General features: G+C 65.5%; 55 protein-coding genes and 1 tRNA gene (1 of these 56 only partly in view). 24 read left to right on the top strand and 32 right to left on the bottom strand.

What is annotated here, in order from left to right:
* Positions 1–95, bottom strand: partial view of a LysR substrate-binding domain-containing protein gene (locus P1X14_RS10530; protein ID WP_277315311.1) — the start only. It extends 841 nt beyond the left edge of the window; only the first 95 of its 936 coding nucleotides appear in the window; its start codon is at positions 93–95; its stop codon lies beyond the left edge, outside the window.
* Between the two features lie 114 nt (positions 96–209).
* Here P1X14_RS10530 and P1X14_RS10525 point away from each other — a divergent pair, with 114 nt between their 5' ends.
* The 8 genes from P1X14_RS10525 (at position 210) to purQ (ending at position 7,281) form a co-directional block, all read left to right on the top strand.
* Positions 210–512 carry a UrcA family protein gene (locus tag P1X14_RS10525; RefSeq protein ID WP_277315310.1) on the top strand — a complete coding sequence of 101 codons (303 nt, stop codon included), beginning with the start codon at positions 210–212 and terminating at the stop codon, positions 510–512.
* A 187-nt stretch (positions 513–699) separates the two neighbouring features.
* Entirely contained in the window at positions 700–1,629 is a 930-nt protein-coding gene (locus P1X14_RS10520) for a hypothetical protein (RefSeq protein WP_277315309.1), read from the top strand.
* Positions 1,630–1,772: 143 nt separating this feature from the next.
* Positions 1,773–2,672 carry a DUF4349 domain-containing protein gene (locus tag P1X14_RS10515; protein WP_277315324.1) on the top strand — a complete coding sequence of 300 codons (900 nt, stop codon included), beginning with the start codon at positions 1,773–1,775 and terminating at the stop codon, positions 2,670–2,672.
* Positions 2,673–2,778: 106 nt separating this feature from the next.
* Positions 2,779–3,558, top strand: coding sequence for a phosphoribosylaminoimidazolesuccinocarboxamide synthase (purC, locus tag P1X14_RS10510; protein ID WP_277315308.1), 780 nt, complete (start codon positions 2,779–2,781; stop codon positions 3,556–3,558).
* Positions 3,559–3,718: 160 nt separating this feature from the next.
* Positions 3,719–4,957: a transferrin-binding protein-like solute binding protein gene (locus P1X14_RS10505; RefSeq protein WP_277315307.1), complete on the top strand. Its 1,239-nt coding sequence runs from the start codon at positions 3,719–3,721 to the stop codon at positions 4,955–4,957.
* Positions 4,954–6,312 (top strand): surface lipoprotein assembly modifier, encoded by a 1,359-nt coding sequence (locus tag P1X14_RS10500; RefSeq protein WP_277315306.1) that lies wholly within the window; start codon positions 4,954–4,956, stop codon positions 6,310–6,312. Before P1X14_RS10505 ends, P1X14_RS10500 begins: the two co-directional genes overlap by 4 nt.
* A gap of 76 nt (positions 6,313–6,388) precedes the next feature.
* Positions 6,389–6,619 (top strand): phosphoribosylformylglycinamidine synthase subunit PurS, encoded by a 231-nt coding sequence (gene purS / locus P1X14_RS10495; RefSeq protein WP_277315305.1) that lies wholly within the window; start codon positions 6,389–6,391, stop codon positions 6,617–6,619.
* A complete protein-coding gene (gene purQ / locus P1X14_RS10490; protein WP_277315304.1) occupies positions 6,616–7,281 on the top strand; it encodes a phosphoribosylformylglycinamidine synthase subunit PurQ in 666 nt (221 codons plus the stop codon). Before purS ends, purQ begins: the two co-directional genes overlap by 4 nt.
* 4 nt (positions 7,282–7,285) lie before the next feature.
* Here purQ and P1X14_RS10485 read toward each other — a convergent pair whose 3' ends face one another.
* From P1X14_RS10485 to P1X14_RS10470, 4 genes are all read right to left on the bottom strand, one after another.
* Positions 7,286–7,708: a hypothetical protein gene (locus P1X14_RS10485; RefSeq protein WP_277315303.1), complete on the bottom strand. Its 423-nt coding sequence runs from the start codon at positions 7,706–7,708 to the stop codon at positions 7,286–7,288.
* 83 nt (positions 7,709–7,791) lie between these two features.
* On the bottom strand, positions 7,792–8,304 hold the full coding sequence (locus P1X14_RS10480) for a hypothetical protein (RefSeq protein ID WP_277315302.1): 513 nt from the start codon (positions 8,302–8,304) through the stop codon (positions 7,792–7,794).
* A 14-nt stretch (positions 8,305–8,318) separates the two neighbouring features.
* Positions 8,319–8,714, bottom strand: a complete 396-nt coding sequence (locus P1X14_RS10475) for a hypothetical protein (protein WP_277315301.1) — start codon at positions 8,712–8,714, stop codon at positions 8,319–8,321.
* Entirely contained in the window at positions 8,711–9,460 is a 750-nt protein-coding gene (locus tag P1X14_RS10470; protein ID WP_277315300.1) for a queuosine precursor transporter, read from the bottom strand. The genes P1X14_RS10475 and P1X14_RS10470 overlap by 4 nt, the downstream gene beginning before the upstream one ends.
* 58 nt (positions 9,461–9,518) lie before the next feature.
* On the opposite strand from P1X14_RS10470, the gene P1X14_RS10465 reads away from it, so the two are divergent.
* Positions 9,519–9,595 (top strand) — tRNA-Arg (locus P1X14_RS10465).
* 12 nt (positions 9,596–9,607) lie between these two features.
* Here P1X14_RS10465 and P1X14_RS10460 read toward each other — a convergent pair.
* The 7 genes from P1X14_RS10460 to P1X14_RS10430 are packed head-to-tail and all read right to left on the bottom strand — an operon-like array spanning position 9,608 to position 17,073.
* The gene (locus P1X14_RS10460) at positions 9,608–11,221 is read right to left on the bottom strand and encodes a toll/interleukin-1 receptor domain-containing protein (RefSeq protein ID WP_277315299.1); all 1,614 of its coding nucleotides are present in this window, start codon (positions 11,219–11,221) and stop codon (positions 9,608–9,610) included.
* A gap of 3 nt (positions 11,222–11,224) precedes the next feature.
* Complete coding sequence (locus P1X14_RS10455) at positions 11,225–12,076, bottom strand: RDD family protein (protein WP_277315298.1); 852 nt, start codon at positions 12,074–12,076, stop codon at positions 11,225–11,227.
* Complete coding sequence (locus P1X14_RS10450) at positions 12,069–13,088, bottom strand: stage II sporulation protein M (protein ID WP_277315297.1); 1,020 nt, start codon at positions 13,086–13,088, stop codon at positions 12,069–12,071. Before P1X14_RS10450 ends, P1X14_RS10455 begins: the two co-directional genes overlap by 8 nt.
* Positions 13,085–14,380 (bottom strand): DUF58 domain-containing protein, encoded by a 1,296-nt coding sequence (locus P1X14_RS10445; protein WP_346770452.1) that lies wholly within the window; start codon positions 14,378–14,380, stop codon positions 13,085–13,087. The genes P1X14_RS10450 and P1X14_RS10445 overlap by 4 nt, the downstream gene beginning before the upstream one ends.
* Entirely contained in the window at positions 14,380–15,336 is a 957-nt protein-coding gene (locus tag P1X14_RS10440) for a MoxR family ATPase (RefSeq protein ID WP_277315296.1), read from the bottom strand. The genes P1X14_RS10445 and P1X14_RS10440 overlap by 1 nt, the downstream gene beginning before the upstream one ends.
* Entirely contained in the window at positions 15,326–16,468 is a 1,143-nt protein-coding gene (locus P1X14_RS10435; protein ID WP_277315295.1) for a hypothetical protein, read from the bottom strand. The genes P1X14_RS10440 and P1X14_RS10435 overlap by 11 nt, the downstream gene beginning before the upstream one ends.
* Positions 16,465–17,073, bottom strand: a complete 609-nt coding sequence (locus P1X14_RS10430; protein WP_277315294.1) for a hypothetical protein — start codon at positions 17,071–17,073, stop codon at positions 16,465–16,467. Before P1X14_RS10430 ends, P1X14_RS10435 begins: the two co-directional genes overlap by 4 nt.
* A gap of 113 nt (positions 17,074–17,186) precedes the next feature.
* Between P1X14_RS10430 and P1X14_RS10425 the strand changes: the two genes are divergently transcribed.
* Positions 17,187–18,080, top strand: a complete 894-nt coding sequence (locus tag P1X14_RS10425; protein WP_277315293.1) for a hypothetical protein — start codon at positions 17,187–17,189, stop codon at positions 18,078–18,080.
* A gap of 3 nt (positions 18,081–18,083) precedes the next feature.
* On the opposite strand, the gene P1X14_RS10420 is transcribed toward P1X14_RS10425, so the two are convergent.
* A complete protein-coding gene (locus P1X14_RS10420) occupies positions 18,084–18,287 on the bottom strand; it encodes a hypothetical protein (RefSeq protein ID WP_277315292.1) in 204 nt (67 codons plus the stop codon).
* 84 nt (positions 18,288–18,371) lie between these two features.
* Here P1X14_RS10420 and P1X14_RS10415 point away from each other — a divergent pair, with 84 nt between their 5' ends.
* A complete protein-coding gene (locus P1X14_RS10415; RefSeq protein ID WP_277315291.1) occupies positions 18,372–19,523 on the top strand; it encodes an aminotransferase in 1,152 nt (383 codons plus the stop codon).
* 297 nt (positions 19,524–19,820) lie between these two features.
* On the opposite strand, the gene mtnA is transcribed toward P1X14_RS10415, so the two are convergent.
* The 9 genes from mtnA to P1X14_RS10370 all read right to left on the bottom strand — a co-directional run bounded on the left by mtnA (position 19,821) and on the right by P1X14_RS10370 (position 30,328).
* A complete protein-coding gene (mtnA, locus tag P1X14_RS10410; protein ID WP_277315290.1) occupies positions 19,821–20,864 on the bottom strand; it encodes an S-methyl-5-thioribose-1-phosphate isomerase in 1,044 nt (347 codons plus the stop codon).
* Positions 20,861–21,493: an acireductone synthase gene (mtnC, locus tag P1X14_RS10405; protein ID WP_277315289.1), complete on the bottom strand. Its 633-nt coding sequence runs from the start codon at positions 21,491–21,493 to the stop codon at positions 20,861–20,863. Before mtnC ends, mtnA begins: the two co-directional genes overlap by 4 nt.
* Positions 21,490–22,041 (bottom strand): cupin domain-containing protein, encoded by a 552-nt coding sequence (locus tag P1X14_RS10400; RefSeq protein WP_277315288.1) that lies wholly within the window; start codon positions 22,039–22,041, stop codon positions 21,490–21,492. Before P1X14_RS10400 ends, mtnC begins: the two co-directional genes overlap by 4 nt.
* Positions 22,038–22,664, bottom strand: coding sequence for a methylthioribulose 1-phosphate dehydratase (locus P1X14_RS10395; protein WP_277315287.1), 627 nt, complete (start codon positions 22,662–22,664; stop codon positions 22,038–22,040). Before P1X14_RS10395 ends, P1X14_RS10400 begins: the two co-directional genes overlap by 4 nt.
* A 371-nt stretch (positions 22,665–23,035) precedes the next feature.
* On the bottom strand, positions 23,036–24,268 hold the full coding sequence (locus tag P1X14_RS10390) for a serine hydrolase domain-containing protein (RefSeq protein ID WP_277315286.1): 1,233 nt from the start codon (positions 24,266–24,268) through the stop codon (positions 23,036–23,038).
* Positions 24,269–24,326: 58 nt separating this feature from the next.
* On the bottom strand, positions 24,327–25,868 hold the full coding sequence (locus tag P1X14_RS10385) for a carboxylesterase family protein (protein WP_277315285.1): 1,542 nt from the start codon (positions 25,866–25,868) through the stop codon (positions 24,327–24,329).
* A gap of 61 nt (positions 25,869–25,929) precedes the next feature.
* Positions 25,930–28,176, bottom strand: coding sequence for a TonB-dependent receptor (locus P1X14_RS10380; protein ID WP_277315284.1), 2,247 nt, complete (start codon positions 28,174–28,176; stop codon positions 25,930–25,932).
* Between the two features lie 98 nt (positions 28,177–28,274).
* The gene (locus tag P1X14_RS10375) at positions 28,275–29,483 is read right to left on the bottom strand and encodes a hypothetical protein (RefSeq protein WP_277315283.1); all 1,209 of its coding nucleotides are present in this window, start codon (positions 29,481–29,483) and stop codon (positions 28,275–28,277) included.
* A gap of 104 nt (positions 29,484–29,587) precedes the next feature.
* Positions 29,588–30,328 carry a GntR family transcriptional regulator gene (locus P1X14_RS10370; protein WP_277315282.1) on the bottom strand — a complete coding sequence of 247 codons (741 nt, stop codon included), beginning with the start codon at positions 30,326–30,328 and terminating at the stop codon, positions 29,588–29,590.
* A 184-nt stretch (positions 30,329–30,512) separates the two neighbouring features.
* Here P1X14_RS10370 and P1X14_RS10365 point away from each other — a divergent pair, with 184 nt between their 5' ends.
* On the top strand, positions 30,513–31,463 hold the full coding sequence (locus P1X14_RS10365) for a serine hydrolase domain-containing protein (protein WP_277315322.1): 951 nt from the start codon (positions 30,513–30,515) through the stop codon (positions 31,461–31,463).
* 57 nt (positions 31,464–31,520) lie between these two features.
* Here P1X14_RS10365 and P1X14_RS10360 read toward each other — a convergent pair whose 3' ends face one another.
* Entirely contained in the window at positions 31,521–32,243 is a 723-nt protein-coding gene (locus P1X14_RS10360) for a L,D-transpeptidase family protein (RefSeq protein WP_346770451.1), read from the bottom strand.
* Between the two features lie 265 nt (positions 32,244–32,508).
* On the opposite strand from P1X14_RS10360, the gene P1X14_RS10355 reads away from it, so the two are divergent.
* Genes P1X14_RS10355 through P1X14_RS10335 form a run of 5 tightly spaced genes read left to right on the top strand, consistent with a single transcriptional unit; the run spans position 32,509 to position 36,843 of the window.
* Positions 32,509–33,228: a murein L,D-transpeptidase catalytic domain family protein gene (locus tag P1X14_RS10355; RefSeq protein WP_346770450.1), complete on the top strand. Its 720-nt coding sequence runs from the start codon at positions 32,509–32,511 to the stop codon at positions 33,226–33,228.
* A 46-nt stretch (positions 33,229–33,274) separates the two neighbouring features.
* On the top strand, positions 33,275–35,326 hold the full coding sequence (locus P1X14_RS10350) for an NAD(+) synthase (RefSeq protein ID WP_277315280.1): 2,052 nt from the start codon (positions 33,275–33,277) through the stop codon (positions 35,324–35,326).
* A 16-nt stretch (positions 35,327–35,342) separates the two neighbouring features.
* Positions 35,343–35,828, top strand: coding sequence for a hypothetical protein (locus tag P1X14_RS10345; protein ID WP_277315279.1), 486 nt, complete (start codon positions 35,343–35,345; stop codon positions 35,826–35,828).
* Positions 35,829–35,851: 23 nt separating this feature from the next.
* Positions 35,852–36,340 carry a hypothetical protein gene (locus P1X14_RS10340; protein WP_277315278.1) on the top strand — a complete coding sequence of 163 codons (489 nt, stop codon included), beginning with the start codon at positions 35,852–35,854 and terminating at the stop codon, positions 36,338–36,340.
* 23 nt (positions 36,341–36,363) lie between these two features.
* Entirely contained in the window at positions 36,364–36,843 is a 480-nt protein-coding gene (locus P1X14_RS10335; RefSeq protein ID WP_277315277.1) for a hypothetical protein, read from the top strand.
* Between the two features lie 3 nt (positions 36,844–36,846).
* Here the strand turns inward: P1X14_RS10335 and P1X14_RS10330 are convergent, their stop codons facing one another.
* Positions 36,847–38,439: a response regulator gene (locus P1X14_RS10330; protein WP_277315276.1), complete on the bottom strand. Its 1,593-nt coding sequence runs from the start codon at positions 38,437–38,439 to the stop codon at positions 36,847–36,849.
* 58 nt (positions 38,440–38,497) lie between these two features.
* On the bottom strand, positions 38,498–39,019 hold the full coding sequence (locus P1X14_RS10325; protein ID WP_277315275.1) for a molybdenum cofactor guanylyltransferase: 522 nt from the start codon (positions 39,017–39,019) through the stop codon (positions 38,498–38,500).
* A 128-nt stretch (positions 39,020–39,147) separates the two neighbouring features.
* Here P1X14_RS10325 and P1X14_RS10320 point away from each other — a divergent pair, with 128 nt between their 5' ends.
* Positions 39,148–39,414 carry a hypothetical protein gene (locus tag P1X14_RS10320; RefSeq protein WP_277315274.1) on the top strand — a complete coding sequence of 89 codons (267 nt, stop codon included), beginning with the start codon at positions 39,148–39,150 and terminating at the stop codon, positions 39,412–39,414.
* A 10-nt stretch (positions 39,415–39,424) separates the two neighbouring features.
* A complete protein-coding gene (locus P1X14_RS10315; RefSeq protein ID WP_277315273.1) occupies positions 39,425–40,177 on the top strand; it encodes a hypothetical protein in 753 nt (250 codons plus the stop codon).
* Here P1X14_RS10315 and P1X14_RS10310 read toward each other — a convergent pair.
* On the bottom strand, positions 40,164–42,131 hold the full coding sequence (locus P1X14_RS10310; RefSeq protein ID WP_277315272.1) for a glycoside hydrolase family 97 protein: 1,968 nt from the start codon (positions 42,129–42,131) through the stop codon (positions 40,164–40,166). The two genes, P1X14_RS10315 and P1X14_RS10310, sit on opposite strands and share 14 nt — an antisense overlap.
* A gap of 156 nt (positions 42,132–42,287) precedes the next feature.
* Positions 42,288–43,643: an MFS transporter gene (locus tag P1X14_RS10305; RefSeq protein ID WP_277315271.1), complete on the bottom strand. Its 1,356-nt coding sequence runs from the start codon at positions 43,641–43,643 to the stop codon at positions 42,288–42,290.
* Between the two features lie 133 nt (positions 43,644–43,776).
* Here P1X14_RS10305 and P1X14_RS10300 point away from each other — a divergent pair, with 133 nt between their 5' ends.
* On the top strand, positions 43,777–46,014 hold the full coding sequence (locus P1X14_RS10300) for a glycoside hydrolase family 3 C-terminal domain-containing protein (protein ID WP_277315270.1): 2,238 nt from the start codon (positions 43,777–43,779) through the stop codon (positions 46,012–46,014).
* Here the strand turns inward: P1X14_RS10300 and P1X14_RS10295 are convergent.
* Complete coding sequence (locus P1X14_RS10295) at positions 46,004–47,026, bottom strand: oxidoreductase (protein ID WP_277315269.1); 1,023 nt, start codon at positions 47,024–47,026, stop codon at positions 46,004–46,006. The two genes, P1X14_RS10300 and P1X14_RS10295, sit on opposite strands and share 11 nt — an antisense overlap.
* Positions 47,027–47,061: 35 nt before the next feature.
* On the opposite strand from P1X14_RS10295, the gene P1X14_RS10290 reads away from it, so the two are divergent.
* Both P1X14_RS10290 and P1X14_RS10285 read left to right on the top strand, forming a co-directional pair.
* A complete protein-coding gene (locus P1X14_RS10290; RefSeq protein ID WP_277315268.1) occupies positions 47,062–48,288 on the top strand; it encodes a cysteine desulfurase-like protein in 1,227 nt (408 codons plus the stop codon).
* Positions 48,289–48,293: 5 nt separating this feature from the next.
* Positions 48,294–49,181, top strand: a complete 888-nt coding sequence (locus tag P1X14_RS10285) for a hypothetical protein (protein ID WP_277315267.1) — start codon at positions 48,294–48,296, stop codon at positions 49,179–49,181.
* Here P1X14_RS10285 and hutU read toward each other — a convergent pair.
* From hutU to hutI, 4 genes are read right to left on the bottom strand one after another with little or no spacing between them, the layout of a single operon-like run.
* Positions 49,178–50,833 carry a urocanate hydratase gene (gene hutU, locus P1X14_RS10280; RefSeq protein WP_277315266.1) on the bottom strand — a complete coding sequence of 552 codons (1,656 nt, stop codon included), beginning with the start codon at positions 50,831–50,833 and terminating at the stop codon, positions 49,178–49,180. The genes P1X14_RS10285 and hutU overlap by 4 nt on opposite strands.
* On the bottom strand, positions 50,830–51,630 hold the full coding sequence (hutG, locus tag P1X14_RS10275; protein ID WP_277315265.1) for an N-formylglutamate deformylase: 801 nt from the start codon (positions 51,628–51,630) through the stop codon (positions 50,830–50,832). The genes hutU and hutG overlap by 4 nt, the downstream gene beginning before the upstream one ends.
* A complete protein-coding gene (gene hutH, locus P1X14_RS10270; RefSeq protein ID WP_277315264.1) occupies positions 51,627–53,117 on the bottom strand; it encodes a histidine ammonia-lyase in 1,491 nt (496 codons plus the stop codon). Before hutH ends, hutG begins: the two co-directional genes overlap by 4 nt.
* Entirely contained in the window at positions 53,114–54,304 is a 1,191-nt protein-coding gene (gene hutI, locus P1X14_RS10265; protein WP_277315263.1) for an imidazolonepropionase, read from the bottom strand. Before hutI ends, hutH begins: the two co-directional genes overlap by 4 nt.
* A 47-nt stretch (positions 54,305–54,351) precedes the next feature.
* Between hutI and P1X14_RS10260 the strand changes: the two genes are divergently transcribed.
* Positions 54,352–55,656: a formimidoylglutamate deiminase gene (locus P1X14_RS10260; RefSeq protein WP_277315262.1), complete on the top strand. Its 1,305-nt coding sequence runs from the start codon at positions 54,352–54,354 to the stop codon at positions 55,654–55,656.
* Positions 55,653–56,139: GntR family transcriptional regulator (locus tag P1X14_RS10255; protein WP_277315261.1), on the top strand; the 487-nt coding region annotated here is incomplete at its 3' end. The genes P1X14_RS10260 and P1X14_RS10255, both read left to right, overlap by 4 nt.

Raw genomic sequence — 56,139 nt, 5'->3', positions numbered from 1 at the left:
GTCATGCCCAGTTCCTCGGCAGCGCGGGTGAAATTGCCGTGACGAGCCGCGGCTTCGAACACGCGTACGGCGGCGAGCGGAGGTAGTCTGCGCATCGCCAATTCATAAGTCACACTTGTTTCTCATGTCCAACGATTTGTTGGCGCTTTGTTCGCCCACGGCGCATCTGGGCGGCGTCGCCCGACAGGGCAGAAACCGGAGTAACACGCATGATCGCCACCCTGATTTCGATTGCGGCGCTGGCCGTCGCGGCACCCAACGATCCCGTACCCGGCGTACGCGTCGCCTATGCCGATCTGAACCTGAATCACGCCGAAGGCATCGCGGAGCTCGACCGGCGCATCAAGCGCGCGGTGCACCTCGCCTGCCCCACAGCCCGCAGCAACCTGCTGTCCGACGCGCATTCGGTGGAACTGTGCCGCAGGACGGCGATGCGCAACATCTCGGCGCAGCGGGACAAGGCGATCGCCTCTGCCCGCGCACGCAACGTGACTCTCGCCGGTAACCGCTGACCCCTATATGGCGGAACCGGTGAGCAGCGGGCGGCGTCCCTGATCGCCGCCCGCTTTTTCATGTCCATCCGAGAAGCTGGGCTGATCGATCCCCGCCCTCGTTCCCGAAACGGAACAGAATGGTTAAGGCAGAGTTGGGGCTTCACCGAATCTCGGCTAAATCTCGCGCGTTCCAGGGAGGATATCGATGCGAGTCGTTGCGGCATTGGTGGCGTTGTTGATGGTGGCGGGCTGTGAGGCGCCGTCCAAGACCGGCGAGGCCGCCAAGCAGGCTGCGATGGAGGTGTCGGCTTCCGACGGCATCGATACCGTGGGACGCAGCGGCAGCGGGTTCGACTATCGCTATGCCTTCCGCCTGCAGGGCGACAAGGTGAAACCGGTCCTGCAATCCAATGCCGATGCCTGCGACAAGCTGGGGCCGACGCGGTGCCGGATCATCGCGATGCGGTATCAGGTGAGCAACAGCAACCAGATCCGCGCCGTGCTGACCCTGAAGGTCGATCCGGTGATCGCGCGCAACTATGGCGAGGCGGTCACCAAGTCGGTGACCGGGACCGGCGGCCTGCTTGTCGATACCGAAATCACCGGGGCCGATTCGACCTCGGCCGCACGCAGCGCCGCAGTGGTCAGCCGCCTGCGCGACCAGCTGAAGAACGCCCAGAGCGCCGCGGGTTCCAACTCGCCGGATGCCGCTGCGGCGAAGACGCGCGTCGCACGCTACGAGACCGCGCTGGAGGCGATTGCCGAAGTCGAGGCCAGCCAGGGCGCCTCGCTCGCCACCGCGCCGGTGCTGATCACCTATGAATCGAGCAACGCACTGAACGGCTTGGGTAGCGCCGACGCCAATTTCCGCAATGCCGGCGCGACGCTGGAAGATTCACTGTCTCGCGTGCTGATCGTGCTCGGCTCGGTCGGACCGTGGCTGCTGGCGCTGATCCTGATCATCATCGTGCTGCGTTGGGTCGTCCATGGTCGTGGTGGCGTGATGCCGCGCGATCGCGAGGAGGAGGAAGGCTATGCCCCCGCCGCCCCTGCGCATGACGATCGCGACGACAATCGCAACCTGATCCAGCGCTGGTTCAATCGCGACGAAGACCGGCAGCCCGAACATCAGTAATCCGGCAATGGCCCGCGCCCGAAAGGCCGGGCCATTGCTTTGACCTGTTTATGTGATATTATATCGTTACATAAACGGGGAGAGGTAGCATGGCGATAGCGTGGCGCAAGCGAGGCCTCCCAATCGGAGCCGCATTGCTGGCGGTGGCAATCTTCGGCGCGGTGATCCTCGCATCGCTGCCGCCCGCACCACCTCGAACGGCGGTTGCAGAAACGGCGGCGCTGAGCGTGATGGCGCCCTCCTATGAGGCGCCACCCCCGGCGGACCTGCCGTCGCCACCAGCGCCCACCGACGCCGCGCCGATCGAGGTCAAGCTGCCCAGTCTGGCCTATACCTATCGCCTGGGCTTCCGCCTGGCGGGTGACAGGCTGGCCGAGGTTCAGGACGCCCACCGCGCGCTGTGCACCGGCATGGGTCCCGCACGGTGCCAGTTGATCGCGATGGCGCGGGGCGTGGAGGGCGATACCCAGACCCCGGCGAAACTCACCCTGCGCGTGGCCAGCGCCGACGCGAAGGGCTTCGGCGAGCGGTTGAGCAGGATCGTCAGCCAACGCGGCGGGAAAACCGTGGCGACCAGCATCGCCGCCGAGGACGTCTCGAAAGACATTGTCGACGCCGAAGCGCGTATCCGCCAGCGTGAGCTGCTGGTGTCGCGGCTGACCGAGATATTGCGGACGCGGCGCGGCACGGTCGGCGAACTGGTGGAGGCAGAACGCAGCGTCGCCACGGCGCAGGAGGAACTGGACCAGACCAAGGGCTGGCTGGCCGAATTGCGCGGGCGAGTCGCGATGTCGAATTTCGAGATCGGCTATTCCGCGGTGACGCCGCCGCCTGCGGTGGTTCCCGACAGCGAAGGCGGTTCGTTGCTCGATGCACTGCGCGGATCGATCGGCGGTTTCCTCACCGGGCTGCGCATCCTGTTGATGATGCTGATCTATCTTACGCCATGGGTGCTGATCGGCGTGCCGGTGGGCCTCTGGATCCGCCGCATGGCACGCCGGAAGGCAGAGCGCGAAACCTTGCTGGCGGGCGGCGATGCTTGATTGCGCCGGGGGGACCGTTTCGGTATAGGCCCAGCCTTTCCTTGCCCCGGCAGCCTCGCGGTGACCCGCGCCGCCGTGGCAGCGCATTTCAGGGGTACCAGCCGACATGGCACGCCGCCGGCAAATCTACGAAGGCAAGGCCAAGATCCTCTATGAGGGTCCGGAGCCGGGCACGCTCATCCAGTACTTCAAGGACGACGCGACCGCCTTCAACGCCCAGAAGAAGGGCACGATCAACGGCAAGGGCGTGCTGAACAACCGGATCAGCGAGCATATCTTCACGCTGCTCGGCCATATCGGCATCCCGACGCACTTCATTCGCCGTCTGAACATGCGCGAACAACTTATTCGCCAGGTTGAGATCGTTCCGATCGAAGTGGTGGTGCGCAACGTCGTCGCCGGCTCGCTGTCGAAGCGCCTGGGGATCGAGGAAGGCACGCAGTTGCCCCGCACGATCGTCGAATATTATTTCAAGGACGATGCACTGGGCGACCCGATGGTCACCGACGAGCATATCCTCGCATTCGGCTGGGCGTCGCAGGAAGAACTGCACGACATGGCCGACATGGCGATCCGCGTGAACGACTTCATGTCGGGCCTGTTCGCGGGAATCGGCATCAAGCTGGTCGACTTCAAGCTCGAATTCGGCCGCATCTGGGACAACGATTATCCCCGCATCATCCTGGCCGACGAGATCAGTCCGGACGGTTGCCGCCTGTGGGACATCGCCTCGGGCGAGAAGCTGGACAAGGACCGGTTCCGCCGCGATCTTGGCGGCGAAGTCGAGGCTTATCAGGAAGTTGCGCGCCGTCTTGGACTTTTCCCGGAAGGTCCGGATTCGGCCGTGCTCGACCTTGAGACGCACCGGAAGCGCCGGGGCAAGTAACCCGCCACGCATATGTGACACGCGGCAGGCACGCGGACCGGCGAAGTGACCGGTCCGCGACGGCTTTCCGTGCGCCTCATCCGTTCAATTTCGTACCGCGCTTAAAGCTCTTCTTAACCAAGCTCTTGTACCCCCGCTTCAGATTTTCAGGGGGTTTCCGATGCGTTCGATGGGCAAGTTGCTGGCGATCACGAGTGCGCTCTCCGTAGCGACGCTCCTCTCCGCATGCGGAGGCGACAGCGCGCCGCAGACCGTGGGCAGCGTCGCGCCGCCCACCGGAGGCACGCCCACCCCGACCCACAGCTTCGAAACGCCGACCGAAACCAAGACCTATGACGCGATCGGCGTGGTCCAGAATTACCAGTACAACACGCGATCGGACGGCAATGGCCAGTCGGGCCAGCTCTATGCCGGCGACGCCAACACCGCGCGCAACGGCGGCATCACCGTCACCTACAATCCGCGTGACGCGATCTTCGAACTGACGATCAATCGCCCGCTGGGCAATGTCAGCGTGCCGGCGTTCCGTTTCCAGGATCCGGCGCACCGCACCAATTTCGGTGGCGCACTGGAGCCGCAGGCCGGCGTGCCGCAGCTCGCGACCAGCAAGAACATCCAGTATCTGGAAGCTGGCAGCAGCACCGGCGCACGGCTGAGCGCTGGCAGCACCTATTATAATTCGGGCGCCGCCCAGTCCGACTATCCGGTCGGTTCGGCTGGTTACAGCTCGACCACGCAGACCCTGTTCTACCAGAAGCCCGGCACGACGACGAAGTACGTCACCTATGCCGGCTTCGTCCGCAACACGGTGAGCGCGACCGAGCAGCAGGACAGCTCGACCTCGCCGATGTATCTGCGCCAGACCTACAGCCTGGATCGCGCGGCGTTCGTGTTCGGTGAGCGCACCTCGAACAGCGCCGTGCCGACCACCGGCAGCGGCACCTATACCGGCGAAATGATCGCGACCGTGGCGTTCAACCCCGCGCTGGACACCGATCCCAGCGCGCCGACCTATTTCCAGTGGATCGAAGGTTCGCACACCACGAACGTGAACTTCGCCACGCTGGGCGTCGTCAGCAACTTCACCGGCACGGTGAAGGCGCCCGCGCTCGACGCCTATACCAGCGGCGCCTTCTACCTGCCGGCCGGTTCGACCTTCACCGCCACGGCGGGTGCGACGATCGATCTGGTCAACAAGGGCGGCTTCACCGGCAACTTCTCGGTCGCTCGCTTTGTCCGTCCCGGCCTGCCCGATTTCGTGATCGTGATTGCCGGTTCGAGCATGGACGGCGCCTTCTTCGGACCCAATGGTCAGGAGCTTGGCGGCGGCTTCCGGATCGTCGGCGGCACGCCGGACGAGCGGATCGACATCCTCGGCGCGTTCACGGGCAAGAAATGATCGCCATGCGTGCGGCGCTCGCCTTTCTGGCGGCGCTGCTGGTGCCCGCCACGGCGGGCGCCCAGGCCCTTATCGACCAGTGCACGGCGGAAACGTGCAAGGCGCGTCTGACCCCCGACCAGCTGGCCGGGGAAGCCCAGACGCTGATCCTTGCCGGCCGCTATGACGAGGCACGGCCGCTGGTCGCCGCCCTGTTTCAGGTGCCCGACAAGAAGTTCGAGGCGCGTTTCCTGAGCGGCATGCTGGCCGCGGGCATGGGCGATCACGCTACCGCCGCAGAATTCTACAAAGAGATACTGAGCGACGACCCCGGCCAGACCCGCGTCCGGCTGGAACTGGGCCGCGAATTGCTGGCGATGGGCCACACCGCGAGCGCCGACAAGCAGTTCAAGATCGCCGCGCAGGACGACGACCTTCCCGAGGATGTGGCCCGCACGATCCGTTCGGTGCGCGACGTGATCCGCGCGCGCCGCGCATGGCGGCTCGACATCGATCTGGGCTTCGCGCCCGACAGCAACATCAACAACGCCACGGCCTCGGATACGGTCACGATCCTGTGGGGCGGCATTCCCCTGCCCCTGACGCTGGACCAGCGCGCCAAGGCGCGTTCGGGCACCGGCCAAACCGGATCGATCTCGGGCGGCGTGCGCATGCCGGTGGCGGACAAGGTTTCGGCGATCGTCGATTTCGACCTTGCCGGGAACAATTATTCCGGATCGTCCTATGACGATTATCAGGTGCAGGCAGCCGGCGGCGTGGAATTCCGCGTGCTGCCCAATGCCAGCGTATCGATCCAGGGCGTCGGCGCGCAGCGCTGGTATGGCGGTCAGGTGGTCAGCCGCCAGACCGGCGCCAAGGCAGGCTTCCAGGTCCGGCTGAGCGACCGCGACCAGATGGGCGTGCAGATCGACAGCCGCCGCACCGACGCATTGTTCGACCCTTCCTATGACGGCTGGCAGACCGGCGCCTACATCACCTATGAACGCGCCATCGCGAAGTCGCTGGTGATCTCGGGTGGCGGATTCGTCCGGCGCGACAGCCTGAAGGCCGAAGCCTATTCCAATACCGAGATCGGCGCGATCGCAGGTTTTGGCGGCGAATTGCCGCTGGGCATCACCTTCGGCCTTTCGGGCAGCGTCAGCCGCGCGAAGTTCGACGCGGCGATCCCGCTCTTCTCCTACGATCCGCGGCAGGACTGGCGCTATACGGGCCGCGCGACGCTCGGCAATCGCGGCTGGCGGCTGCTCGGCTTCTCACCGCAGATCAGCGCGAGCTATTCGCGGATCGACAGTTCGATCGACTATTACCGCAACGACCGGCTCCGCTTCAGATTCGCGCTGGCGCGCTATTTCTGAGAATTCGGCCTCGCGGCCGCTGGTGCACGCTATTTCCGATTGCCCCCGGGCGCTCCTGACGCCATAGGCGCGGGGCATGAAGCTCCGCATCATCGTAACGCTCAAGAACGGGGTCCTCGACCCCCAGGGCAAGGCCATCCAGCACGCGCTCGGCGGCCTGGGATTCGACGGCGTCGACGACGTCCGCGCCGGCAAGCTCTTCGAGCTGGAACTGGCCGACGGCACCAGCGACGAAAGCATCGACGAGATGTGCCGCAAGCTGCTCGCCAATACGGTGATCGAGAATTACCGGGTCGAAAAGCTGTGAAGACCGCGGTCATCGTCTTCCCCGGCTCCAACTGCGACCGGGACATTGCGGTGGCCCTGGAGAGTGTGACGGGCACCAAGCCCGCCATGGTCTGGCACGGCGAGAGCGAGCTTCCCTCCGGCATCGGCCTGATCGCCCTGCCCGGCGGCTTTTCCTATGGCGATTATCTGCGCTGCGGCGCGATCGCGGCACGATCGCCGATCGTGAAGGCAGTGATCGAAGCGGCCGACAAAGGCATGCCGGTGATCGGCATCTGCAACGGTTTCCAGGTGCTGACCGAGACCGGCCTGCTGCCCGGCGCGCTGATGCGTAATTCGGGGCTAAACTTCGTGTGCCGCGACGTGAAGCTGACCGTGGACAACAGCCAGTCGATCTTCACCAGCGCCTATCAGGCAGGCGAGGAAATCCGCATCCCGGTGGCGCATCATGACGGCAACTATTTCGCCGATGCCGAGACGCTGGACCGGCTGGAAGGCGAAGGCCGCGTTGCGTTCCGCTATGCCGAGGACGTCAACGGCTCCGCACGCAACATTGCCGGCGTGCTGAATGCCGCCGGCAACGTGATCGGCATGATGCCGCACCCGGAGCGCCGCATCGAAGCCGCGCATGGCGGCAGCGACGGGCGCCGGATGTTCGAAGGATTGCTCGAAGCGGTCGCCTGAATGGTTACACGCTCGCGCGGATAAGCGCGATCGCCAGGCCCCACAGGATCAGCATCGCGGGCATGATCAGCACCTGCGCCATGGTGGCGCGAGCGGTGAGATGGCCGGTCTCGCAATCGAAGCCATCGCGGAGAAACTTCGACCAATCGGCCTTGGGGCCGATGTTGGGGGAGACGCGTGCCCACATCGCCGGGGTGATGAAGCTGCCCGCCAGGAACACCGCGAAGATCACGAACGGGATGGCCAGTTCGGCATTGCCGAACGCGGCCCACATGATGCCGAGATAGGCGAAGAACCCACCGAACACCGCAACATGGATCGCGGGATGCAGATCGAACACCCGGCCGGTGCGGTTGGGCATGAACTCGGCGTGCTGATCGAGCGGCTCGGCGGCGGCAAAGGCCTTATGGTCGTGAAGTGCGTGCATGGTCGGTCTCCTGAGAGTGAGACCGGCATGCGCCGGGTTCCGTGACAGCGCTTTGAGCGCGGTCAAATTCCTTCGGTTTCGGCTCAGGCAGGCACGGTGAGGTTCTGCTGGATTTGGTCTGGAGCGGCGCCGCGCAGCGGGTTGAAGAGCATGAACAGGATCAGCGTCGCGGTCGCGATCACCAGCATCATGCTCTGTACGCGTGCCGATCCGAAAAAGCGCGGCCGCGGTACGATCCGTGCGCCCTTGTCGTCCATACCGGCGACTTCGGAATAGCGGATCCGCAGCATCCACCAGCTGCGGTAATTGTCGACGATCGCGATCATCACGACCAGCCACATCAGGATCGCAACCGCATCCGCCGCATAGGCATAGCGTTCTACCGCGCGATCGGGGAATTGCAGGCGGAGCGCCACCGATCCGCCGATCAGGGTGCTGACCATCGCAACATAGGTCTTGAACGCGTCATAGGTGGCGGTCACCCGCTCGCGCATGAAGTCGGCAAGGATCTGGCAGTGCACGTCGACGCCCAGCCGCTCACCCGTAACCGGCAGGTCAGCGTCTGGCGGCAGCGCCTGTTTCGTGGTGCCGGCCATCCCTCTCCCCCGCGTCATTCCGCTTCACGTTCCTGTACCACGTCCGATCGGACGCCGAACACCGGCGTGAACCGCGCCAGCAGCAGGATCGCGAGCGGCCAGAACATCGTGTTCCAGATATCGTGGATGCTCATCGGCACGCTGACCACCAGCGGCACGCGGGTCAGCAGCCCGTCACGAATGTCCCAGGCCTCACCGATCAGGGCGACGGCGAGGATCAGCGCGAACGGCTTCCAGCTGCGCAGCGACCAGCGGAACAGCCAGACGCTGCCGAACAGCAGGAACAGCGCGAGGTAGATATGGAGCGCGTCCTTCTCCAGCCCGACATGCTGGATCAGCCAGAGCTTCGCCTGTTGCAGCCAGGTCGTTTCATAGACCGCGGGCGGATAGACGATCTGGGCGTTGCTCACACCTTCGTCCGGAACGGGGTGAAGTCGGTGCCCTCGTCATACACGTCGATGCCCTCGCGCCGCTTCAGCCCGTTGACCACCATATAGGTCACCGGCGTCAGCACCGCTTCCCAGCCGACCTTCATCGCCCAGTTGGTGACCATGACGGTCAACAGCTGTTCGTTGCTCCACACCCCGTAAAAGGCCAGCGGGTAGAAGATCAGGCTGTCGAACCCCTGCCCGATCACGGTCGACCCGATGGTGCGGGTCCACAGCATGCGGCCGCCGGTCCACAGCTTCATCCGCGCCAGCACATAGGAATTGACGAACTCGCCCGCCCAGAACGCCGCCATCGAGGCGAGGACGATCCGCAGCGTGCCGGTGCCGACCGGGCCGAATACAGCCTCATACGCCGCCTGATTGTCCCAGCCCGGCGCCGGCGGCAAGGCGACGACGAAGGCGGTCATCACCGCGAGGAAGATCAACGCGAAGAACCCGCCCCAGATCACGCGCCGCGCACGGGCATAGCCGTACACCTCGGTCAGCACGTCGCCGATCACATAGCTGATCGGGAAGAACAGCACGCCGGCGCCGAAAATGAGATGATAGCCGCCAATCTCGACCGCGGAGAGCTTTGCCGCGCCGATCACATTGGACAGGACCAGCACGACGACGAATGCCGCCATGACGAAATCGAAATAGCGGAATTGCCCGCCCGTGATCTGTCCGGCATTGATGGCGGCCGGCTTGCCATTCCCCTCGGTCATGGGGCGGTTATGATCATGGTTCCGTATCCGCGCAATCCGCGCTAGGCGATCCCCGCGCGCGCCCGTAGCTCAGCTGGATAGAGCACATGCCTTCTAAGCCTGTGGTCGTTGGTTCGAATCCAACCGGGCGCGCCAATAGCCTGAAGTCTACTTCCGCCGCTTTTCCAGTTCCGGATACAGTGCCTGCCGGGAGGAGAACATGCTGCGCGCGACGGTCTCGCTGGCGTTGCCGTACATCCAGTTGATCAGCGTGCGCGGATAGCGTTTGAACGTCTCGATGTGCCGCTGCGGTGGCACGCGGGACAACCCGTTGACGATATATGCCGAGCTATACTGCATAAAGTTCCTGGGACTGTCCCAGATTCGCAATACACCGTTGAAATGCGGCCAGAAATTCGGATAGTCCCGCTGCAGTATGTCCTGGATCATCGCCGGTTCGGGCGCGGAGAATCTCGGATCGTCGTCCACAGGAGATGCCATCAGATCCCATTTGGTCAGCATCACCAAATGAGAGTCGTCCGAGCCGTCGTAGCGAAGCTCGCGATATCTGGAGATGGCTCCCGTCAATGTCATATCGTCATAGATGCCTTCACCGCGCAAACGCGGAGGAGCGAGCCACAGGACGGACATTCCTTCCGGATAAAAGCGAATAAGATCTGAAATTTCATCCGATAGGTCAGGATAGAGCGCTCCCGTCTCCTGATTCAAACTCCCGATCGTGATCTCACGGTCCAATCCCTCGATAAGAGCCAGACGCACTCGCATCCCGTTCGCGCTTTCGATCTCCAGCGGAATGAGGAACGGCAACTCCGACTGATCGACGATGGGGTCGTTCAATGTGAAACCCTGATCGGTGCATCGATTGAAAAGGGTCAGCGAGCGATCGTGAATTTCCGTGGCGTGTAGCTGTCGCTCGTCGAACAACGACTGGCCGTGCCACACAGCGTGATCGGGCAACCGTCTCAACTCTCTGAGGATAGAAAGAAAAAGCTCGGACTTTCCGGATCCGCGAGCGCCAAAGATGAGCACCGGGTGATGCCCGAAATTCATCAGGCGCTCGACAAGCGGTGGGATACGCTCGACCCGCTTGGTTGCGACACGAAGACGGTCGTGCGGAACGGGAACGGGTGGAGCGGACGCCGGGTCCGGCACCGGTTGAGGTTGTGGTGCTGATATAGATGGAACAGGCACCACAGGATCGGAGACGGCCTTTGCCTTCGCGTCCAAGGGCTCAGGCCGCAGCAGTTTGAGGATGCTCTTCGCGAACTGCGCGATTTCGCTGCGTACCGCTCGATTGTCGAAATCGTCGTGCCGCAACTCGGTAAAATCGAGCGACTGATGCCCGCGCAGAAGCGCCCCCACTTCAGGATCTGCCGCCGCCACTCCCGCGGTCGGAAGATACTGAATGGGGAAGATCCGGCTCACCTGCGGTAGATCCGGAAAACGTTCGCACAATGCGCGTTCACGTTCGAGGAACAAGGAGATTTCCCGGCAACACCAATCGCTTTCAAGAAAACCCGGGGTCACGATAGGAATGAAGAAGGTCGCGCGTTCGATTGCATCGCGGATCTTCGCTTCCCACTTCTCGCCATGCGATATGGCGCCTCGATCCTGAAATATCTCGATCTTCTGCCGTCCGAAGTGCGTCTGAAGTTCAGCGAAGACCTTGTCGCGCAACCGGCTGAGCCGCCCTTCGGTCAACAGATCGTCGTCGCGTGCGTAGCTCCAGAATCCGATCGGTTCGAGAGGGTTGCCGACCATCCGTCAGGCCTTCTGATACTTGTCCGCCCGCCGCTTGCCGAAGAGCATGTTGCGTTCGAGGCGTTGGCACAGGGCCTGATAATAGGCGCGCAGGAATTCCAGATCGTCGCCTTCGTCGGTCCAGCCGATGCGCTTGCGGATCGCGCGGGCGACGACGATCAGCGACAGATCGTCCTCGCGACGGAGCACTTCCTCCAGCTTTTGCAGCTCGAACTCGCCATAGGCATCGAGCTGGGCTTCGGTGAAGACGAAGTTCGGCGCGCGCGGGCTGGCGGCAACGGCGGCGCTGAGGCTGCGGCGCGGGGTGCGGACGACCCAAGTGCCCGCGATCAGATCGCCGACACGCAGCCGGTCGCGGTTGAACAGCGCGAAGAAGGCGAAGATGCCAAGCCACACCAGCGCCGCGATACCGGTCCAGGTCTGGCCTGATCCCGAGCTTCCCAGCGTCGACATCAGATAGGCCAGCGGGACCCATACCTCGATCTGGCGGATCGCGTTGCGGGCGACCACCGCTTCGCCGGTCAGCCGCCCGCCATCGCGCGCGACCACGCGCAGGCGCATGGCGCGCTTGCCCGGGGTCGCGGCGCGCATGCCCAGTTCGAACGCGGTGAAATAGCCCATGCTCAGGAAGAACTGGATGAGCAGCAGGATCACCAGCATCGCCTGATTGCCCGTCTCATCGTCGCGCAGCGTGATGTTGGCGACGATCTGCAGCACGGTCATGCAGGCGATGATGATCGCCACGTCGATGATGAAGGCGCTGGACCGCTCGCCCGCGCTGCCCAGGGTCAGGCGGAGATCGATGCCCTCCGAAGTGACGAACTCGCGGGCAAGACCGCGTGGCTTGTCAGCCATCGGCATCCTCCGCGCGACGGACCGGCATGACGTAGAAATAGAAGATCCAGAAAGCGAGCGCGCCGGTGGCGATCACACCGCGCGCGATATCATCGCGGATGGTCTGGCGACCGATGCCTTCGAGCAGGCCGGCGCACAACAGCATCACCACCACGCCGAGCATCGCGAAGCCCGCGGTGCGGCCCGAGGCGATGGTCGACTGCATCCGGGTCAGTCGCCCGGGAAAGGCCGTCGCGGTGCCGATGCGCAGGCCCGCCGCCCCTGCCAGCGCGATCGCGAACAGTTCGGTCGTGCCGTGGATCGAGAGCCAGCCGGTAAAGTTCCAGCCGAGCCCCTTCGGCACATAGACGGCGTAGAAGGCGCCAAGGATGCAGCCATTGTAGAGCATCAGCAGGATCGTCGGCACGCCGAACGCAAAGCCCAGCGCAAAGCTGAGTACCGCCACGCCCGAATTGTGGACGAACAATTCGGTCGCGAATCCCGCAAGCCCATCATGCGTGTCGTAGAGCGTGGCGCGAAGCTCCTCCGCGCTGGCCGAGGGATCGCGGCCGTCGAGGAAGTTGCCGGGAACGATCGAGTAGAACCAGCTCGGATCGCCACGCACCACCAGATAGGCCGCGATCCCGCCGATCAGCACCATCGCGACCGACACGATCGTCTCGCGCCACAACGCCCGGATCGCCAGCGGCCAATCTCGCGCGAAAAAGCGGCCGAGGCGGCTCAGGAACGGTGCATGGACCCCGTAGAGGATGAAATAGGCGCGGGTCGAAAGCGATTCGAGATAGCCGACCAGATCGGCGTCTAGCGAGGTCTCGCGCGCGACCGACAGCGAGGAGAGCGTGGCGCGATAGAGCACCGGCAGTTCGAACAGATCCTCGTCCGAAAGCGACGACGCCCTGCCCTTCTCCACCTCGTCGAGCAGTTCCTCGAGCCGGAGCCAGTCATATTGGCGCGCCTCGCGGAAGCGGACGCTGCTGAGGCCAGGGCCGGTTGCGGGGGCGAGCGCGCTCACAGCAGGTTCCTCCGCTTGAAATCGAGATACTGTCGGACCAGCGCCGGGCCGACGTCGCGATAGGGCGCTTCGATGACATGCACGCCGATATGGCGCAGGCGCGAGACCACCAGCCGGCGTTCGCGGAGCAGTGCCGCTGCGGTCACCGCGCGCGACACGTCTTCGACGCTATGTGGTTCGGTGGCGGCGAGATTCTCCAGTTCGTCGTCGCGCAGCACCACGAACAAAACCAGATGGCGTCCGAGCAGATTGGCCGCGGCGCGCAGCATCAGCTCGGCACCGGTCTGGTCGGTGAATTCGGTGAAGACGACGATCAGCGAGCGGCGGGTGAGTTCGCCCGCCAGCGTGGCCAGTGCCAGCGTATGGTTGGTCTCGGCCGTGCTGTATTCCAGCTCGGCCGCGAGGCGCTGGACCAGCGGGAAGGCACGGACATTGGTGACCAGACCCGACGAGATGCGCGGGCGGGAATCATAGCCGAACAGCGCGACGCGGTCGCCCAGCTTGAGCGCGGCATAGGCGGCGAGCAGTGCCGCGGAAGTCACCCGGTCGACCCGCGGCAGGCCGTCGATCGGCTCGCACATCACCCGGCCCGAATCGATTGCGAACACCACATTGTTGTTGCGCTCGATCCGGTATTCGCGGGCGAGCAGGTTCATGTGGCGCGCGCTGGCAGCCCAGTTGATCGAGCGGCGATCCATGCCACTGCGCCATTCGGTGAGCGCTTCGAACTCGCTGCCCTCGCCGCGATCGATCCGCGCCATCTCGCCGATCTGCGCGTCGCGCAGCAGCACCGAGGCACCTTCGCGGACCGGACGGATATCCGGGGCGATCACCACCGCGCGATCGATCGCCACGTCGCGCTGGCGCCAGCTCAGCCCCATCGGGCCGGTCCAGCGGATCCACAGCCGCTCGATCGCTTCGGTACCGCGGCGGATGGGCATGAAGCCGAGCGAGACATGGTTTTCCTGAGGACCCACCGTCACGCGATCGTCCGCCATCGCCCGCAATTTCGGTCCGGTGCCGATCGCGACTTCGAGACCTAGCGGCATCGCCCGTCGCGGCTCGATGGCGATATTGACGATCAGCGGGGCGCCGATCTCGATCGCTCCGGGGCAAGTCACTTCGGTGCGCGGGGCACGGCCCGAAAGCAGCCAGTCGAGCGCGATCAGGCTGAGCACGCCCGGGATCCAGACCATGCCGGCGAACCAGTAGACAGGGGCGAACAGCGCCACGAGCAACCCCAGAGGGGCGCCGAGCGCCATCAGCAACACACCCCTGCGCGTCGGGATCATCAGCGCGGCGCCTCGGTCTGCTCGATCAGGCCGGCGATGATCGTATCGACCTGTCGGCCATCGATCTCGGCGGAAGGCGACAGGATCACGCGGTGACGCAGTGCCGCGGGGGCAAGCGCCTTCACATCATCGGGCAACACGAAATCGCGGCCGTCCAGCGCGGCACGGGCACGGGCCGCGGCGGCGAGGGTCGAGGCGGCGCGCGGCGATGCGCCCGTCTGGAGATCGCCGGTGCTGCGCGTCGCGCGGACGAGGCGGACGACATAGTCGATCACTTCGTCGGCCAGCCGGTTCTTGCCAACCGTCTCGGCAGCAGCACGGATCGCGGCGGCATCGGCCACGCGGGTGACGCCCCATTCCTCGGGCTTGGGCATGCCGAAGCGATTGCCATGCTCGGCGACGATGCGGCGCTCTTCCTCGGCGCTCGGGTAACCGAACTCGTACTTGAACAGGAAACGATCCAGCTGCGCCTCGGGCAGCGGATAGACGCCCTGATTCTCGATCGGGTTCTGAGTGGCGACGACCATGAAGCGATCGCTCAGCTTGTGATCGACGCCGTCGATGGTGACGGTGCGCTCCTGCATCGCCTCGAGCAGCGCCGCTTGGGTCTTGGGCGGGGTGCGGTTGATCTCGTCCGCCAGCAGCAGCTCGGTGAAGATCGGGCCGCGGGTAAGCGTGAAGGTCGAGGTCTGGAAGTTGAACAGGTTCGAACCGAGGATATCGCCCGGCAGCAGGTCCGGGGTGAACTGGATGCGGCCATAGTCGAGACCTGCGGCGCGCGAGAAGCATTGCGCGAGGAAGGTCTTGGCCGTTCCCGGCGGGCCTTCCAGCAGGATATGGCCCGACGCGAACAGCGCGACGAGCAGCAGGTCGATCGCCTCGTCCTGCCCGACAACGGCCTTGCCGATCTCGGCGCGGATGGACTGGCCGAGGGCCTTCACTTCCTCAATGGTCACGCGTCACCGTCCTTCTCCAACTGTACATGTCGCGCACGGCCGCCATCAGCCGGCGCGTATCGGGGGCATCGGCCGCGCGGGCGGCGATGGCGGTAAAGGGTTCGCCAGTGCGGTCGAGCTTGTCGAGATAGCGGTCGAGCGCCTCGCCGCTCAGCCCCGGTGGCGCGCCGGTGGCATTGGCCACGGCTTCGCGCGTGAGTTGGGCATAGCGTTCGCCGGTGCGGTGGCGGCGGCGCGCAAGCCGGAGCAGCGCCGCGCCATTCTCGGCCAGCGCTCGCTTGCCGAACGCAACCTTGCGATCCTCATGCGCCGCGGGGCCGAAGCGGCGCGCGGCGTGGAGGATGGCGAGCAGGGTCGCGAAGGCGAGGCAGAGGGTCAGCGGGAGGAAGGGCGGCTCGAACGCCAGCCGCAACAGGCTGGGATTGTTGGCGAAGCCGGCCAGGGTGGTGTCGAACACGATCGGCAATTCGGAGGTATTCGCCTGATCGAGGATTTCCTTCGCTCGCTTTGCGCCGTCCAGCGTCTTCAGGCTCATATTGTTGAGCGCATCGGGATCTGCGAGCAGATAGTGCGGTGTCCCATCGATCTGCGCCAGCAGTGCGCCGCCGCCCTGCCCCGCGATCACCGGGATCAGCTTCGGACCGCGCAGCGATCGCAGGCCGCCCAGCCCGTACAGGGTGACGTCCGCGGTCCCCTTGAGCATTGCCATCGAGATTTCGGGCGGCGCCAGCGCCACCTGACGGACCCAGCCGCGATGCTCGCGCAGTTCGCGGGTGATCCGCTTCGGCAACACGATCAGGGTCGGGCGATTCTCGCGGCGTTCGAGGAACAGGCGAAGCTGTTCGGCCGAAGTGAAGGCTATCGGCGTGACCACCACCAGCCCGCGCGTGGCAAGCTCGCTCTCGCGCCGCGCCGCGACGGCCTGGCCGCCGGTGTAGCGGATCAGGTCGACCGCACCGGCAAAGCCGACTGCGGACTTGGAGAAGGCGTGCGCGCCGGGATCGCGGATCGGGGTCAGCTCGCGCTCATAGGCCGACAGGAACAGGAAGGCTGCAGTAGCGACGATGCCGATGGTGGTGAGGATCAGCACCATGCGGGCGCTGAACGGCGCGGTGCGGGTGGCGGCGCTCATGCCCATGCCCCCGACAGCGCGAAATTGTCATAGGCGGCGCGGGCTTCTTCCCACGATTCGCGGCTGAGCGAGCGTCCGCCGAACAGGCTCCGCTCGACCGCACCGGCCATGGTCGAGAAGGTCGCGCGCACGGCATCGGGCAGCGCAGCGTTCGCGCCGATCTCGCGGCTGGTGAGCGCGGGCTTCAGCAGGCGCGGCTTGCGCTTCTGGATATCCTCGATGCTGCGATGGAGCAGCAGGCGTGCGGCTTCCTCGTAGCGGCCCGAGGCGGCCATCTCGTCGGCCTCGGCTAGCAGCGCGCGTGCCACCTTGGCTTCGGGGCGCCACTGGTCCAGCCCGGAATTGCGCGGATTGTAAGCGGCGCCCTGACCCTGGCGGGCGAGGATCGTGCGCACGACCAGCCACACCAGCAGTGCAACCAGAATGCCCGCGACGATCCACAGCACCGCCTGGGACGGCGACCCGACCCAGTCGAACCATGACGTGGCCGGAGCACGTGGTTTGGGCGGGGGCGCCAACGGCAGATCGAACTGGATATCGCTATCCGCACGCAGACGCTGATGCGCCTCCGCGACCTTGTTCGCCGTCGAGGCCGAATTCGTCACGCACTACCCCCTACCCGCGACAGTAATGCAGTATATCGCGGCTGGAAAGCGGCTCGGGCTGGACAGAAATCGTGCTTTTGTCCAATTTTGCACGGGGTATTTCGGGGGAAATCATGGCGGACGACCGGGCGAGCGCGCGCAATTTCGAGATTTCGAGCGTCGTTTCGCGCACCTTCGAACTGATTTCGAAGAATATCCCGCTTTATGCCGGGCTGTCGCTGGTACTGCTCGGCATTCCCGGATTCGGCAGCCGCTGGTGGCAGTTCGAGAATCCGACCGACTTCACCAATGACGATGCGGTGTTTCAGGCGGCGATCAGTCCGTTGTTCTGGCTGCCGATGCTGGTCATCTTCGTGGTGAGCATGGTCGCGACCGCGATCCTGCAGGCGGCGCTGACCCGCGCGGCGGTGACCAGCCTGTCGGACAATGAACCCGATTTCGGCCAGTGTCTCGCGCTCGGCCTGTCGCTGATCCCGCAACTGGTGGGGATCTTCCTGATCAACTGGATTGCGATCCTCGTGATCTGGCTGGGACTGCTGGTGCCCTATGGCTTCCTGCTCGACCAGCTTTACGGCTGGGAAGTGGCGCAAGCGATGATGGCGTTCGGCGACTGGAAGGTCATCCTGCCCATCCCGTTCCTGCTGCTGCCGGGACTGTTCCTGTGGCTGTGCTGGTGCGTGGTCGTGCCGGCATTCGTGCAGGAGCGGATCGGGGTGATCGAGGCGTTCCGGCGCAGTTGGGCGCTGACCCGGCATGTACGCTTTCGCATCTTCCTGGTGCTGCTGGCGCTCGGGCTGGTGATCTGGCTGCTGAGCTTTCCGGTGAACATCGCGGCCGCGGCGACACTGGCCATCGGCGCGTCGCCGCTGATGGTCGCGCTGATCAGCGGCGCCTTTTCCGCGCTGACCGGCATGGTCACGGTGGTGATGCTCGCCAGCATCTATGTCGAGCTGCGCGAGGTGAAGGAGAATATCGCCCCGGAAACGCTCGAGACGATCTTCGGCTGAGCCTTACTTCTTGTTGCCGCGCCAGTAGAGCAGAGCCGCGACCACCGCGGCCGAGCCGATCGCGGCACCGACGCCGACCTGCGTGCGCGAGGGCGCCCAGCGCTTCTTCGCGGCTGCCAGTTGCTTGACCATCGCGAGTGTCTCTCCATCCTGCGAAGCCTCGGCCGGTTCGGATTCAACGGGTTCTACGTCGGGCTTCTTGCTCATGATGGTCTCTATGTTGCGCACAAAAACTGAACGGGCGGCTAACGATCCGGTTGCACCGGCGCAATTCCGTCATAGGACAGATGCATGAACCCGATCTACGCGCAAATGGGCACGACCATCTTCGAAGCCATGTCGGCGCGGGCGCGCGAGACGGGCGCGATCAACCTGGGACAGGGCTTTCCCGACGGGCGCGGATGCGAGCCGGTGCTGCAGGCGGCCGCCAAGGCGCTGCTGGAGAAATCCAACCAGTATCCGCCGATGCCGGGCCTGATCGAGCTGCGCCGGGCGGTGGCCGATCATTATGCGCGGCATCAGGGGCTGAACCTGAGCCCCGAGGAAGTGATCGTCACCTCGGGCGCGACCGAAGCCCTTGCCGTCAGCTTCCTTGCGCTGATCGAGCCGGGCGATGAGGTGATCTGCCTCCAGCCGCTCTACGATGCCTATGCGCCGCTGATCGAGCGTGCGGGGGGCGTACCGCGTTACGCCCGGCTGGAACCTCCGCACTGGGATATCGACCGGGCTTCGCTGGAAGCTTTGGTGACGCCGAAGACGCGGTTCCTGCTGATCTGCAACCCGATCAACCCGGCGGCAAGCATGGCGAGTGCCGCCACCCTCGCCCAGATCGCCGAATTCTGTGTCGCGCACGATTTGATCGCGATCTGTGACGAGGTTTGGGAGCATGTCACCTATGACGGCGCGCGCCACCTGCCGCTGATCGGCTTTCCCGGGATGCGCGAGCGGACGGTAAAGATCGGATCCGCTGGCAAGATCTTCGCGCTGACGGGGTGGAAGGTCGGATGGATGTGCGCGGCGCCTGAACTGGCGCGGGTGCTGGCCAAGGCGCATCAGTTCATGACCTTCTCAACCCCGCCGAACCTGCAATGGGCGGTGGCCGAGGGGCTGGAGACGCAGGATGCGTGGGTGCAGGAAACGCGCCATCGATTCCAGCGCAGCCGCGACCGGCTGGCGGCTGGGTTGCAGGCGGCAGGCTATGTCACCCTGCCGAGCGAGGCGACCTATTTCCTGACCATCGATCTGGACGCATCGGGCATCGCGATGGGCGACCGCGAATTCAGCGAGAAGCTGATCGAGGCGGGCGTGGCGAGCATCCCGGTATCGGTCTTCTATGCCGAGAACCCGGTGACCAATGTGGTGCGGCTGTGCTTCGCCAAGGAAGATGCGGTGATCGATGCGGCGATCGAGAAGATGGCGGCGTTTCGGGTGGCGTTGGGATAAGGTCAGGGAAGTTCGCTCATTCGTGACCTTTGGCCGAGGGGAAATGGTCATTTCGGCGCGGGTGAGCAGCGCCATGTGGATCGGGTTCGACGGTTCAAAGAACAGGTGTCGAAGTCGAGCAGCCTAAATCCAACATTTCAAGCGCGGACAGATGACCGCTCCCTCTAAATCCTCCCCCGGAGGGGGAGGTGGCATGCACAGCATGACGGAGGGGGAGAGCCACAGGCGATTTCGCTTGGGGCGTCCCCCTCCACCGCTTCACGGTCCCCCTCCCCCTCCGGGGGAGGAATTTAGCGATCAGATCCGATCGAGCACGCCGCGTTCGGTGATGTAGCCGGTCACCAGCCGTGCAGGAGTGACGTCGAATGCCGGGTTGGCCGCGGGTGAGTCCGTTACGCGGATCGTCTCGATGCCGTTCGGGCCGGGGCCGGTCAGCAGCGTGACTTCCTCGGCACTGCGTTCCTCGATGGGGATATCGGCGCCAGTCGCGGTGTTCGGATCGAAGGTCGTGTAGGGCAAGGCGACGTAGAAGGGCACGCCGTTGTCGGCGGCGGCGAGCGCCTTCAGATAGGTGCCGATCTTGTTGCAGACGTCGCCGTTCGCCGTCACGCGATCGGTGCCGACGACCACGGCATCGACCTGACCCTTCATCATCAGCAGGCCGCCGGCATTGTCGGTGATCACCGTGTGCGGGACGCCATGGTTGCGCAGCTCGAACGCCGTCAGCAGCGCGCCCTGATTGCGCGGGCGGGTCTCGTCGACCCAGACATGGATCGGGATGCCGGCGTCATGGGCGAGATAGATCGGCGCGGTGGCGGTGCCGTAATCGACGGTCGCCAGCCAGCCGGCGTTGCAATGGGTCAGGATGTTGAGCGGGCGATCCGGATGCTTCGCGTGAAGTTCGCGGAACAGCGCGAGGCCATGCTCGCCAATCGCGCGGCAGAGTTCGGCATCCTCGTCGCAGATTGCGTCGGCGCGCAGCCATGCGGCTTCGGCGCGAGCCTCGGGCGCCAGCGGCTCGACCGCCTTGCGCACCTCGTCGAGCGCCCAGCGCAGGTTGATCGCGGTGGGGCGGGTTTCGAGCAGCTGGTCATAGGCCGCGTTCAGGGCCGAGTCCGAGGGATCGACGTCGAGCGCCATCGCGAAGCCATAGGCCGCGGTTGCCCCGATCATCGGCGCGCCCCGGGTCCACATCTCGCGGATCGCGACGGCGGCTTCGTCGGAGCTGAACAGTTCGACCCACACGATCTCCCAAGGCAGCTTGCGCTGATCGAGGATGCGCGCGCCCGTGCCATCGGCAGTACGCATGATCGAACGGGTCGGCTGGCCTTCGAGGATCATGGGAGGACTTCCGCAAGCGTTGCGACGTCCCCTGCCCCGCCCTCGCGATCGATCAGCAGCGCCTGCATGCCGGCGGCACGGGCGGCGTCGATTTCGGGCTGGATATCGGAGACGAACAGGATTTCGGCGGGCGGCAGATCGAGCGCCGCCGCGATCTTCGTATAGGATTCCGCCTCGCGCTTCGGACCGGTGGTGGTGTCGAAATAGCCCGACAACAACGGCGTCAGGTTCCCCGCGACCGAGCAGCCGAAGATCAGCTTCTGCGCCTCGACCGAACCGGAGGAATAGATGTTTACCGGCACGCCCAACTCGCGCCAGCGGACCAGCGCCTCGGGGGTATCGGGATAGACATGGCCCTTGAGCTCGCCCTTCGCATAGCCCTCGGCCCAGATCATGCCCTGCAGCGTCTTGAGCGGGGTTTCCTTGGCGTCGTCATCGATCCAGCGGAGCAGGGTTTCGACCGGATCGCCTGGCACCTGCGCCAGGATCGGCGCGGTTTCCTGCGGGTGACGCGCGACGAAATCCGCCAGATGCGCGCGGGCATAGGGGAACAGGGTCTCAGCGACAAAAGCGATGCTGCTCGTCGTGCCTTCGATATCGAGGAGGATGGCCTTGGGTTGAGGGGTCACGCGGCCTCGGGTTCGTGGCGGGGGAAGCGATCGGCGATGGCGTCGCCGGTGAAATTGGCGATCCAGCCATCGGCATTGGTGAACAGGCGGATCGCGGTGAAGCGTGGGCTTGGCCCCATGTCGAACCAGTGGCGCGTGCCGGCGGGGACCGAGATCAGGTCGCCCTCCTCGCACAGCACGGCATGGACGCGATCCTCGTCGCGCAGGGTGAACAGCCCTTCGCCCTCGACGAAGAAGCGGACTTCGTCCTCGCTATGGCGATGCTCGGAGAGGAATTTGGTGCGGAACGCATCCTTTTCGGGGTGATCCGGGACCATGCGGATCACGTCTACCGACTGATAGCCATTCTCGGCCTTCAGCCGTTCGATCTCGGGCGAAAAAGCCTCGAGAACCGCAGCCTGATCGGCATCGGCAGGGATCGGCCGCGACGGCCATTGCTCGAAACGCACGCCGATCTTCGTCAACGCGTCGGCGATCTGCGCGGGATCGCGCGTGTCGAGTTCGACCGCGTTCGCATCTGCCGCGTCGAAAATCCTCAGTCGCGTCATGCCATGCCCTTTCGGAAGCCTGCTTCGGCCAGTTCGGCGGCGATCAGCCATTCGGTTGCTTCCAGCACCCGCTCGGCTTCGTCCAGATCCTTGCCCCAGGCATAGAGGCCATGGCTGCGGATCAGATAGGCGGGCATCGCGCCGGGCTGGATCAGTGCGGGCGAGACCGCGGCATCGATCACCGCCATGTCCTGGCTGTTGTCGACGATCGGCAGGCGAAGTTCGGCCTCGTGCGTGGTGGTGCCGGGAAAGGCCTTGAGCATCTCGTGACCGCGGAACACCCATTCGTTCGCGCCGGTCGCCGCGCGGCTCATGCCGACGGCTTGCGGGGAATGGCCGTGCAGGACGGCGCCGGTCGCCGGGAAGGCGCGATAGATTGCGAGGTGAAGCTCGGTTTCGGCCGAAGGCTTGCCGGGGGTCAGCGGATTGCCGTCGGCATCGACGCGCATGATGTCAGCAGCGGTCAGCCGCCCTTTGTGCTTGCCCGAAACAGTGACCGCGAAGCTGCCATCGTCGAGCCGCGCGGAATAATTGCCCGACGTGGCGGGTGCCCAGCCGCGCGCATCGAGGCGGCGGCCAATCTCCACCAGCGCGAACGCCGCGTCACCGAATGCCATGCTCATCCGACTGCCTCTAGCGAGGCAATGTTACAGCGAAAAGCTCCAGTGTTTGGCGCCGGAGATCGACGGGCGGCTGTCCAGGGGCGAGTGGAAGGCACTATGGGGTCTGCTTCTACACGCGAGGGCAAAACCCGAACGCTTCACACCAGACCCGCGCCATCCGTCTCCGTGGTCCACCACCTCGAGCCGGGCCGGTGACGGCCCCCGCCGGGTGCGAGCCCAGCATCATCGATGCGCTGGGTATCGGGTCTGCTCGACACGGCCATTGCCAGCCTGAGCGCAGGCTTCCCGCTCGCCGGCGAACCATGGCGAACGGGAAGTTGCTGAAGGCCGCTCACGGCCGGGTTTGCAGGACGGAGCCGTGCCGAACCCCGCTATGACGGCGTACGATTTGCGATCGCCGTCTCGATAAGGTCCTGCATGACCTGTTCGAGTTCCACGCCCTTGCGATCGCCGCCGACCGAGATTTCGGTGGCGATCAGCGCGTAATAGCCCGTTTCACGATCGATCCAGCCGGTCCAGCCATAGGCACCGGGCGAGCTGTTGATCTTCGAAGCGGCACAGTCGCTCGGCGTGTCGCATTCCACGAAGGAGCCAAGGGCATATTCCCAGTTCACCGCGCCCGCCGGGATGAACAGCCGTGTCAGCCCGGCGGTCCGTTGCTGGGTGAAGGCATTCATGTCGACGATGAAGCTGCCGTCGAGAAAGGCGCGCAGCAGCTTGGCATAGTCGCGCGGCGTCGAGAAGGCGCCGCCCGCGACCCAGGGATTGGTCGGAGCGCCCGTCGCCGGATTGTACCAGGTGGTGTTCGTCATGCCGAGCGGGGCCGTCACATGCTGCAAGAACAGCTCATGAAAGTTGCGCTGGCGCGTCGGTACGACGCCGGGCGCCGTGCTTACGTCCTTGGCCTCGAGATAGGCGGCAGCGACCTGGATGCCGTGCGGACCGTAGCTGAACTGCGCACCCGGCGCGTTGCCCGGACGCAGGATATCGTACCGGAAGTCGTGAATGTCCTTCGCGCAATTGTATAACGTCATCAAAGGCAGCAACTGGCAACCGCCGACGAGCGGATTCGCGTTGAAGCCCGAGGTCATCGACAGCGTGTGTTTGAGCTTGACGTCCTTCTTGGTCCCGCTGGTCGTCCAGAAGGCCAGCGGCGGCGCCATCGTATCTTCGAGCGAGACGATCCCCGCTTCGGCCATCCTCATGCCCAGCGCACCGGCAAACCATTTCGACGCCGACGCGAGCGGCGTTACCCGATCGATGTCGAAACTGCCCTTCTCATACGCGAACAGATAGTCGGGATCGGACGCATTCCCGACAATGAAATAGCCGTTGGGAACCTCGGTATCGGCATCGATCGCCGCCTGCAGCGCGGTCCAGTCATAGGTGAAACCGCCGACCGAAGTCGACAAGTCGGCCAGCGCTGGCGCCACCGCCACGAGCGCAGGATTTCCGGCCGGAGGTGGCGACGCAGGAAGCTGTACGACGACTTTCCCCGCCCTGTCGTCACCACCGCCGCCGCCGAAACTGCTCTGCGCCGCAAAGGCGGCGACACTTGCAACCGCGGCACCCGCGGCAAGGCACATGAATACTGTTCTTCCCATGTCTTCTCTCCTGTCTTCGTTGCTTGTTGTCGAAACGGAGGAATCGCGCGGGCAGCAGCTAGGGTCTGGTGGCGCGGTTCCCGAAAAATGCCCCCAAGATCAAATCGAGCTGCGCCCTGCGAAAGCCGGAGACGATGCGCGCGTCCGGCGTCAGAAGCGCAAGCTGGTCGGCGGCTTCGGAATAGCGTGGCCATTCGGGGGCCAGCGCGCAGCGAGGTGTCCCTGTCCTGGCGAAGGCGATCCAGCAGGCCGAAACTTGCCCCGCGAACCTTTGATCTTCCGCGCTTACGGGCCCCGCCAGCGACGAGAAGTAATCGAGCGTTCCGAAAAGATACGGAATCTCGGATCCATGGGCGGCGCCCTTGGCGGTGCTGCGCCGCGCGGTCGCGACATAGTCGAAATGATAGAGGTAGGACGACGCGCCCCCTGCGGTTCGCGCCGCCAGCCATCGCGCCGGTGCAACGAACCAGGCGTCGCCGAGCACCTGCCGAGCAAGCTCGTCGTCCGCAATTCCGGTGCCATAGGCCATGCGCCCGGCGGCCTGGTCTCTGCCAATATAGCCGAGTGCGCTGGCCGCAGGCACGCCCATTGCGAGGATGACGCTCGCTTCATTGCCGTTCGCGCCGACGAGCAGCGGGACATCGACAACTTCCCTGCGCGCAAGGGTCATCCACGGCGCCTCGCGAACGAGCATGCCATCGAGGATCGGGCCGGTCATCGCGCCGGCCGGCCCTCCCTTTCCCGCGGCGACGAGGGCGGCAACGGGAATCCGGCGCAAATCGGCCATCGAACCACCGGCAGCAGCGCCGGCGCGAGTGGCCAGATCGACGTCGAGTGCCGCCTGCCGGGCAAGCGGGCGCGGTTCGAACAACGCGATCCCGGATTGCACGATCGCCCGTGCGAACAGGCCTTTTGCCTGAGGCTGGGCCAGGATGGTCGTCACGCCAATGGCGCCGGCCGATTCACCGAAAAGGGTGACCTGGTGCGGATCGCCCCCAAAGGCAGCGATATTCCTCTGCACCCAGCGGAGCGCTGCGAGCTGGTCCATCAAGCCATAGTTCGCGACGGCTTCGCCTCGCGGCGCAGCAGCGATCACCGCCGGATGCGCAAAATAGCCGAGCGCGCCGAGGCGGTAGTTGATCGTGACGACAACGACGCCCTGGCGCGCGAGAGCAGTGCCGTCAAATGCCGGGAACGTGCCCGAGCCGATGACATTGGCGCCGCCATGGAGCCATAGCATGACGGGGAGCTTGCGCGCCCCGGCGGGCCGCCAGACATTGAGCTGGAGACAATCCTCGGACTGATGGTCCGCGATGCCGCCCGCGACGATGGCGGGGCGCACCGGCTGCGGGCACGCCGGCCCCAGCTTCGACGCGTCGCGAATTCCGGCCCAGCCGCGCGGCGGGCGCGGTGCGCGCCAGCGCAAATTCCCGACGGGAGCTTCTGCGAACGGAATGTCGAGGAAGCGCTCCACGCCGTTGCTCCCAACGCCGGCAAGGCGTCCCTGCGTAAGCGTGACGAGCGGCGCCGCATCCGCCGCGTGCACAGGCACCGGGTTCAGCCACAGGGCCGCTGCGGCGATCGCGATCCATACACTCATCCGCATGCCGGCATCCTCCTTTCCCGGCACAAGGCTTGCGACCTCGCGCCGGCGAGCATGGCTAGAACGAGATCCGCCCCTCGACACCGACGAGCCGGGGCTGGCTGTACCGGTTGATCGTCGGCGCCTGTGCGACGTAATAGACCTGGTCGAAGAGGTTGTTTGCGAAGACGCTGATGTTGATCTTGCCGATCTCGACCCCGACGCGGAGATTGACGAGGACGTAATCGTCCAGGTTGACCGATGCGGGAGTGAGTTCCTGCTTGCCGCCCCATTGGCCGCTCACGAGGATATTGCCGGTCAGGGCCACCTCGGTCGCGACCGGATAGCGCAGATTGAGATTGGCCGAGGCCAGCCAATCGGGAACCTGCGCCAGATCGAGGCCATTATAGCGCCCGCTCTTGACCTCGCCGCCCTGACGGGAGCCGCTCAGTGCGAGCCGGCCATTGCCTTCGCCCAGATCGAAGCTCTGGATATATTCCGCCTCGATCCCCCAGCTCCGGGCGCTGCCGGCATTGGTCAGATAGCTGACCGCCGCCACCGGACAGGTCGGATTGGTGAGCGCGCAACCATCGTCCACCTGGGCGATGAGATCCTTGAGCTCGGTGTAATAGCCCGCGATCGCAAAATAGCCGCGACGGACCGGACTACCCTTGAGTCCGATCTCGTAGGAGGTGCTGTTCTCGTTGCCGAAGAGGACCTGCACCGGGCTGGGCGCGCGCGGATCGGACAGGCGGGTGTTGAACCCGCCGGCACGATAGCTGGTACCGACCTTGCCATAAGCGAGGATGTCCGGCGCCAGCCGGTACGACAGGGTGGCGTTATAGGAGAGATTCCCCGCGCTGATACGGTCATCGATGACGCGCGAAGCCCCTCCCGTCGGCAAGCCGGTGGCGAGATCGTAGAGCCGGGCGGTGATGGTGCGGCTGTCCTGCGTGTAGCGCAGTTCCCCGGTCAGGTTGAGGCTGTCGGTCAGGTCGAAGCCGAGCGAGCCGTAGGCCGCATAGCTTTCGAAACCGAGTCCCGCGGGGGCGATATTTCCCGGCGAGGGATTGGCGAGCGTCGGCGTTCGTGTGGTGGTTACCGAAAAATCGCTGTCGAGCAGCAGCAACTCCGCGCCGACGAGCCAGTTGAGGCGATCGCTTTCGCCGCTGACGTGAATGTCTTGCGAGAAATTGTCCGTCGTATCGCGGACATAGGAAGCGGTGCTCGGATCGAGCGGAGTCAGGGCGCCGATCTGTCCTGCCGTGCGCGCACGCGCCAGTTCGGCCGGGCTGATCGCATCATTATCGAGATCATATTCGGAATGACGCTTGCGGAAGGAAGTCGTCGAAGTGAGCTCGGCGCCGCCCAGGTCGATGCGGAAGATCGCCTGCAGTCCATCTACGTCCTGGGATGCGCGGGGCGCTGTGCTCCAAGGATAGCGGAAGCGATCCTGGATATAGCCACCCGGAAAGCCCGGCGTGCCCGCGGGGATGAATATCTGGTAGTGGATCGCGGGGGTGGTGAGCCGTTGGGTTTCGGCAAGGATGATCGCATCCACCGGACCGCGCCTGATGCGCAGTTGTCCCCGTACCCCATGCCCCTTCTGCTGGTCGAAATAGACGTCATTGTCCGGATTGTAGAAATAGCCCTTGTTCTGCTGGACGAGATCGCCGCTGACGCGCATCGCAACGCCGTCCCCGAGCGGTAGATTGATGGCGGCCTGCGCCTGGAAGCTCTCATTCTCGAACCCGAAGCGCGCGCTTGCCCAGCCCGAGAAGTTGAACTCCGGCTCCGCCGAGATGATGTTGACCGCGCCGCCCACGGCGTTCCGGCCATAGAGTGCGCCCTGCGTCCCGCGCAGCACCTCGACCCGGCCGATGTCGAGCATGTCGATGCGCGTGAAGTTGCGACCGCCCACCGGCCCGCCCGCGATATAGGCGCCGTTGCGATAGAGGCCGACGCTCGGATCGCCATTGGTCGCGCGCGCGGTCGACGAGGCGCGGATCGAGATCTCGGAAGTGATCGACGAGCTCAGATTGTTGAAGCGGACGCTCGGCTGGTCGGCGAGCAATTCGCCGCTCCCGATCGCGCCGCCGCGATCGGCCAGCGACGTCGCGTCTATGACCGACGCCGCGGTCGGCACATCGGCAAGCCGTTCCTCGCGGCGGCGGGCGGTGACCACGATGACGCCGTCATCGTCCTTCGCTTCCGCGGCTTCACTGATCGGGGAGGTTCCGGGAACTGCATCCTGAGCAAGTGCGGGCGTAGCGACCGCCACCCAGATTGCAGCCGTGCAGAATAGAGCGCGCCTCTGGCACCGCATAAACATCTCCCCTAATCGACTTGTCATTTATTATCGATAATTTCTGTCATTAGGGCGCACGAGTCAAGCCGTAAAAAATGGGCACTTCGATCGGCTGTTCAGCGCTGGTGCGGAATGATGGCGGTCAGAAACTCGCGAAAGCCGCGCGCGGCGGCAGCCAGCGGCTCGAGTGCGATTGTCGACAAATCGTCGGTCACAGCGTGGTGATGCCGGTGTGCACCAAAGACGCCGGCATGACGCGAATAGCCGGCTCCGATGATCTCGGCGAGTTCACCCGCCGCCCCCTCCGCCGACGCATAGGCCATCTCGATCCCGGGCTGGCCCTTGAAAACCGCGCGGGCACGCTCGACGAACTCGGGCGAGGTCATGAGGAACCGGTAGGGATCTGCGCTCGGCAAGGGAAGCAAGCGCCCCGGCAGCTCCTGATAGTCGCGCGTCGCCGCGTTGGCGCCGAGGTGCAGCCAGAAATCAGTTTCCGCGGTCGGTGGCCCTACGGTCTCGACGATATGGCTCGCACCGAGATTCTCATATTCATGCCCGCTGTTGCAGACGAAGAGCAGGCTGTGCCGCGGATAGGCACGGGGCATCCATTCGGCGAGCGCAAGCCAGATTGCGATCCCCGGTCCCCGCTCGCCGACGCAATCGGTCCACCCCGACCGCGGGGTCGACACGACGAGCCAGGGGCGAGCAGGACGCGCCAGCCGGCCGATGACATTCTCGGCGACCCGCATGCCCCCATTGCCGGAAAGACGGAGCGTCGCTGCGCGGCCATGGCGTGCGGCTTCGATCACGGGCGCCGCCTGGCGCGGCGCCAGCAACGCGATCGGCCTGTCCGACACTGGGCGATCGACCGCCACGTTGAGAAGCAGTGCCTCGCCGGTGGGGCCGGTCGTGACGAGGACGATCGCACTCGCACCGCGCACCAGCGCACTGGCGATCGGTTCACGGACCGCACGGTCTGCAAGGGTCGACCAACGGCGATAAGGCAAGCGCACGATCGCGATCGTGCCATCGAGCCGTTCGGCCGTGTCGGCGAGACGCAGGGGCGCGGTGAGGTCGACGCCGCCCTTTGCCGCCGGATGCGGCTGCGCAACCAGCGCGATCGCGAGATCCCCGACAAGCAGCTCGCAACGGGACGCCTCGAACCACGGCACGTCGAAAGCCTGTCGCTCGACCGCATAGCCCCATCCGGCCAGGCGCCCGGCAATCCAGTCGGCGGTCCGGCGGTCACCCGCCCCGCCCGACTGCTTGTTGCCCGCTTCGGCATATGACCTGACGTCCGCAAGAAGCCGTTCGGGCGCGAACATGGATTCATCCTTGCGATCTCGCGCCGCAGCGGATCCGGCAGGCAGGGCGACGGACGCCACAAGACCCGCCCTGAGGAAGTTTCGCCGATCGGTCGTGCGGCCGCTCATGAGGCCCTGGCGCGGCGGCGGCCCGGCTTCGGTTTCGCGTGCCGCGCCTTGTACTCATCGAGCGCCTGCCCGAAACTGTCCTGCGTCACGCCGATCAGGCTGCGCGCCGCGGCATCCGCGGCATCGCCGTCCCGGGCCACGATGTGGCGGCAAAGTGCTTCGTAGAGGACAGCCGACCGCTTGCCCGCCTCACTGCCATGGCTGTCTATGTAGCTGTCGGTGTAGACATTATGCTGCCAGCGCGCGAGCAGCGCGACCCTGTCGAGTAATTCGAGCGCGAGCGGCGCATTGCTGCGTTTGGCAATGAAGCGGCCTATCCGGTTCGAGACCTCGATATGCTCGAACGTATTCCCTGTGCGGGTGGTCACGTCCTTATATTCGACCAGCCGGTGCATCAGTTCCCGCCCGTCCCGATCGGTCATCGCGGCGGCGGCAAGGCGACAAACCACGCCGAACAGCGACTTCCAGAGTTCATAGACCTCGTTCGCAGCATGTTCGTCGATATCGATGACATGCGTGCCGCGCCACGGCACCACCTTGACCAGGCCAACGCGCGCGAGATGCCGAAAGGCTTCGCGAACCGGCGCATGGCTTACGCCGAACCGCGTCGCGATCTCGCGTTCGCGCAGCCATGAACCCGGCGGAATCCGCCACGCAACGATATCGTCGGTCAGCAAGCGCGCGATAACGCGATCCTGCGTCGGGGCGCTGTCTTCTTCCGTTTTCGTCTCGGCCATCTGTTCCCGTTCGGTTGTCTCCGCCCCTGCTCTCTTCCCGATTGGCGGCGCAGACGAGCAGCGGAGGATTGCGAATGAAATTATTATCGATAATATACGTAATAACAAGTATTAGAGACAGGAGCGGAGCTTGAAACTCAACATTTTCCTTCTGGTCGCCACAGCCTGGGCAGCACCGGTGGAAATGGCCGAGTCCGGGCCGCTTCCGGTCTGCGCGGCGGCCCTGGCATATTCGCAGGCGCACGATGGCGTCGCGCTGCTTGTCCTCCAGGACGGCAAGATACGCTGTGCCTCCAGCGACATCGCCGAGCCGCAGGAACTCTGGTCCGGGACAAAGAGCCTTGTCGGGCTGATGGCCGCGGCCGCAGTTCAGGACGGACTCCTCACGCTCGACGAACGCGCGGCGGATACGCTGGGCGAATGGCGCGACGATCCCGAGAGATCGAAGATCACGTTGCGCCAGCTCCTCTCGATGACGGGCGGGCAGACATCGTCGGTCGGACGACCTGCCGGCTATCAGGACTCGTTGAACGCGCCGCTGACCTCGGCGCCGGGGAGCATGTTCCAGTACGGCCCGGCCCCGATGCAGATCTTCGGCGAGATCATGCGCCGCAAGCTTCTGGCGAAGGGCGAGGATGGCAATCCGCGCACCTATATCGAGCGACGCATCCTGACGCCGCTGGGGGTGCGGATAGCGGCGTGGCGCAACGGGCCGGACGGGGCGCCCCTGATGCCCCAAGGCCTCGTCCTTTCGGCCGTCGAATGGGCAAAGATCGGCGAGTTCGTTCGCGCAGGCGGCAGGCTGAATGGCAAGCCGCTTGTCGAGCCGGCGGCTTTCGCCGACCTGTTCAAAGGCAGTCGCGCCAATCCCGCCTATGGGCTGACCTGGTGGTTGCCCCGCCCATCCCCCGCCACCGATCCGGTCACGCGATCCACGGATATCACCCTTCATGCTGCGGAACTGCCGGCCGACATGGTGGTCGCAGCGGGCGCGGGCGATCAGCGCCTCTTCGTCATCCCGTCACGCCGTATCACGATCGTGCGCCAGGCGAGGCTCGACCTGACGGCGCTGGCCGACGGGAGGAAAAGCGGCTGGTCCGACAGCCATTTTCTCAACCTGCTCCTCGCAAGATAGACACCTCCCCCGATGCCCGAGGCCGGACAGGCCCGTGCCGTCGGCGGGACCGAACCCTTAGCGCGTGCCGGCGGGAATGGGCTGCACCACTTCGCGGGTGGGTCCGGTGACCCATGACGTCGACGGGCGGGTGCCATCGTCCCTGACCGGCGCGAGCGCGGGAGGGCGCTGCACGCTGGCGGTGACCAGATTGTAGCGCTCCCCGGCGAACTGGCTGGGATCGGCCTGAAGCCGCGGCGGTGCCCATGGGTTGGTGCGCGGATCGTCGACCGTCTCGTCGATCACCGACACGGTGCCGCCCATCTCGGTCATCGAGAAGAGTTGCTTGGCGAACTCGTTGGGCAAGCGGATGCAGCCGTGCGAGGCTGGATAGCCCGGCAGCTTGCCTGCGTGCAGCGCGATCCCGTCCCAGCTCAGCCGCTGCATCCAGGGCATCGGCGCGTTGCTATAGAGATTGGAGCGGTGGAACGGCTTTTTCTGGAGGATGGTGAATTCGCCAGTGGGCGTTTCCTTGCCTTCCTTGCCGGTCGAGACCGTGCTGACGCCGATCAGCGCGCCGTTGCGATAGACGTACAGGACCTGCGCGGGGATCGACACGACGATGGAGACCGGACCCTGATAGGTGCCGGCCGGCGTCAGCGTTTCGAACCACATGAACTGACCGGGCTTTAGCGAGATCAACTCGACCTGATTGGGTTCGATCACCTGCGCAGCGGCAGGCAAAGACCCCATCCCCAATACCCCCGCAATCGAGACGGCAATCACGCGCCACGGCGCCATCGGCAAGCTCCCTGCATCCACCGGGAATCACCCCGGCGTTCAGATTGGTTAACGCGATTAACCCATTTTGGTGCCTTGGGCGAATCATCGGGGCGCCGGAATCTCGTTTCGGAGCCAACCCGTTGTTCGGCCTAAGGAAAACCACTGACGCGGCGATGAACCGGGCAAACTATGCGGCGAAATGCCCAGTCTGGGACAGTTGTTCAGCAATTGGCAGGAGAAGATTCTGTTATATGTTCTGCGCAGTGGGGAATGATTTTGGGCAATGACTGAGGCTATGGATTCACTGGAATCGGCACAGACGCGGCGCGCGATCATCAAATCGGCGCTCGTAGTGGCAGGCGGTATGGCCGTGACTGCCTGTACAACGAAAACTGCTTCGGTCGCAGCGCGCCCGATGCCGTTGCCGGTGGCACCCGTTCCGATTCCAGTCAAAACGGTTCCGGCATCCACTGCGCGTAACATCACGCCGCAGGGCATCCGCCCCGAACTGTTCCGCAAGGCAATTGCCTCGCTCAACCGCCATTCAATGCGAATCCCGATGCACGACCGCATCGCGATCGCCGATTTCGCGATCCCCTCCTATCGTCCGCGCTTCCACATCGTGAACCTCGGCACCGGCCGGGTGGAGACGCTGCTGGTCGCGCATGGCATCGGATCGGATCCGCAGCACACCGGCGTGCTCCAGAATTTCTCCAACGCGGTCGGATCGGAAGCGACCTGCGAGGGCAGCTTCGTCACCAGCGACTATTATGTCGGCAAGCACGGCATGTCGCAGCGGCTGGAAGGGCTGGACCCGACCAACAACAATGCGCTGGACCGCGCCATCGTGATCCACAGCGCCTGGTATTCGAACCCCGAGATGATCAGCAAATGGGGCAAGCTGGGCCGCAGCCAGGGTTGCTTCGCGGTGGGCGAACAGGACCTCGCCCGGCTGTTCGAACGGCTCGGCCAGGGGCGGATGATCTACTCCGCGAAGGTCTGAGGGCAGCGCGGCTTGGCCTGAACGCGCCGTGCGACTAGGACACGGCATGGCCAAGGCGCATCCCTTCTATTCGCTTCATCGTCAGGGCATGATCCGCGCGGGCGTTTGCACGCCTATCGCGACTGCAGGCGATCCGGCGGCAAACGCCGAAGCGGCGATTGCGCTGGCCAAAGCGGGTGACGCAGAAAATGCGGACCTGCTGGTCTTTCCCGAGCTGAACCTTACCAGCTATGCGATCGACGACCTGCATCTGCAGGACGCGCTGCTCGACGCGACCGAGGCGGGTGTCGCGGCGATCGTGGCGGCCAGCGCGACGCTGAAGCCGGTGCTGCTGGTGGGCGCGGCGCTGCGGCGGAACGGGCGCGTCTATAACTGCGCGCTGGCGATTGCGCAGGGCCGCATTCTGGGCGTGGTGCCCAAGAGCTTCCTGCCCAATTACCGCGAATATTATGAGAAGCGCTGGTTCGCCTCCGGCCTTGGGCTGAGCGGGCTGAGCATCGATGTGGCGGGGCAGAGCGTGCCGTTCGGCACCGACCTGATCTTCGCGGCGAGCGACCTGAGCGACTTCGTCTTCCATGCCGAGATTTGCGAGGATTACTGGGCCCCTACCCCGCCCTCGACCGCGGGTGCGCTGGCTGGGGCCTTGGTGCTGTGCAACCTGTCGGCTTCGAACATCACCGTCGGCAAGGCGCGCGAGCGGGCGCTGTTGAGCGCGTCGCATTCGGTGCGGACGGCTTCGGCCTATCTCTATTCGGCATCGGGACCGGGCGAGAGCACGACCGATCTGGCGTGGGATGGCCAGGGCGAGATCTACGAACTGGGCGAGTTGCTCGCCACGTCCGAACGGTTCGAACTGACGACCGAGATCGTCTATGCCGATATCGACCTGGAGCGGTTGCGCCTCGAGCGGATGCGGACAGGCACGTTCAACGATGCTGCTGCCGCCGCCGGCCACCCGGAGACGCGCTTCCGCCGGATCGCTTTCGATCACCAATCGAAGTTCGAGGATATCGGATTCCGCCGCAAGCTGAGGCGTTTTCCGTTCGTTCCCAATACGCCGTCGAAACTGGCCGACGATTGCTACGAAGCCTTCAACATCCAGGTGGAGGGTCTGCGCAAGCGGATCGTGGCGACCGGGGCGAAGCGGCTGGTGATCGGCGTTTCGGGCGGGCTGGATTCGACCCATGCGCTGATCGTAGCGGCCAAGGCGATGGACCGGCTCGGCCGGCCGCGCTCCGAGATCCTCGGTTTCACCATGCCGGGCTTCGCGACGAGCGACGAGACCAAGGCCAATGCATGGGCGCTGATGAAGGCGCTGGGCGTGACCGGGGACGAGATCGATATCCGTCCGGCCGCCAACCAGATGCTGCGCGACATGGACCATCCCTATGCCAGCGGCGAGCCGGTCTACGACATCACCTTCGAGAATGTTCAGGCGGGGCTGCGCACCGACTATCTGTTCCGCCTGGCCAACCAGCGCGACGGTTTCGTGGTCGGCACGGGCGACCTGAGCGAGCTGGCTTTGGGCTGGTGCACCTATGGCGTGGGCGACCATATGAGCCACTATGCCGTGAACAGCGGCGTGCCCAAGACGCTGATCCAGTACCTGATCCGCTGGACGGTGCAGACCGGGGAGTTCAGCGGCGATACGGCGGAGGTGCTGAGCCGCATCCTCGGCACCGAGATTTCGCCCGAGCTGGTTCCGGCCGATGCCGAAGGAAACATGCAGAGTACGCAGGACCGGATCGGCCCGTACGAGCTGCACGATTTCTTCCTCCATTATACGATTCGCCACGGTCTGCGCCCGTCCAAGATCGCGTTTCTCGCGCTTCAGGCATGGCAGGATAGCGATGCGGGATCGTGGCCCGAGGGGTTCCCGGCCGATGCGCGCAATCAATATGATCTGGCGACCATCGCCAAATGGCTGGAGACCTTCCTCTGGCGCTTCTTCCAGACCAGCCAGTTCAAGCGTTCCGCCATTCCCAACGGACCCAAGGTTTCGGCGGGCGGCGCGCTGAGCCCGCGCGGCGACTGGCGGGCGCCTTCGGATGGGGTAGCAAAGCCATGGGTAGAGGAGCTACGATCCAGCCTGCCGTAAAGGTGGAGGGGATTCGATGCGCCGTTTGATGCTCGCCATCGCTGCTGCAGCAGTGTTGCCGCTGACGCCCGCGCTGGCCGACTGGCCGCCGTCGAAATGGGGCATGACCCCCGAACAGGTTCAGGCAGCGGTGCCGGGCGCGAAGATCGTACCGTTCGACAGCAGCTTCAACCTGCGCGGACTGAACCTGCTGGCGGAAGCGCCGGTTAGCGATGCCGGATTGCAGCTCAAGGCACGCTATTACTTCGCGCCGGGAACGCGCCAGCTGGGCATGATCGACTTCCTGCCGAACAATCCCGATGACTGTGCGGCCTATCGCAACGCGTTGATTGCGCGATACGGCAAAGGTGAATCGGAAGAGAGCGTCATGGGTGAAGGTGACCAGGCGTTCGATGTGCTCGCGATCGAATGGCCCAACGCAGGCACGGACCGGATGAACTATGCAGAGGCAAAGCGCGGCGACATGATCGGCATGTGCAAGCTGATCATCCAGAAGCGCTGAACCAACCAAGGGGGAGAATGACGATGCGATATTTGTTGCTTGCCGCCGCCGCGGCCGTGGTGCTGCCGCTGACGCATGCGCTGGCCGATTGGGCGCCCAGCAAATGGGGTATGACGCCCGAACAGGTGATCAAGGTGGTGCCGAACGCCGTCGCGATGCCGATGAAGGAAAACCAGATCCTGCGGGGCCGCCACATGCTGGCCGAGGCCCCGACCAGCATCGGCAATTATCCGGTCACCGCGCGATATTATTTCTCGCCGACCAGCCGCACGCTCGAACTGGTCAACCTGACCATGACCGACCGGCCGCGCTGCGCCGCGTTCCGCGACATGCTGGTCGCGCGCTATGGCGCCGGCGAGCGCCGGGATGTCGACGAGGTTACCCCGAGCGGCGTACCTTATGTCAGCACCACGATCGAATGGACGAATGTGGGCGGCGACCGGGGGACCTATTCCGATGCGCACAGCCCCACGGTTTTCGGTCTGTGCAAGCTGATCGTCCAGAAGCGCTGACGCCGTAAGATCGAGGATTGAAGATGCGCAAGATTGCAATTGCGGCGGTCGTGCTGCTCGCCTCCGCCGCGCCCGCGCTGGCGGAATGGGCGCCGTCCAAATGGGGCATGTCGCCCGAACAGGTGATCAAGGCGGTGCCGAACGCGGTGGCGGTGGTGCGCGACGGCGACGGCAAGGACGTAAGCGGTCACCACCAGCTTGCGACCGCGCCAACGAAGGACGGCGCGATCCAGCTTCAGGCCAATTTCTATTTCGAACCGGGCAAGCGCCAGCTGGCCTTCATTCAGTTCGTGCCCGGCACCGCACAGTGCAAGGACTATCAGACGCTGCTCGAAAGCCGCAACGGCGCCGGCAAGCATGACGACAAGGATCTCGATAAAATCCAGCTGACGGTGATCGAATGGGTCGAGGCCGGCAGCAAGGACAAGCTGAAATATGTCGGTGTCACGGCCAGCGCCAATGGCGCCTGGCTATATTGTCACCTTCACCGCGAGAAGCCGTAACGCTCAGCCCCCGAGGAGGCGCGCGACGTTGCGGAGCAGCTCGCGCGTCTCGAACGGCTTGCGCAGCACGGTCACTTCGTCGCCGGTCACCGCATCGAGCGTCGCAGAATCCGCGAAGCCGGTGACGAGCAGCACCGGCAGGTTCGGATTGGTTTCGCGCACGCGGCGGATCACCTCCGCGCCACTCATGCCGGGCATGGCGAAATCGACGATCAGCAGCTCCGGGCTGGTTTCGCGCACCAGATCGATCGCCTCGTTACCGTTGATGCCCTGGGCGACGGTGGCGCCGGCCAGAGTCAGCGTGTCGGCCAGCGTCACGCGTACCTGATCGTCGTCATCGACCAGCGCGATCAGGCGGCCATGCAGATCGATGCGGGTCGTCGAGCTGGCGACTTCGCCAATCACGCGCGCAGGCTCGCTCGTGGAGAGCTTGAGCAGCAGGGTGATCCGCGTTCCCTTGCCCTCTTCGCTCTCGATCACAAGCGATCCGCCCGACTGGCGCAGCACGCCGAACGCCATGCTCAGGCCCATGCCGGTGCCCTCGCCCACTCCCTTTGTGGTGTAGAAGGGTTCGACCGCACGGGTTGCGACTTCGGGCGACATGCCGGTGCCGGTATCGGCGACGGTCAGCGCTACATAGTCGCCCGCGGGCAGATCGGACGCGACAGCGCCGCTGCGCAGCTCGGCCGAGATGGTGAGCACCCCGCCTTCGGGCATCGCATCGCGCGCGTTGAACGCCAGGTTCAGGATCGCGAGTTCGAGCTGGAGCGGATCGGCCTCGACATTGAGTGTCGGATCGATCGGCGTGAACTCGACGCGCGAGAGAGGCGCAACGGCACGCTCGATCAGGTCATGCGATCCCTCGATCAGCTCGGCGATGCGCACTGAGGTGAGCTGGAGCCGCTGGCGGCGCGAGAAGGCGAGCAGCTGGCCGGTGAGCGAGCGCCCGCGCTCGACCGCATCGAGCGCCGCGCCGGTCCAGCGCACGACCTTGTCGGGATCGTCGGGCTTGCGCGAGAGAAGTTCGAGATTGCCGGCAACCGCCTGAAGCAGGTTATTGAAATCATGCGCGATTCCGCCGGTGAGCTGGCCCACGGCCTCCAGCTTCTGCGACTGCATCAGCGCGGCTTCGGCCTGTTCGCGCTGGGCGATCTGACCGCGCAGTTCCTCGAGCACCGCGTCGCGTTCGGCGATCATCGCGGCGAGCTCGGCATTGGCGGCCTGCAGCTTGGCCGGAGACGGCAGCGCGGCAGCCTTGGGCAGCAGCGGCCAAAGGACCACGGCGGTGAGGATCGAGGCGATGGCGGTGATTACCTTCACCAGCGCCTCCAGCCCATAGACGCTTTGCCACATCGTCCAGATCGCGATGATATGGGTCAGGCCGCACGCCATGATGAAGGTGGCGAAGCACCAGAAGATCCAGCCGAATTCGAGATCGCGGCGACGGCGGACGAGGATGACGAGCGCGACGGGAATCGAGAAATAAGCAAAGGCGATCACCGCATCGGCGACGACATGGGTCCAGAGCAGCCAGGGTTCCCAGTACAGGCAATAGCCGTGCGGCTGGTAGCTCGCGTTCCAGAATGCATCGAACATGATCGTCCCCGGATTACTCGTCCCGCGCTGGTGCCCCAGTCCCCCGCGGCGCCGGACGCTAGTCCAATAATCGCGCCAAGTCTTGTGGCGTGTTCACATTGGGCGGAACATCGTCCGCGGCCAGCGCAACGGCCCCAAGCGCGTCCGCCCAGCGCCGCACCGATCGATTGGGAGCGACCGCGATATGCGCGTCCAGCCCTGCCCCCAATCCTGCGGGCCACAGGCCGATGATCGGCATCGCCGCAAGATAGACCATCGGTCCGGCAGCCCGAAGCCGTGCGACCAGATCGGCGGGTATCGCAGGTACATCGCAGCCGCAGGTAAGAACGGCGTCATAGCCCCGCGCCGCCGCTTCGTGGATCGCGGCATTGATCCCGCCCAGCGGGCCGAGGCCGGGTTCGGGCCGGTCGGGTACCCAATCCTGCCACTCGCGGCCGCACACGATCACTGCATCGGTCTGCGCCGACAGCGCTGCGATCGCATGCTCGATGAGCGGCTTGCCGTCGAGCAGGGCCAGCGCCTTGTCCGACCCGAAACGGCGTGACTCGCCGCCCGCCAGCACCGCGCCGAGCAGCTTCATGACGTCAGCCCTTGCGCGACGCAGCGCGTGCAAATTCCGCTATCCATGGATGCAGGGAATAAGCGCAGGCGCGGCTTGCCGATAGCCCGCAAGAAGCGCATGCGGCACGGCATCAAGGAGTTCGACTCATGAAGGACCGTGCGGCCGCCATGGCCGAGTTCAAGCGGATGCTGATCTGGATCGCGATTGCCGCGGTGCTGATGGTGATCGGGGCACTCTGGTATCTGTCGCTCTATACCGAGATGCGCCTGTCGCTGGTGCTGGCGACGATCGGCGGGGTGTTCCTGTCGGTCCTGCTGGGCTGCGGCCTGTTCGCGGCGGCGTTCTTCAGCGACAAGAGCGGGCACGACCAGAGCGTGACCGACGCGACCTCGCACAGCGGCGACGATCGCTGACCGCCGCGCGATGACGGACACCTTTCCGCCGGGATTGCCGGTCTACCAGACCGGGCTGTTCATTCCGCAATATCGCGCGATGCGGTCCGGTTCCTGGGAGTTGCGGATCGCCGAAAACCCGCCGCTGACGCCGGGCTATTGGAGTCCGCCGGCACTGGCGTTCGGCATGCCGGCGCTCCTGCGCGGCAACGATACCTGGATGTCGCTCAGCCCGGTCGAGATCGAGAGTGCCGAGATCGGCATCAAGCTGGCACGGGGACATGTGCTGATCCATGGTCTCGGCATGGGCTGGGCAGCGGCGGCCACCGCGCTGGAGCCAGCCGTAACTGCGGTCACCGTCGTCGAACGCGATCCCGATGTGATCGCGCTACACGACGAACTCGACCTGTTCGCCCAGTTGCCGGAGGATGCGCGCGCGAAGCTCCGGATCGTGGAGGGCGACGCCTATACCTATGTTCCCGATGCCCCGGTCGACCTGCTGATGCCCGATATCTGGCTGCCGCTGGTCAATGACGGCCGCATCGACGAGGTGCGGGCGATGCAGGCCAATGCGCAGGCCGCGGCAATCTATTTCTGGGGGCAGGAACTCGAGATCGCCCGCCACGCGCGCGCGGCGGGCCGAGCGTTCGATGCCGAGGGCATTGCCGCGACCATCGCCGATTGGAATTTGCCGATCATCGGCACCGACTGGCCTGACTATCCCGCCAAGCTGGCCGCTGCCGCAGAGCGATGGATGCGGGGACGCTGGATCAGCGTTCCCTGAAGATCGCGACCGCGCCGCCGGTCGGCGCCAGCGTCAGTTCGAGTTTCTCGCTGCCCGTCACCGGGCGCTCGCCCTTTACGACGGCATTGGGGGCTGCGCCGTCGGTCCACAGTGTCATGCCGTGGCGGCGATTGCCGAGGAAGTTCAGCGGCACGCTGACCGTGCGGCCGGTTTCGGCGTTCAGCGCGCCGAGATACCAGGTCTTCCCCTTGCGGCGGGCCATGACGATGAACTCGCCGGTTTCGCCCGCAAGGAAGCGCGTTTCGTCCCAACTGGCCGGGACTTCGCGGATGAAGTCGAAGCCATCGGGGCTGGCGGCATAGGTATCCGGGCTGTCGGCAACCGCAGCCAGCGGACTGTCGAACACCACATACAGCCCGAGGCCGTGCGCCCGCGTGGTCTGCACGAACGGCAGGTCGCCGCGGATGCGGAACTGGTCGGGCGACACGTTGAGGAAACCGCCCGGCGTATAGTCCATCGGGCCGAGCAGGCCGCGGGTATAAGCGAGCATCACATTGTGCCGCGCGGTCACCCGCTTCGACCATTTGTTGTACTCCGCGCCCATTACCCCTTCCTGCGTCATGAAGTTGGGATAGGTGCGGGTCAGGCCGCGCGGGGGATAGGCGCCGTGGAGATCGACCATGATCCGGTGCCGCGCCGCCGCCGCCAGCAGCTTGGAATACCAGTTGACCATCCACTGATCATCGCGATCCATGAAATCGACCTTGATCCCGGCAATGCCCAGCCGCTCGTACAGCGTCAGCGCCTCCTCCATCTGGTCGTCGATCGCTTCCCAATGCGCCCATAGCCACAGCCGGACGTTCTTGGATTTAGCGTAGGCGGCGACTTCCTCGATGTTGATGGGGTCGCTCCAGCGGGTGATGTCCACGCCGGGCCGCCGCACCCCGCCGCCGCCCGCGCCGGCATACCAGCCCTCGTCGATCATCGCGTAGGGGAAGCCGCTGGCGGCGGCGAAGTCGATCAGCGCCTTGGAGACTTCGGTGCTGGTGCGCTTGCCGGGCAGGCTGGCGATCACCGGGCCGCTCCACCAGTCCCAGCTGGTGAGGCCCGGCTTGATCCAGCTGGTATCCTCGATCCGTGACGGGGTGGATAGATTGGTGAGGATGGTGGATTCAGTCAGCTGGCCGGTCTTGTCCGCCAGCATCACCACGCGCCATGGCGTGATCACCGGGCTGCCGACGCGGGTGCGGACCGCGATGCGGTAATCCGCCAACGAAGGCGAGAGCTTCAGCTGCAAGCCCAGTCCGCCATCGCCACGCCCGGTGAGATACATGCCCGCGAAATCGAGCAGATCGGCCTCGGCCAGCGCGAACGCGGCCTTGCCGGTCTCACAGACGAACGGGAGGCTGAAGAGATTGTGATCGCGCATCCGCGCCGTATCGACCGGATCGAATTCGCCCTCATGGCTCGACCCAAACTTGCCGACATTGAAGCCCCAGCACTTGTACGCCTCGGGGAAATAGAAGCCGGTCTTCTCGTAACGGATAATCGTCGCGGCGGTGGCGGGCTGGAGCGGGATCACGGTGCGGAAGGCGACGCCGTCGTCATAGGCGCGCAGGATCACGTCCATCCGCCGCTTCGCCCCGCCCTTCTCCTGAAAATGGACGGTGAGCTGGTTGTAATGATCGCGGCCCTGCGCCGCCTTGCCGACAACGATGGGATAGGTCGTGTCGGCGCTGGCCTGTTCGACACCGGTGATCGCCATGCCATAGCCGAGACTGTCGACGTCCAGATCGAGGATGATCGGCGAATTGGTGATGACCTGCGCACCGCGGCGGGTGACGCGATAAAGCGGCGTGCCGTTGCCGTTCAGCCCGATGGCAACGCGATTGGTGCCGTCGGGCGACGTGAGCTCATGGACCTGTGCCGAGGCGGGCGTGGCAACCAGCAATGCGGCGAGGCAGGCAAGGATCGCGCGGCAATCGAGTCCCATGGTCGCTCCGTCAGTTCGCTTACCATGCCTAGCACGGCGGGATGCAAGTTTCGCAAGGCCCGGCCGTTCATTGTTACGAGCGAGGCGCTGCGCGCGGACGTCGCGCCCGGGTAATCTTGCACGCGCACCATTTCGCCGTGTGCCGGTCTCGCTCCCTTAGTGGATCGAGGCCGGTGCCGGATCCTCCTCACCGCGCACCGGCGCCGCCCGCCCCGCCGCGATGGCGAACAGGCACAGCACCGCATAGCAGAGCGCCGGCACGATCAGCGCCGCGGCATAACTACTCGCGTCCGAAAGTTTGCCCACCAACAGAGGCAGCAACGCGCCGCCGACGATGGCCGTGCAGAGCAGGCCGGAGGTTGCCTCCTCGCTGGCGGTGGAACGCTCAAGTGTCAGGGTGAAGATCACCGGGAACATGATCGAATTGAACAGCCCGATCGCCAGCGCGACGAAGCCTGCATCTACGCCCCCAACCTCGACGACGTAGAAGCACATGCCCGCGGCGATCGCGGTGAAGATGGCCAGCAGCACCCATGCCCGGACGAAACCGAGCAGCAGCGAGCCGAGCGCGCGGCCGACCATCGCGCCGCCCCAATAGAGCGCGACCGCCTTGCCCGCCTGTTCGAGCGACAGGCCCGGCACGCCGTCCTGCTGGACGACATGACCGACGAGCGGCAACGAGAACAATGCGTCGGACTTGCCCCAGATCTCGTTGGAATTGAGGAACAAGGCCATCTGCGTGCCGATCGCGACTTCGGCGCCGACATAGAGGAAGATGGCGAGGCCGCCGAGCAGCGCCCAGCGCGACGAGAAGGCATCGGCGATCAGCGCGGTCAGGCTGCCCCGGGCCGCGGCCGATGCGGGCGGCGCCGCTTCGGTGACGACTCGGCGAGTGATCCAGAAGAACAAAGCCAGCAGCGCGATCAGTCCGCTGATCCATAGATAGGCCGCGTCGATGCCGCCCAGCGCCTGAGCGCGAACGGCCTCGGTCACCACCGTGCCTTCCTTCACCTCGACGCCTTGCAGGAACAGGTGCGCACCGATCAGCGGGGCGAGGAAGGTGCCGAGCGAGTTGAAAGTCTGGCTGAGCGTCAGCCGGAAATGGCTGTAGCGCGGATCGCCGAGCGCAGCCGCCAGCGGGTTTGCCGCGACCTGAAGGATGGTGATCCCGCTCGCCAGAATGAACAGGCCGAGCAGCACAAGATAGAAGATGGCGAGGTTCGCCGCGGCCAGCATCACCAGGCAGCCGCCGATCATCGTGCACAGCGCGAACAATATGGTCGGGATCGACTTCAGCCGCGCGAGCAACGCCGCAGCCGGGAAGGAGCAGAGACCATAGGCGATGAAGAAGGCGAAGGCGGCGAGCTGGGCCTGCACATTGGTGAGCGTGAAGATGCCCTTCACCGCGGCGACCAGCGGATCGACCAGCGCGGTGATGAACCCCCATGCGAAGAACAATGTCGTGACGCAGGCGAATGCCAGCATCGTCGTCGCGGATTTCCGCCCTTCCATATTCCTCTCCCCTCGCCGTTCGTTCGCGAAGCCGGTTGCACGGACTCGCTGGCGTTCGCCGAACCTGCACGATATGAAGCGATCTGACAACGCTGCCAAAGCTCGCAAAGACGAGCTGGAACGGGAGAGAGTGATGAAGCACCGGATTTTCGCGGTCTCGATAATGGCGCTCGCCGCGCTTGCCGCCGGATGCACGGCGACTCAGGCTCCCTCGGTGCAGACCGACGCCGCCTCTGCCGACCGGCCATGGATGGACAGGAAGCTGTCGCCCGATGCGCGCGCCACCGCGATCGTCGCGCGGATGACGACCGACGAGAAGCTCACCCTCGTGTTCGGCTATTTCGGTACCGACTTCTCGTACAAGAATTACAAGGCGCCGCCCGAGGCGCGTCAGGGTAGCGCGGGCTATGTACCCGGCATTCCGCGGCTCGGCATCCCGCCGCAATGGCAGACCGATGCGGGGATCGGCGTCGCCAGCCAAGGCGGCGCGCTGAACAAGCGCGGGCGGACCGCTCTGCCCTCCGGCCTCGCCACGACGGCCACATGGCATATGGCACGGGCCTATCAGGGCGGCGAGATGATCGGGCGCGAGGCACGGGCATCGGGCTTCAACGTGATGCTGGCCGGCGGAGTCAATTTGATGCGCGAGCCGCGCAACGGGCGGAACTTCGAATATGGCGGCGAAGATCCGTGGCTGGCGGGCGTGATGGTCGGCGAGCAGGTGCGCGGCATTCAGGCGAACAACCTGATCGCGACAATCAAGCATTATGCGATCAACGATCAGGAGACCGATCGCGACACCGGCAATTCGGTGATCGGCGATGCCGAGGCGCGCATGTCGGACCTGCTGGCGTTCCAGTTCGCGATAGAGCGTTCGAAGCCTGGATCGGTCATGTGTTCGTACAACAAGGTCAACGGCACCCATGCGTGCGAGAACAAGTGGCTGCTCACCGATGTGCTGCGCCGCGACTGGGGCTGGCAGGGCTATGTGATGTCGGACTGGGGCGCGACCCATTCGACTGCGTCTGCCGCCAATGCCGGGCTGGATCAGGATTCGGGCTGGCCGTTCGACAAGGAACCCTATTTCGGCAAGCTGCTGGCCGAAGCGGTGGCCAAGGGCGACGTGCCGATGGCGCGGCTCGACGAGATGGCGCACCGCATCCTGCGCGCGATGTTCGCGCATGGCCTGTTCGAGCATCCGGTGACCGATGCACCGATCGACCTGCCGAGCGACATGCTCGCGGCCCATGGCGAGATCACCCGCGTCGATGCCGAGGAAGGCGCGGTGCTGTTGCGCAACGAAGGCGAACTGCTGCCGCTGTCGCCGATGGTCCGGACGATCGCGGTGATCGGGGGACATGCGGACAAGGGCGTGCTGGCCGGGGGCGGATCGTCCTTGGTCTATCCGGTGGGCGGGAATGCCGTGCCGGGCATCGCGCCGACGAGCTGGCCGGGACCGGTGATGTACTATCCCAATCCGCCGCTCGATGCGATCCGCAGGCTCGCGCCGCATGCGACCGTGACCTTCATCGACGGCAAGGATCCCGTGGCGGCGGCGAAGCTGGCTGCGGACAGCGACGTGGCCATCGTTTTCGCGACGCAATGGGCGGGCGAGGCATTCGACGTATCGCTGACGCTGGCGGACAATCAGGACGGACTGATCTCGGCCGTGGCAGCCGCCAATCGCAAGACGGTGGTGGTGCTGGAAACCGGCGGGCCGGTGCTAACGCCATGGGCGGGCAATGTCGGCGCGATCCTGGCCGCATGGTATCCCGGCACGCGCGGCGGTGATGCCATCGCCAATTTGCTGTTCGGCAAGACAAACCCTTCGGGCCATCTGCCGGTGACCTTCCCGCGTTCGCTCGACCAGCTTGCCAAGCCCTCGGCGCCGAACCGCGGCGATACGGTCTACAGCGAAGGCGCGACGGTCGGGTACAAATGGTACGATGCGAAGGGGCTGGAGCCGCAATTCCCGTTCGGCCACGGCCTGTCCTATACCAGTTTCCTGCTCGACGGCCTCACGGCGCGCGTACGGGATGGCACGATCGAGGCGAGCTTCGTCGTGACCAATACCGGGGCCTATCCGGGGGCCGATGTCGCGCAGGTCTATGTTGCCGGGAAAGGCTGGGAAGCGCCCAAGCGGCTCGGCGGATTTGCGCGGGTCAATCTGGCGGCCGGAGGTGCGGAGCGCAGCACGATCACGGTCGATCCGCGTCTGCTGGCGACCTGGGACAGCGCCAGCCATTCGTGGAAGATCGCCGCGGGCAGCTATGAAGTGATGCTCGGCGCCTCCTCGCGCGACATCAGGCAGCGGGTGACGGTCACCCTGCCCGCGCGCACTCTGCCCGCTTCGTGGAAGCCTAAAGGCTGATCCGGCGCCCTTCGTCCGAACTCTGGCGGGCAAATGCCATGATGCGCAGGCCTGCCACCGCGTCCTGCGCAGTGACCGGGGCCGGCGTGCCGTTCGCGATGGCCTGACCCACGCCGGCGTAAAAGCGGCGATAGTCGCCGCGTTCGGACGGGAGCGTCTCGGTGCTACCGTCGCCGAAGGTCAGGACGCCATGATTGGCGGGGTCCTCGACGCCATAATCTGGCGCATTGGGGTTGCCGCCGACCTTCATCGCTGGTTCCTGTGGATCGAGGCCGCGCTTCACGAAGCTGCCCAGCGTGCCGTGCAGCGCGAAGCGCGGGCGTGCCCCGGCGATCAGGCGCGAGGCGGACAGGATCACGCGGCGGACGCCGTAATGGAGCGTGATGTCGAAATAATCGTCGGTCACCGCGCCGTCGCGCTGGACCGCGACGTCTGCGGTCAGCGCCTCGGGCATGCCGAACAGCAACAGCGCCTGATCGATCAGATGTGGCCCCAGATCGGCGAGCATGCCCGATCCGACGCCGGGCTTGTCGCGCCACAAGGTGCTGACCTCGGGGCGGTAGCGATCCCAGCGGAACTCGGCGAGCCGTACGTCACCCAGCCGCCCGCTTTCCAACAGCTTCGCAACGGTCAGCAGATCGGCATCCCAGCGGCGATTGTGGAACGCGCTGAGCACCAGCCCGCGCTCCGCCGCCAGTGCGATCAGTGCCTCGCCATCCTCGACCGAGTTGGCGAAGGGCTTGTCGATCACGACATGCTTGCCCGCCTCCAGCGCAGCCCTGGCCAGCGGGAAATGACTGTCGTTCGGGGTCGAGATCGCCACCAGCGCGATCGAGGGATCGGCGATCAGCGATTCGGCGTCGGTCACCGCGACGTCCGCATAACGCTCGCGCACCGCGTCCAGCCGCGAGGTGGCGATCGCGGCCAGTTCCAGCTCGGGGACCGCGTCGATCAGCGGCGCATGGAACGCCATGCCGCCAAGGCCATAGCCGATTACGCCGGTGCGGATCATTGCCGAGTCTCCCTGTCCGGCCCTATGCCGTCGCGATGAGCTTTCCCATCGACGCCGTCCGCGCACAATTCAAGGCGCTCTCTCAGCCCATGGACCGGGTTTATTTCGACGCACCAGGCGGCACGCAGGTGTGCACGCTGGCGGTGGCGCGCATGGTGCTGCATCTGGCGAGCGGGACCGCGAATTCGGGCGGCGCCTTTCGCACCTCGGCCGAGACCGATGCACTGAGCGACGACGCGCATGCCGCCATGGCCGACCTGCTCGGCGGCAGGCCGGAGGAGATCGCGTTCGGGCAGAACATGACCTCGCTTACCCTCGCGGTGTCGCGCGCACTGGCACGGACCTGGGAGGCAGGCGACGAGATCATACTGACCCGGCTCGATCATGACGCCAATGTCGCGCCCTGGCTGCTTGCCGCGCGCGATGCCGGGGTGACGGTACGCTGGCTCGATTTCGATCCGGAGGCTGGGCGCTGGGATCCGGACGACCTGCCCGCCCTGCTCGGCCCGCGCACCCGCCTCGTCGCGCTCGGCATGGCGAGCAATGCGCTGGGGACAATCAACCCGGTCGCGGACGCGATCCGTATCGTCCGGGCCAACTCGCCGGCTCTGGTCTATGTCGATGCGGTCCAGTCGGTCCCGCATATAGTCACCGATGTCGCGGCGCTGGATGCGGATTTCCTCGCCTGCTCGCCCTATAAATTCTTCGGGCCGCATCAGGGCGTGCTGTGGGCCAAATCCAGCACGGTCGAGGGGATCGAAGCCTATAAGGTCCGCCCGGCGGGCAACCGCGGCGCGCACCGTTTCGAAAGCGGGACGCCCAGCTTCGAGGGACAAGCGGGCGTGCTCGGTACGGTCGAATATCTCGAATGGCTGGGCCGCGAAGCCGATCCGCAGGCGAACAGCCGCCGCGCTGCGCTGATCGCCGCGATGGAAGCGGCGACCGTTTACGAGCAGGAACTCGGCACGAGGCTGATCGAGGGGCTGGCGAGCATTCCGGGGCTGAAGCTCTACGGCCCGCCAACGATGGAAGACCGCGTACCGACCTTCAGCTTCACCATCGAGGGCCATCATCCCGATGCCATCGCCCAGCATCTGGCGGGGCAGGAGATCTATGCCTGGTCGGGGCATTTCTATGCGGTGGAGGTGCTCGACCGGTTGGGACTCGCGGACAAGGGCGGGCTGCTGCGCATCGGGCTTTGCCATTACAGTACCGCCGGCGAAGTCGATCGGCTGATCGCCGCACTAAAGCAGTTGGGCTGATACCGGTGCATGCCTATCGCCTGTTCGGGCTGACCTTCCACTCCGAGATCCCCCTGCCCGAGCTGATCCCGGCTCCGGCAGGATCGGTGGCCGACGTGACGATCGAACATGGCACAGTGCCTCGCTCGGACGGAGATTTCGCGCACGGGCTGATTTCGACGCCCGAAGGCGCGGTGTTCACCGTCCGGCCGGTGGGGCGCTTTCGCATGTCGGGCGGGAACCGGATCGAAATCGATGCGAAGCCCGATGCCGATCCTGCACGGCTGCGCCTGTTCCTGCTGGGATCGGCGATCGGCGCGACCCTGCTCCAGCGCGGGATGCGGCCGCTTCATGCTAATGCCATCGACATGGGCGGATATGCCATCGCCTTTACCGGCCCATCACAGGCGGGGAAGTCGACCCTCGCCGCCGCGTTCCATGACCGCGGCCACCGGCTGCTGAGCGACGATGTGTGTGTGATCACGCCCGGCGCGGATAGTGGTTATGACGCGCAACCGGGCCTGCCGCGCATGCGCCTTTGGGCCGACGCCATCGAGCGTACCGGACGCGACGCCGAAGCGCTCGATGTCGCGGTCGACGGCCTCGACAAGTTCGTGGTGCCGACGGTCGACGCTCAGCCACAGACCGCCCTGCCCCTGCGCGCCATCTTTGTGCTGACGAAGGGCGACGATGCGGTCTCGATCCGCCCGGTGACCGGCATGGCCGCAGCGAAGGCGCTGATCACCAACACCTATCGCGCCGCCTTCGTGCCCGCCGCAACCAGTCCGGCCGATCATCTCGACCGGTGGCTCGGCGTGGTTCGCACGGTGCCGATCTTCGAACTGGCCCGGCCATGGGACGCCGAGCGGATCGGCGAGACCATCGACGCGGTGGAAGCGCACCTCGCCGGTTAGAGGATACCGGGCAGGTCCAGCCCCTGTTCGCGCGCGCAATCGATCGCGATTTGGTAGCCCGCATCGGCGTGGCGCATCACGCCGGTGGCGGGATCGTTCCACAGCACCCGCTTGAGCCGTTCGGCTGCTTCGGGCGTGCCGTCGGCGACGACCACCATGCCGCTATGCTGCGAATAGCCCATGCCGACGCCGCCGCCATGATGGAGCGACACCCAGGTCGCGCCGCTGGCGGTGTTGAGCAATGCGTTGAGCAACGGCCAGTCGGACACCGCATCCGAACCGTCGCGCATCGCCTCGGTCTCGCGATTGGGGCTGGCGACCGATCCGCTGTCGAGATGATCGCGACCGATCACTACCGGGGCTTCGAGTTCGCCATTGGCGACCATCTCGTTGAACGCCAGGCCCAGCCGGTCGCGGTCGCCCAGACCCACCCAGCAGATCCGCGCGGGCAGGCCTTGAAAGTGGATCCGCTCCCGCGCCATGTCGAGCCAGCGGTGGAGATGGGTGTTGCCGGGGGTGAGTTCCTTCACCTTGGCGTCGGTCTTCCAGATATCCTCCGGATTGCCCGAGAGCGCCGCCCAGCGGAACGGACCGATGCCGCGGCAGAAGAGCGGCCGGATATAGGCTGGGACGAAGCCGGGGAATGCGAAGGCATCCTCGACACCCTCGTCCTTCGCGACCTGACGGATATTGTTGCCGTAATCGAGCGTCGGCACCCCGGCATGGTGGAAGTCCAGCATCGCGCGGACCTGGATCGCCATCGACTTGCGCGCGGCGGCCTCGACTTCCTGCGGCGCCGTTTCGCGCTTGGCGAACCATTCTTCCAGCGTCCAGCCGAGCGGGAGGTAGCCGTTGATCGGATCGTGCGCCGAGGTCTGGTCGGTCACCACATCGGGTCGAATGCCGCGGCGGAAGAGTTCGGGGAACACTTCCGCGGCATTGCCCAGCAAGCCGACCGAGACCGGCTTGTCGGCGGTGCGGATGATCTCCAGCGCTTCGTCGATGCTGGTCGCCTGGACGTCGAGATAGCCGGTCTTCAACCGCATCTCGATCCGGCTCGGCTGGCATTCGACTGCGAGGCAGTGCGCGCCGGCCATCGTCGCTGCGAGCGGCTGCGCGCCGCCCATGCCGCCGAGGCCGCCAGTGAGGATCCACTTGCCGGTCAGGTCCCCGCCATAATGCTGGCGGCCGACCTCGACGAAAGTCTCGTAGGTGCCCTGAACGATACCCTGCGTACCGATATAGATCCACGATCCCGCGGTCATCTGGCCGTACATCGCCAGCCCCTTGCGATCGAGTTCGTGGAAATGATCCCAGTTCGCCCATTTGGGCACGAGATTGGAATTGGCGATCAACACGCGCGGGGCATTCTCGTGCGTGCGGAACACGCCTACCGGCTTGCCCGACTGGACCAGCAACGTCTGGTCGCCCTCCAGATCGCGCAGTGCCGCAACGATCTTGTCATAGCTTTCCCAGTCACGCGCGGCGCGGCCGATGCCGCCATAGACGACCAGCCCCTCGGGCGCTTCGGCCACGCGGGGATCGAGATTGTTCATCAGCATCCGCAACGGGGCTTCGGTGAGCCAGCTCTTGGCGGTCAGTTCGGTTCCGGTCGCCGCCTGGATGTGGCGGGCATTGTCGATACGGGTCATTCCTGCTCTTCCGCGAATTCGATGGCTTTGATGAGGATGTGGCGCAGCGCCTTCCGGCAAGCCTCGGCGCGCTTCTCGTTCCAGGGTGGCGGCCAGTCATACGGGCCGACCTCGTCGACATAGCCGCGCATCGCCAGCTCCATCTGGATGGCGTGGACGCCCTTGTCCGGCTGGCCGTAATGGCGGGTGGTCCAGCCGCCCTTGAAGCGTCCGTTGGTGATCCACGAGGCGCCGCTGGTCTCGCACACCGCCTCGACCGCTTCGGTCAACACGGGCGCGCACGACGCGCCGCTGTTGGTGCCGATATTGAACTGCGGCAATTCGCCTTCGAACAGGCGTGGGACATAGCTGCGGATCGAGTGGGCTTCGTAGAGGACGATGGCGTCATGTTCTTCACGCAGCCGCGCAATTTCGGCCTCCAAGGCCTTGTGATACGGCTCGAAATAGATTTCGCGGCGGCGGGCGATCTCGGCTTCGTCGGGTTCGCGGCCGGGGCGCCAGAGCGGTTCGCCGTCGAACGTCGTCAGCGGACACAGGTCGGTGGTCGTCTGTCCCGGATAGAGCGACACGCCCGAGGGATCGCGGTTCATGTCGATCACGGTGCGCGACAGGCTGGTGCGGACAATGGTCGCGCCGAGCGTGGTCGCGAAGGCATAGAGCTTGTCGATATAGAGATCGGCATCGTAGCGCGCACGTTCCAGCGAGTGGACATCGCCTGCCAGATCGTCGGGGACCACGGTGCCGGCATGGGGGATCGACACGATCAGCGGTGCATCGCCACGCATCACCACGATCATCGCGATACTCCCGGCAGGTCGATATCGAACTCGCGCAACAGGCCGGTCGCCAGCGCCATGTCCGGCGCGAAATGGCGGTCCTCGTCGAGGGTCGGGACCTTCGAACGGAGCAGCGCCCTCGCCCCTTCCAGCGTTTCGCTCGACATGAGCGGGGCGTGGAAATCGCAGCCTTGCGCGGCGGCGAGATATTCGATGCCGATCACATGGCCTAGATTGGCCGCCATATCGAGCAGGCGGCGCGCGCCGTGCGCGGCCATCGACACATGATCCTCCTGATTGGCCGAGGTCGGGATCGAATCCACGCTGGCCGGATAGGCGCGCTGCTTGTTCTCCGAGACCAGAGCGGCGGCAGTGACCTGAGGGATCATGAAGCCGGAGTTCAGCCCCGGGCGCGGGGTGAGGAAGGCGGGCAGCCCCGACAGCGCCGGATCGACCAACATCGCCACACGGCGTTCGGACAGCGACCCGATCTCGCAGATGGCGAGCGCGATCATATCCGCGGCGAAAGCGACCGGCTCGGCGTGGAAATTACCGCCCGACAGCGCCTCACCCGTTTCCGCGAAGATCAGCGGATTGTCGGTCACCCCATTGGCTTCGACTTCGAGCGTTGCCGCGGCCTGGCGCAGCAGGTCGAGGCAGGCACCCATCACCTGCGGCTGGCAGCGCAGGCAATAGGGGTCCTGCACGCGCTCGTCGTCGACGGCATGGCTGGCACGGATCGCTGAACCGGCCATCAGCCCGCGCAGGGCATCGGCGACTTCGATCTGACCCTTGTGGCCACGCAGAATGTGGATGCGGTGATCGAACGGCGTGTCCGAACCCTTGGCCGCTTCGGTCGACAGCGCGCCGGTGACCAAGGCGGCGCGGAACAGGCGTTCGGCCTCGAACAGGCCGGCGAGCGCATGGGCGCAACTGAACTGCGTGCCGTTGAGCAGGGCGAGGCCTTCCTTCGGCCCCAGCACCAATGGGGTCAGCACGTCCTTCGCCGCGCGGCGTGCGCCATCGACGATCACGTCGCCGACACCGATCATCGCCGCGGCCATGTGCGACAGCGGTGCGAGATCGCCGGATGCGCCGACCGATCCCTGGCCCGGGATAACCGGCATGACGTCGCGGGCGAGCATGTCCTGCAGCATCGCGATGGTCGCGGGGCGTACGCCCGATGCGCCCTGAGCGAGGCTGGCGAGCTTGAGCGCCAGCATCAGGCGGACGATCGGCAACGGCACCGGATCGCCGACGCCCGCGGCATGGCTGAGCACGATGTTGCGCTGGAGCGTTTCGAGATCGGCATCGCCGATCTTCACGCTGGCCAGCTTTCCGAAGCCGGTGTTGATGCCATAGACCGGCTCATGCCGGGCGAGGATCGCCTCGACCGCAGCGGCGCTGGCGGTGATGCCGGCGTGGCAGGACGGATCGAGTTCGGCGCGCGCGCCTTCATAGATCGCCCGCCATTCGGAGAGGCTCACATGGCCCGGCCGGATAATCATACGCCTCCCATCACGCGTGCATGGAGCGGGTTGAACCCGATCCGGTAGACCAGTTCGGCCGGGCTCTCGATGTCCCAGATCGCGAGGTCGCAGGCCTTGCTAGCTTCCAGCGTGCCGATTTCATTGCTCAGGCCGAGCGCCGCCGCCGCGTTGCGCGTGACGCCGGTCAGGCATTCCTCGACGGTTAGGCGGAACAGAGTCGCGCCCATGTTCATCACCAGCAGCGGCGAGGTGAGCGGCGAGGTGCCGGGGTTGCAGTCGGTCGCCAACGCTATCGGCACGCCCGCGGCGCGGAGGGCATCGATGGGCGGCTTGTGCGTGTCGCGCATGAAATAGAAGGCACCGGGGAGCAGCACCGCGACCGTTCCGGCCGCTGCCATCGCCGCGACGCCGGCTTCGTCGAGATGCTCGAGGTGATCGGCGGACAATGCGCCGTATTTGGCGGCAAGCGCTGCGCCGTGGAGGTTCGAAAGCTGTTCGGCGTGGAGCTTTACGGGCAGGCCGTTGGCCGCGGCGGCTTCGAACACGCGTTCGGTCTGTTCGGGCGAGAAGCCGATGCCTTCGCAAAAGGCGTCCACGGCATCGGCGAGGCCGGCCATTGCGGGCATCATCTTGTTGCAGACCAGATCGACATAGCCGTCGCTGTCACCCTTATATTCGGGCGGGACGGCATGGGCGCCGAGGAAGGTCGTGCGGACGCGAACATGGCGAACATCGCCCAGAGCTCGGGCGGCGCGGAGCATCTTGGTTTCGTCTTCCAGCGTCAGACCGTAGCCGGACTTGATCTCGACTGTGGTGACGCCTTCGGCCAGCAGGGCGTCGAGGCGCGGCAGGCTGGCGGCGACGAGTTCCGTTTCGGTAGCGTTACGAGTTGCTGCCATGGTGGAGACGATGCCGCCCCCTGCCCGCGCGATTTCCTCATAGGAAGCACCTTGCAGACGCAGTTCGAACTCGCGGGCGCGGTTGCCGGCATGGACGAGATGGGTGTGGCAATCGATCAGGCCCGGGGTGATCCAGCGGCCTTCGCAGTCGATGGTCTCGGCGGCATCGGGCGCGCCGTCCGCGGGACCCGCATAGACGATGCGGCCGTCGCGGCACGCCACCGCGCCATCCTCGACCACGCCCAGCCCGTCGCGCATCGTCGCGAGGCGCGCGTTTCGCCAGATCCGGTCCGCAGGAGTCGCCATGCGCATTAGACTTGGCCAAGCCGATCAATATGTCTAGACATATTCGCATGAGCCTGTGGTTCGATACCGCTTTGGTGGATGGCAGCTGGGCCGATCGGGTCCGGGTGAGCGGTGGCGCGGTCGAGACTGGCGCCGATCCCCTGCCCTCCGACGAACGCCATGCGATCGGTGTACCGGGCCTGCCCAATGTCCACAGCCACGCCTTTCAGCGCGGCATGGCGGGCCTTGCCGAAGCGCGCGGGCCGGGGAGCGACGATTTCTGGTCGTGGCGTGAGCTGATGTATCGCTTCGTCGAGCGGATGACGCCCGACGATCTGGAGGCCATCGCCGCGCAGGCCTATGCCGAGATGCTGGAGACCGGCTTCACGCGTGTCGGTGAGTTCCACTATCTCCATCATGCGCCGGATGGCTCGCGTTATGCGGACATCGCGGAGATGTCGCACCGGATCGGCGCAGCGGCGGAAGCGACCGGGATCGGGCTGACGCTGTTGCCGGTATTCTACGCGCAGGGCGGGTTCGGCGGCGCGCCTGCGGGCACTGCGCAGCGGCGGTTCCTCAACGATCCCGATGGCTTCGGCGATCTGGTCGACCGCGCCCGCGCGGGGCTGCCGCATGACGGGATCGCAGGGATCGCGCCGCACAGCCTGCGCGCCGCGACGCCGGACCAATTGCGCGCGATCCTGCCGGTGGCGGACGGGCGGCCGATCCATATCCATATCGCCGAGCAGGTGAAGGAAGTCACCGACTGCCTCTCCTGGTCTGGCAGGCGGCCGGTGGAGTGGCTGCTGGACGAGATGCCGGTCGGACCGAAATGGACGCTGGTCCATGCCACGCACCTGATTGATGCCGAGCGGATCGGGATCGTGCGCAGCGGCGCGGTGGCTGGGCTGTGCCCGATCACCGAAGCCAATCTGGGCGACGGGCTGTTCCCCGCCGCGCCTTTCCTCGATGAGGGCGGGCGGATCGGCGTGGGCAGCGATTCCAATGTGCGGATCGATGCAGCGGAGGAATTGCGGCTGCTCGAATATGGCCAGCGGCTGACGCAACGGGCGCGCAACGTGCTGGCGACGCCGGGGCATTCCACCGGAGGGCGACTGTTCCGGGCGACGCTAGACGGCGGGCGGCAGAGCCTCGGCATAATGGATACCGACTGGGTTTCGCTGAATCCCAACGATCCCGCCTTTGCCAGCCGCAGCGGCGATGCGATCCTCGACAGTTGGATCTTCGCCTCGCGTGCACCGATCGATTGCGTGTGGCGAAACGGACGCAAGTTGGTTCAGGGCGGGCGGCATATCCATGCCGACGCCATCGCCACGCGCTATCGCGCCACCCTCGCCCGGCTGCTGGCATGACCATCGAGGCACGCATCCGCGGGCAGATCGAGGCGCGCATCCGCTCGGGCGAATGGGCGCCGGGAACGCGTATTCCGTTCGAGCATGAGCTGGTCGCCGAGCATGGCTGCGCCCGCGCCACGGTGAACAAGGCGCTGAGCCACCTCGCCCGCGAAGGGCTGATCGAGCGTCGCCGCCGCGCGGGATCCTTCGTGGCACAGCCGCGTATCCGCTCCGCCGTGGTCGGCGTGCCCGATATCGGCGCGCTGATCGCGGCGCGGGGCGAGACCTATCGCTGGGAGTTGCTGACCCGCGCGATCGATGGCGGGCGGCTGACGCTGACCGGGGTCCACCATGCCGGGGCGACGCCGTTCGGCTGGGAAAGCCGCTGGCTCGACTTGGCGACGGTGCCCGAGGCCGCCGGGATCGATTTCGCCGCGGAGGCGCCCGGGGCGTGGCTGCTACATTCGGTGCCCTGGACCGACGCACGGCATCGCATCTGCG

Origin of the sequence: Sphingomonas sp. AOB5 (assembly GCF_029433115.1) — a bacterium.
Taxonomy (GTDB): domain Bacteria; phylum Pseudomonadota; class Alphaproteobacteria; order Sphingomonadales; family Sphingomonadaceae; genus Sphingomonas.
Note: the sequence above shows the minus strand (reverse complement) of the source record. Positions and strands in the feature narration are given on the sequence as shown.

What these genes read in the sequence shown, in the direction of transcription:
- P1X14_RS10525 (WP_277315310.1), top strand. Translation starts at nt 210, where the DNA reads ATGATCGCCACCCTGATTTCGATTGCGGCGCTGGCCGTCGCGGCACCC.
- P1X14_RS10520 (WP_277315309.1), top strand. Translation starts at nt 700, where the DNA reads ATGCGAGTCGTTGCGGCATTGGTGGCGTTGTTGATGGTGGCGGGCTGT.
- purC (WP_277315308.1), top strand. Translation starts at nt 2,779, where the DNA reads ATGGCACGCCGCCGGCAAATCTACGAAGGCAAGGCCAAGATCCTCTAT.
- P1X14_RS10505 (WP_277315307.1), top strand. Translation starts at nt 3,719, where the DNA reads ATGCGTTCGATGGGCAAGTTGCTGGCGATCACGAGTGCGCTCTCCGTA.
- P1X14_RS10500 (WP_277315306.1), top strand. Translation starts at nt 4,954, where the DNA reads ATGATCGCCATGCGTGCGGCGCTCGCCTTTCTGGCGGCGCTGCTGGTG.
- purS (WP_277315305.1), top strand. Translation starts at nt 6,389, where the DNA reads ATGAAGCTCCGCATCATCGTAACGCTCAAGAACGGGGTCCTCGACCCC.
- P1X14_RS10485 (WP_277315303.1), bottom strand. Translation starts at nt 7,708, where the DNA reads ATGCACGCACTTCACGACCATAAGGCCTTTGCCGCCGCCGAGCCGCTC.
- P1X14_RS10480 (WP_277315302.1), bottom strand. Translation starts at nt 8,304, where the DNA reads ATGGCCGGCACCACGAAACAGGCGCTGCCGCCAGACGCTGACCTGCCG.
- P1X14_RS10470 (WP_277315300.1), bottom strand. Translation starts at nt 9,460, where the DNA reads ATGACCGAGGGGAATGGCAAGCCGGCCGCCATCAATGCCGGACAGATC.
- P1X14_RS10460 (WP_277315299.1), bottom strand. Translation starts at nt 11,221, where the DNA reads ATGGTCGGCAACCCTCTCGAACCGATCGGATTCTGGAGCTACGCACGC.
- P1X14_RS10455 (WP_277315298.1), bottom strand. Translation starts at nt 12,076, where the DNA reads ATGGCTGACAAGCCACGCGGTCTTGCCCGCGAGTTCGTCACTTCGGAG.
- P1X14_RS10445 (WP_346770452.1), bottom strand. Translation starts at nt 14,380, where the DNA reads ATGATCCCGACGCGCAGGGGTGTGTTGCTGATGGCGCTCGGCGCCCCT.
- P1X14_RS10435 (WP_277315295.1), bottom strand. Translation starts at nt 16,468, where the DNA reads ATGAGCGCCGCCACCCGCACCGCGCCGTTCAGCGCCCGCATGGTGCTG.
- P1X14_RS10425 (WP_277315293.1), top strand. Translation starts at nt 17,187, where the DNA reads ATGGCGGACGACCGGGCGAGCGCGCGCAATTTCGAGATTTCGAGCGTC.
- P1X14_RS10420 (WP_277315292.1), bottom strand. Translation starts at nt 18,287, where the DNA reads ATGAGCAAGAAGCCCGACGTAGAACCCGTTGAATCCGAACCGGCCGAG.
- P1X14_RS10415 (WP_277315291.1), top strand. Translation starts at nt 18,372, where the DNA reads ATGAACCCGATCTACGCGCAAATGGGCACGACCATCTTCGAAGCCATG.
- mtnA (WP_277315290.1), bottom strand. Translation starts at nt 20,864, where the DNA reads ATGATCCTCGAAGGCCAGCCGACCCGTTCGATCATGCGTACTGCCGAT.
- P1X14_RS10400 (WP_277315288.1), bottom strand. Translation starts at nt 22,041, where the DNA reads ATGACGCGACTGAGGATTTTCGACGCGGCAGATGCGAACGCGGTCGAA.
- P1X14_RS10395 (WP_277315287.1), bottom strand. Translation starts at nt 22,664, where the DNA reads ATGAGCATGGCATTCGGTGACGCGGCGTTCGCGCTGGTGGAGATTGGC.
- P1X14_RS10390 (WP_277315286.1), bottom strand. Translation starts at nt 24,268, where the DNA reads ATGGGAAGAACAGTATTCATGTGCCTTGCCGCGGGTGCCGCGGTTGCA.
- P1X14_RS10385 (WP_277315285.1), bottom strand. Translation starts at nt 25,868, where the DNA reads ATGAGTGTATGGATCGCGATCGCCGCAGCGGCCCTGTGGCTGAACCCG.
- P1X14_RS10380 (WP_277315284.1), bottom strand. Translation starts at nt 28,176, where the DNA reads ATGCGGTGCCAGAGGCGCGCTCTATTCTGCACGGCTGCAATCTGGGTG.
- P1X14_RS10375 (WP_277315283.1), bottom strand. Translation starts at nt 29,483, where the DNA reads ATGTTCGCGCCCGAACGGCTTCTTGCGGACGTCAGGTCATATGCCGAA.
- P1X14_RS10370 (WP_277315282.1), bottom strand. Translation starts at nt 30,328, where the DNA reads ATGGCCGAGACGAAAACGGAAGAAGACAGCGCCCCGACGCAGGATCGC.
- P1X14_RS10365 (WP_277315322.1), top strand. Translation starts at nt 30,513, where the DNA reads ATGGCCGAGTCCGGGCCGCTTCCGGTCTGCGCGGCGGCCCTGGCATAT.
- P1X14_RS10360 (WP_346770451.1), bottom strand. Translation starts at nt 32,243, where the DNA reads ATGGCGCCGTGGCGCGTGATTGCCGTCTCGATTGCGGGGGTATTGGGG.
- P1X14_RS10355 (WP_346770450.1), top strand. Translation starts at nt 32,509, where the DNA reads ATGACTGAGGCTATGGATTCACTGGAATCGGCACAGACGCGGCGCGCG.
- P1X14_RS10350 (WP_277315280.1), top strand. Translation starts at nt 33,275, where the DNA reads ATGGCCAAGGCGCATCCCTTCTATTCGCTTCATCGTCAGGGCATGATC.
- P1X14_RS10345 (WP_277315279.1), top strand. Translation starts at nt 35,343, where the DNA reads ATGCGCCGTTTGATGCTCGCCATCGCTGCTGCAGCAGTGTTGCCGCTG.
- P1X14_RS10340 (WP_277315278.1), top strand. Translation starts at nt 35,852, where the DNA reads ATGCGATATTTGTTGCTTGCCGCCGCCGCGGCCGTGGTGCTGCCGCTG.
- P1X14_RS10335 (WP_277315277.1), top strand. Translation starts at nt 36,364, where the DNA reads ATGCGCAAGATTGCAATTGCGGCGGTCGTGCTGCTCGCCTCCGCCGCG.
- P1X14_RS10330 (WP_277315276.1), bottom strand. Translation starts at nt 38,439, where the DNA reads ATGTTCGATGCATTCTGGAACGCGAGCTACCAGCCGCACGGCTATTGC.
- P1X14_RS10325 (WP_277315275.1), bottom strand. Translation starts at nt 39,019, where the DNA reads ATGAAGCTGCTCGGCGCGGTGCTGGCGGGCGGCGAGTCACGCCGTTTC.
- P1X14_RS10320 (WP_277315274.1), top strand. Translation starts at nt 39,148, where the DNA reads ATGAAGGACCGTGCGGCCGCCATGGCCGAGTTCAAGCGGATGCTGATC.
- P1X14_RS10315 (WP_277315273.1), top strand. Translation starts at nt 39,425, where the DNA reads ATGACGGACACCTTTCCGCCGGGATTGCCGGTCTACCAGACCGGGCTG.
- P1X14_RS10310 (WP_277315272.1), bottom strand. Translation starts at nt 42,131, where the DNA reads ATGGGACTCGATTGCCGCGCGATCCTTGCCTGCCTCGCCGCATTGCTG.
- P1X14_RS10305 (WP_277315271.1), bottom strand. Translation starts at nt 43,643, where the DNA reads ATGGAAGGGCGGAAATCCGCGACGACGATGCTGGCATTCGCCTGCGTC.
- P1X14_RS10300 (WP_277315270.1), top strand. Translation starts at nt 43,777, where the DNA reads ATGAAGCACCGGATTTTCGCGGTCTCGATAATGGCGCTCGCCGCGCTT.
- P1X14_RS10295 (WP_277315269.1), bottom strand. Translation starts at nt 47,026, where the DNA reads ATGATCCGCACCGGCGTAATCGGCTATGGCCTTGGCGGCATGGCGTTC.
- P1X14_RS10290 (WP_277315268.1), top strand. Translation starts at nt 47,062, where the DNA reads ATGAGCTTTCCCATCGACGCCGTCCGCGCACAATTCAAGGCGCTCTCT.
- hutU (WP_277315266.1), bottom strand. Translation starts at nt 50,833, where the DNA reads ATGACCCGTATCGACAATGCCCGCCACATCCAGGCGGCGACCGGAACC.
- hutG (WP_277315265.1), bottom strand. Translation starts at nt 51,630, where the DNA reads ATGATCGTGGTGATGCGTGGCGATGCACCGCTGATCGTGTCGATCCCC.
- hutH (WP_277315264.1), bottom strand. Translation starts at nt 53,117, where the DNA reads ATGATTATCCGGCCGGGCCATGTGAGCCTCTCCGAATGGCGGGCGATC.
- hutI (WP_277315263.1), bottom strand. Translation starts at nt 54,304, where the DNA reads ATGGCGACTCCTGCGGACCGGATCTGGCGAAACGCGCGCCTCGCGACG.
- P1X14_RS10260 (WP_277315262.1), top strand. Translation starts at nt 54,352, where the DNA reads ATGAGCCTGTGGTTCGATACCGCTTTGGTGGATGGCAGCTGGGCCGAT.